Consider the following 57671-nt stretch of genomic DNA (forward strand, 5'->3'; position numbering starts at 1 on the left):
AACCCCTGCGGGCTGTGCGCCGCGAGCGCGCGCACCAGCTGTTCGCACTCCGCACGAGCCAGGGCCAACGATTGCGGGGTCGCCTCCCGCGCGGTCAGCGCGTCCCCGAGGCTGAACACCTCGTCACGGAAACCGGTAGGGACACCGAATATCTCGCACACCACCGCCGCCGCGAACGGCTCGACGAAACCGGCCACGACATCGGCGGGCTCTCCGTCCCCGACCAGCCCGTCCACCAGCCGATGTGCCAGGTCCGTGATCGCTGGTTCCATGGCCGCGACGCGCGCCGGCGCGAACAGCGGGGCGATCCGTCGCCGCAGCGCGGTGTGGCGGGGCGCGTCGGTGGCCAGAATTGCTGCCGCGGGCAGGATCTCGGTCGACAACCGGGCCACGTGCGGCCGGTTCGCCTGCTCCCGCGAGAAGCGCGGATCGGCCAGCACTTGCCGCGCCAGCGCGTGGTCGGTGACCAGCCATCCCCGCGCGCCGCTGGGCAGCACCACCGAGCTCACCGGACCGCCCTCGCGATAGTCCGGTTCGAGGTCCACTGTGTGGGTCTGTCCGAACGGATAGCCCCGTGGACACACCGACATCGCCATATCAGACGTCATGACAGACGCTCCTTCGTTCATGGTGTTGTGACCGAAAGCGGTACACCTCAACGTGATTCGTCCGAGGTTCCGCCTTGCGGTTCCCTGCGGATCGTGTATTCCAGCTTGCTCGCAGGCCCCTCTGGTGTTCCAGTGCCGACGGCGACCACGAAGTCGTACACTCCCGGGCGACGACGGCGATACGGTTCCGCTACGAAACTCGCACGGTTGCAATACGGTTGGACCCGGAAGCGAGGGGGTCACGTGCGCGCCGAGTGGACCAGCCGGGAAGTCAAAGCCTTGCGTGAGGCGGCGTTACGGCTCACCCAGAAACAGTTCGCGGCCTGCCTGAACTACTCGGTGCACACCATCCGCAAATGGGAGAACATCGCCACCCCGGCCGTGCGCGGCGCCAGCGCCACCGCACTCGACGACGCCCTGCAACACCTCGATGAGCACCAGCGGGCACGTTTCGACTCCGCACTCGACACCGGATCCCTCTTCTCCCACTTCGATCCGCCGCCAACCCATATCGTGGAGACGAACCAGGGTGTGGCCGTGGATCCGGGTAGCGTTTCCCAGCGACACCCCTCACCCGATGTGGGAGATGACCCCGTGCAGCGACAACAATTCCTGCAACTGATGACCGGCGCCTTCGCTGCCCTCGCCGCCAGCACACCCGCACCCGCCGCGGCGACCAGCCGCCGTCTCGGTGTCGGCGACGTCGAGCGGATCCGCAAACGCGCCCGCGCCCTGGCACGCCAGGACCATGCCTTCGGCGGAGAACTGTCGGCCCGTGACGCCCTGGCCGTCCTCACCCGCACCACCGACACCGTCCACGCGCGATTCCCCAGCGACGGCGTCCGCCGCGACTACCTGCGCGCGCTGGCCGAACTCGCCGACACCACCGCCGGGGTCGCCTTCGACGCCGGACTCCACACCCCCGCCCACCACGCCTTCGCCTGGGCCGTGCAATGCGCCAACGCCGCAGGAGACCTCGAACTACACACCAAAGCGCTCACCGGGCTGGCCAACCTCGCCGTGCACCGCAACCGCCCCGACGACGCCCTCACCTACGCCGAAATGGCCCTCGTCCGCGCCGACCTGCTCCCCACACGACTGCGCGCGATCGCCCACACACGCCACGCCCGCGCCCTCGGCGCCCTCGGCGCCCACCGCGGCCACGACTGCCTCACCGCCGTCCACCACGCCGAGGACACCTTCACCGTCGACGACGGACGCACACCCGACTGGATCGCCTACTACACCCCCGCACACCTGCACCGCGACAACGGCCGCGCACTGCTCTACCTGTCCACCCACGGAGCAGGCGACTTCCAACACGCACACACCCGCCTCAACGACGCGCTCGCCCAATTCCCCGCCGGATACTCCCGCGGCAAAGCCCTCGCCGCCGCCAACCTCGCCACCCTCGTCATGGCACGCGACGACCCCCACCACGCCGTCACACTCGGCCAGCACGCACTTCAAGCCCTCGACGACATTCACTCCGACCGCGTCAACCACGCACTCGGACAACTACACGACGCATGCCTCCGCCACCCCGACATTGACGATGTTCAAGCACTTCGCCACCAACTCGATGCCGCCCTATCGACCGCAGTGTGAGAACCCCGACTGATCACTGTTCGCGGCGATGCCGAAGCGTGGCGCAGCGGCGTTTTCGTCAGTCGAAGAGGCATACGCCGGGGACACGGCGACCTGGCTCTTGTTCGGGCGATACCACCTCGACTACGACTTCCTTGAGGTCGTCCACAAGCTTCTGCCAATCCGTCCCGGCGGCCATGTCGACCATAGTGGCACGGCCACCGAAAAATCGCGTCAGACCGAGAAAGGTAATCGCGACCGGCGGCGCAGAAGTGGGCGTTCTTCCTACACGACTTCCACCAATTCGGCCAGGTCCACGCAGTCGAGCAGGTTGGCAGCGATCTTGCAGGCTTCCGCCCCCAGCAGCTCGGTGGACACCGATTTCACAAGGATCTCCAAACAGACCTCGCGCTCGTATTCCTCGTCGAACGCACGCACCTGCACCCCGACCGCGACACGGGGCTCGTGTATGCCGGCGACGACCATCGCCTGGAAGAGGCCACGATGCACGCGCTCGTCGTCAGGATCGTCCGGATCGGGGTCGTTGTGCTCCAGACACCACGGCGGGCATTCCCCCTCCGCGGACGTCAGCCGCAGGTCTGCGGCGTCCATCAGCATCTGCACAATCCGCCGAGCTTCACCGGCGGTCAACGCTACGCCGACTCCGTGGGGATCCACCAATTCAATGAAACACCGACGTGATTCGCCCTGATCGCGAGCGACCACTCGAATCGAGATACGACGGACCACACCGATAACTACCACTTCGGCAATGTCCAGTACCAATTCCGGTCCATAATGGACGAAGCCCGCGCTGGGATGGTTCGTATCCCGCGCCCGGTGCGATTCACACCAGGGCGGGCACGAAAGATCAACGGTCACAACGACTCCCATACTTAAAGCCGACAGACACCCGTCCCGCGCCCGACAGAGCCAACTGTAACGCTCCGACATAGCGACTGACTAGGCGGGCGCGACATCCGGACGCTTACGCCGACAGGTATCGAGACAGATCCGCTCCGCACTGAGCATTCAGGACACGAGGTAAGCCTGGGGCATAGATCCGCGACGGCGCCGCTGGCCCGAATGTGTGACACAACACACGCACTGCCTTACCCGTCCTCGCAGGTCCGCGATTGTCAGCCTGTCCCCGGATCATCGGACGGCAGGCATACAGCCTCTTCCGAACACCACTGCTGCACTCGGAGCCGCCCTTGTCGATTTCCGGTCGTGACTACACACGACACCAGCGCGATCCAGCCGCCGGTCGATGTGCGCGCCCAGGCGTGCAGGTGACCTGGCACCGGACCCGCCAGAGACAAACCTCCGTTGCGCACACGTAGCGATACACTTCCGACGAACCGCTTCGGAGCCATGACCAGCTGACCGAGATCGATGATCACCCGACGCGGCGGATCGACTACATGGTACGAGGGCGGATCAAACCGGTCGGTCCATTCCTCGAACATGCGTTCGAGGATAGTCACGAGTCGCACCGCAGGCAACATTCTGCGAACTTCCGGCCGAGCAGCACACGGCTTTATCCGGAAGCTGACAGCGAGCTAGGCCGGCCATCTATCGTGGACGTGATCTGTCACCCTTGCCGCAGGAGATTTGATGAACCGCCCTTCCGCAGTGGCCTTTTGTCTTTTTAGCCTGGTAATGGCTGTTATTTGTTTCTATGTGCAGGACAGTCCAATGGTGAAGGACAATGTCGCCGCCTCTATCCTATTGGGGGTCGTCTCGGGACTATTTGCCACCTCGCTCGGTTCGGTATGGAAGGCGTTTCAGCCTCGAGCTGGCGCCAACGCAGGTACCCCTGCCGCCCGCACCCCAGCAAGTCCAGCAAGGCCCCCATTTCGAGAGGCGGCACGCGTCGGCAGAGGTGAGAGCGGGAAGCAGAGTGCACTCACGACGCATCTGGCGTGCTTCATGTGCGGCCTGTTATCGCTGGTAACACTCGGAGTGTCTTTCAGTTTCGTTACCCAACGATACGATCTCGGCACCGGATTAATTTTGGCCGCTCACATATTCGCCGGTGTTATGGCATTTATCTCAGCGATCGCAGCAATAGTTTTCTTCTGCTTCTCCGCACCAGAGCCTTTCGGTGGCCTTCTCGGTATTTGTGCCTTTTTTGCAGTTCTCGCAGTCCTGATTGTTGTACACGACCATCGGTGGTATCAGCGACATTGTGAAACCTCGCCAGCCCAGCAAGTCGCGGTCAGTCCGTACTGCCCGACTTCCTGACATGTCGAGGTGCAGCGAAGGCCGCAGCATCCAGCGTCAAGTGGGACCGGCCAACCGTTGGTGTTCAAGACTCGTCCTCTTCGCGTTGACGATGGGCGTATCGGTCGTCCTTGCGCTTCGACGGTATCCGTCGTGCCGCGTTCGACCTGCGCATGCCCGCCGCCGCGGCCGACCAGCATCCTGAATCACGCGCCACGTCTCATGAAAAGCTTGCGGCGAGCAGAGGCCAAGTCCGACGCGGTCACACGCTTCGTGGAGTCGCTCAAGGTCAACAGCAAGGTTGTCAATGCACTCACGGCTGTGACCACCGCCGATCTGGCCGACCCCGCCACCAACCACGCGCTTCAGAACTTCACGCCGCTCTTGGAGCCCCGCCTTCGCGTCATCGAATTCGAAACAACCGAGGACCTGGAGGACGGGGCATTCGACGAGCACGACCACTTGTCGGTGACCCTCGACAACGCCGGTCGACGAGTCCGAGACCTGCTCCAGTTACTCACGGGGAACTCCGATACCGCGTTGCTGGCACCTGGACACGCTGTGGTCCAGGCGATCTACACACGCCTGCGTGACGAGATCACCGCTCATGTGGGCACCGATGCCGATGGGGAACCGGAGGTGAGTTGGCCGACAGGGCGATCGACGCTCGAAATCACAGCGTTGCGTTACTCGATCAATGACGAGTTATTCAGCATGACCGGCACTTTCGACGTGACGTGGACGGATCTGCGGTGGCCGCACTGATGGGGAGTGACAGCGATGGGCTGGATTACTGGCAGCGGGACGCAGTCGGGCGTGGCTTGTTCACCGTGTCCTGCTGGGTCGACCACGGCACGGTCGAGTCCAATGTCGAAGGTCTCGACTGGAAGGAGGGACCCAATGTCTACTGAAATGTCTCGTGACGAGAAGCGACTCACGCTTCAGTGACGATTCGCGACGGCACCATCGTCGTGTAGTTGTGCCTGTTGCAGGAAGGAGTGGCGGTACCAGCACGCTCGTGACCTCCGGCACCGCCACGCAGTGTTCACGGTTCGGGAGTGAACCCGCTCCGGGCGAATACTCCCAGGACGGAAACGAGCACCGTGACGGCCGTCGGCCAGTCGATCAGCAGTCCGGCGACGACGGCCAGCCAGACTGCGGTGACAACTGCGATGACTGCGTGCCGCGTCTCAGGGTTCGGGGGCTCGGCCGGATCGGGGTCCTTGTGTCCGTTGGTTGGCGTTACGCTCATGGGCGCCTTCGTGTCCTCTCGTTGACTTGTGGAGCGGGCCGTTGGTTCACCGCGGCCTCTGCCTGGTGCAACAGGCAGGGGCCGCACCCATCCGCATCCGCGATGGATTGAACTCGGAGCGGTAGTCGGGCGGGTGAGAAGACTGCATCAGATCATGTCGACATTGACAAACACGCCTGTGTACAGACCTGTGGATAACTTGGGCGCAGCCGATGTCGACAGGTGCAGGAGATGTGCATAACCAGGGAAAATCGCCCCAGCAACACGCTATTCGACCAGGTCAAGTGCAGGTTGCCAGTCGACTCACATGGGAGTAATTCACCACTTCGGCGTGTCGCAAGAATTGCACCTCGGGCGTGTTGCGACTTCGCCCTGGTTGGCGGGGGAAGTCCAGCTATCAACGTGCGGATTCCCGGACGTCGGGAATATCCGCTCCCCACGCGGCGGGCCGGCGAATCGTGCCGGATACACCGCCGCGCTCACCACAGAAACGTACTACGGCCTGTCGGACATGACTGTTGCTGTGGTGTGTGGAATACGGCTACTTGCGGCGGTCTCGCCACCTCCTCGACCACTCGGTTGCGCCCACTGCCAGTACCAGAATGCCGATCGCAGCGCCCCCCGAGACGAGGAACTGCATGCCGCCGAGAAGGTAGGCCGCCAGAATCGCCACCGAGACCAGCACCACGAGCGACCACAGGCGCAGCCCGTATCCAGCGGCGAAACGAGTGGCGCGTGGTCCGGGCCGAGCTCGGACCGAGACCAACTCCGCCTCGAACTCTTCGTCCTGTCGAGGAAGACCATTGCCGTACCCGACCGCTCTCGCGGCGTCGAACTGGACCGAAACCAACTCGGCCTCGAACTCTTCGTCCTGTCGAGGAGGACCACCGACCTTCCCGATCGCTTCCGCGGCGGACAATCCGTCGCGGACAGTGTGCGTTCCGCGGAAGATGTGTGTCCTGACTGTCTCCGGAGCGATGGCCAGTAGTACCGCGATCTCGACGGCGGTCCATTCCTCCACTCGGCCGAGGTAGGTCGCGGTCTTCTGTCTCTTCGGCAGTTCCTGGATGGCTCGCAGGATCTCGGACTCCACGACTCGGGCATGGACCGGGTCCGGGTGCTCACGCCGCAGGGACAACCCTTGCCGCAGTTTCAGTTCGGAGAGGCGGTGTCTGTGCGCTTGCGACAGCGCTTTTCTCCGGGCGACGGTGAAGATCCATTTCTGCGGAGCGTCGATCCTGTGCCATGTGCGCCACGCCTCTTCGAAGGTGTCCTGCACGACCCCTTCTACGTCCAACGCCGAGTCGCTGAATTCGTTGGCGCGCGCCAGTTTCCGAACGAATCCCAGAAGTCGGGGCTGGTATTCGGCATAGAAGGCGGCAAAGTCCGTGCAACCCTGCTGCCACGCAACATCTTCAGTGCGGGAGCCCTCGGTGCCGAAGAAATCCATCCCGTCGGAGTCCGCCGGTTCCTGTTCATCCGTCATCGCGCACGCGCCGTGGTTCGCGCCGCCCGTGCCCCCGCGCGGTACGCGCGGTCGATCCACCTCGCTTTATACCTCAACCGCGTCAGGTTCCGCACACCGACGATCACCACACCGGCCACCATCAACTCCACTGTTCTCACGGACCTCAACTTCCCGGATCGTCACCGAGACTGGATGCCTCGGCTGTTCGATCAGGTAGTGGCCGCACACAGCCAATGTGTTTACACGAACTCCAAGGAATTTTCGGCCCGGAGCAACTGGCATCAAATCAGTACGCTCGCAACGGATATGAGGATCCGCAACAGCCACGGGGTGCGCCGAGCGAGCCTCTTCGACGTGGCGACGCATCCCGGTCAGGGACGATTCCGCTTCGGCGTAGATCGCGTCGCGCTCGTCCTCTGCCGTAGTGATCCGTTGCGCCGCTTCATCCTCGACATTCCCGCAGCGTCAGTCGCGGACTCCGCGATGGTGTCGGCTTCCTCGGCAGCAGCCAGCGCTAGGGCTTCGAGTTCCGTGGCGTGGTCGAGGCACCTGGCCATGTCGGCGACGACTTCCGCCGCGTCCGCCCGCGCTTTCCATGCCGCCAGTGAGGCAGGTGCTCGGTCAGGCTACAGCGGCTTGGGAATAGGGCACATCTCCTGCCACAGATCCCAGTAGTCTTCGCTGACCGGATTGTTGACCGGGGTAAGACCGGCTACGGCGCGGCCGAGCCACGGCGGTGTCGGATCGTCGAAGGTCAGCGCCGCCAGCAGTTGCGGCCCGGCGTCGACCTTCTGGGCGGCGAGGGTCGCGATCATCCATTCCAGGTCGTGGGCGCTCACCGTGGATGATTCCACCTCATTGGCTCGCAGCATTCCGTCGAAAAGGTAGGTGTCGATGGAAGGGATGCCATCGAGTGTCACCACAAGCCCGCGGATCTCTCGGTCATCGGGGATACACAGCAGTTCGGGAACCCGCTCGCGGATCACCGACGCGGTGACGTCGATCTGATCGCGCCCTTCCTGGATGCTCTCCTTGATCAGTTTCTTCAGTCCGGCGTCGTCCCCGCGGCGAGCGCTCGCGTCCGCGTGCGCGGTTTTCACTTCGACCAGGAGCACGAGGTCGTCGAAAACGACGAGATAGTCGACGGTCTTCTTCCGCTCGCTGGCGGGCCCGTAGGTGATCTCGGAGTAGACGATCGCGCCGTTCGGTTCGAGCAGCCTCAGTGTCTTGCCGACGTGCGCCTCCAGCGACGTGCCGATCGCCCCGAGATACCGGCTGCGGCTGGGTTTGTCGCTGACGAAGGCGAACATGCCCGTGAAGTACAGCCCGCGTGGTTTGATCTTGTCCATCAGGTGCGGGCTGTTCGGGACGAGGAAACCGCCGGGGCGACGGATCAACGGCGTCGCGAGCAAAGGGTTGTCGGCCCACATTTCGGTGCCTTCACGCTCGCCGTCTTTGGCTCGTCGCTGTAGTTCGGCGTCATCGGTGACGAGGTGGTCGCGGATGATCTTGTGCACCGCGTCCAGATCGGCACCAGGAAAGGCGTCGAGTGAATCGGCCAGCTCGAGGGCCTCATCGGAGATCCAGCCCCCGTCCATCGCGGCGATGGCATGCAGCACGAACACGGCCTGCATGTACACCGGCAGCGGGACGCCGAGGACACGTTCCCAGTCCTCTGCGGTCGGCAAACCGGTGATGCCGGGTTCGTGGAAGACGAACAGGCCCAGCGACCGGGTCAGGTCTTCCAGTCCGTAGGTGGTGAACGGCTGTTGCTGCGTCTGAAGTCGGTACACCATCCGCCTCATTCCCGCGCTGGCCAGCACACCGACCGCAGGAATATCCGGATGGTCCGCGTTACCGGCCAGAACGCACAGGCCGACGAGTCGACGATCGTCGACGGGCTCGTCGGCGCGGTAGATCATGCCCTCGGCCAGTGCCGTACGTGCGATCATCGAGAGGGCGAACTGGCGGACAGGGCTCCGCCGACGCGCCGTCAGCGTCGCTGGATTCATCTCGTCGAGTCCGGCGCTCACCTGAGCGACCTTCTCCAGCAGTCGATCCCGATGGTACCGACGAACGGCGTGGGAGAACTCCCGGTAGGTGACAGGCCGAGGACGCATTCCTCGATTCTTCCAGCCGCGGCGCGAGCACCGCGACCGAATATATGGCCGAGCATTCTCGGAGCGAACCACCGCGCGCAGCGCCCCCTGTCGGCCCCGGCGTCCGCTGGCACCGGAAATCCTGTACTCCGTCAAGGGCACGGCTGTCGAGTCCGACCGCGCGATCGTCGCGTCGTTTCATCGTCGCGGATCCGCCACTCGGGACTCTCCGTCGACCCCGCTCATGGAGTCGTGCGGGTCTCCGCGGGGTCGATGACGTCCGCAGTCTACGTCCCGCCGCCCTCCGCGTCCGGCCGGTCCGGCGTTGCCCGCGCGCCGATGCCCGGATCAGGGGTGCATCGCTCGATGAGATCGCTGAGCTGGTCGCGGTGTTCGCGGGCGGTGCGGCTGGCCAGGACATGGGCAGCGGTGATCGCGCGGCCGTATTCGATGTCCCGGTATTCGATCCGGCTCTGGTGTTCGGCGCGTTCGGTGTCGAGAAGTGCGCGCAGACCGGTGGTCTCGGCGATCAGGGCGCGGTTCTCGGCCGCGACGACATCACGTTCGCCTTCGGCCCGCGCTTGGGCCAGCAGCGCGGCCTCCACCTCGGCGCGTGCCTCGGCTACTTCCTCCGCCGCGTCCTGCTCGGCCCGGTCGCGTTCGCGTTCGGCGGCGGCGATCCGGTTGGCGGCGTCTCGCTCGACGGCGTTGGCTCGCAGGATCGCGTCTCTGGTTGCGGTACGGGCTTCTCGGGCGGTGGCCAGGGCGAGTCCTTCGACTTCGACTGCGCGGGAGAGTCGTTCAGCCATCATCGCGCGGGCTTGTTCGGCCTCGGCGCACGCGTGTTCGGCCTCGGCGATCCGATGGTCGGCCTGGCGGCGGATCTCGTCGACCTCGCGGTCGACAGCGGCCGGATCGGTGAGTCGGGCGAACAGATCGGCGACGTCACCGGCGACGGTGGCCAGTTCGCCGCGCAGTTCGCTGTAGCGGTCCAGCAGCCCCGCGAGCGTGTGCGCGCCTTCCGTGATCGGACGAGGCCCCGGGTGTAGGACCGCCACCTCGGCGCCGGTGGCCTCGCGCAGTACCCGCATGGCCTTCTGAGCGGTGTGATTCGTATCGTCGCAATATCGGCGGGGCGCGCCGCGCCGCCCGGGGGTCCGAGCGGGCAGCGGGGTGCCGCAGCCGGGAAACTGGCAGCGTCCCTGCGACGAAGCGGTGGCGTTCGGTGCCACGGCGTTCGACATCGGAATCCTTTCCATTCCATTCCGTTTCAATCCGCTGACACGAAATGGAATGAAACGGAATGGAATCGGTTCGTCAGGTGAAGGGGACGAGGTCAGGCGGCGAGCGCGAGCATCTCGGCCCGCACCCGGGGCAGCCGGCCGGCGATGACCGCGGCGGCGGAGCGGCTGGCGGCGCGGTCGTTGTGGCCGTACCGGCGGTCGGTGGTGGTGACCGATTCGTGGCCGGCGTCGCGGGAGACCACGAACAGCGGTACACCGTCCTGGAGCTTCCAGCTGATCCCGGTGTGGCGCAGCGTGTAGGGAGACAGCCGTTTGCCGCTCATCCGCCGGATCGCTGGACCGTAGACGGCCATCAGTTCCTCTGCCGGCAGCCCTCGCCACAGCGCCTTCTTGGTGAACAGCGTGAAGTCGCGCCGCGCCAGGCCGTCGAGGCGGCGCAACGCGGGCTGCCAGGCGTTCTTATAGAAGTGCGACGCAGTGACCGGGGTCTGTTCCCCGGTCTGGAACAGCAACGCGTTCCCCGGGCGGTCCAGGTCCAGTCGACCGAGGGTCTCGAGCGGGATGCTGAGGGTGCGGATGCCGCGGCTGGACTTCGGTTTGCCGAGTTTGAGACGGCTGCCGCCGTCCTTGTACGCCTTCGCGATGCGCACCGACCCCGTCTCGGGGTCGACATCGCGCACCAGCAACGCCGCGACCTCGCTCGGCCGGGCCATCGACACGAGCCCGAACTCGGCCTGGGGCCGCCACCGCGGCAGCAGCAGGTGCTCGAACAATTCCCACTCGTCGTTGTCGAAGATGTCGATCTCGGACTGATCGTGTCGCGGCAACCGGACTCCGGCGCAGGGGTTGAAGGGCAACAGCGGCGTCGGCCGCTGTTCGGTCGCCGCGCGCAGCGCGGCGCTGAGGAACCCGTGCTTGTTGCTGATCGTCTTGGGGGCGTTGCCTTTGTCCTGTTCGAGGAACACGATCCACGCCGCGTCGGTGTCCTGGGTGACCGCGTCCAATCGGGCTCGCTCCCCGTAGAACGGGAGGATGTCGTTGACGATGAACCGTCGATACTTGCGACGCCCGTCATCCTGGACGCCGACCATCCGATCGATGTAGCGCTCGAGCCATGTGGAGAGCAACATCACATCCGACCCGGTCTCGCGCCGGGTCTCGACGACCTTGACCGCTTCCTCGATCCCGATCCGGTCGATCAGGTCGGCCCACCACTGGGCCTCGTCGTACTCGTCGAAGGTCTCCGAGGACTGCCGACGCTTGCCGTCGACGTCGTAGAAGTAGAACGGAACCTGCCAGGCGATGGAACCATCGGCGCGCTTACGCGGCCGGGGAGTGGAAGACATGCCGAACCTCTCGGTCGTCGGGAAACACGACCTGAAAGCGGCTGATGACACCGATGATGGCACACAACCGGTGCTGATGACACCGATGATGACCGGCGGGTGGTTTCGGTGTCCCGGAACCACCCCTGACCTGGACGTTTCGTGGAGCCGCCTGGGGGAATCGAACCCCCGACCTTTTCATTACGAGTGAAGCGCTCTACCGACTGAGCTAAGGCGGCGTGCCTTTCGGCCACGCGAGTCTATCGTCTGGTGGGGGTTTATGCGAAAACGGGTGGTCAGGAGGTGCGGGCGGCGATGAGCGCGGCGACCATGGCGGCTACTGCGAAGCGGGGTTTGACGTTGAGGTCGAGGGCTTCGCGGCAGGCGAGGACGGCTTCTATCGAGCGGAGCAGGCCCTCGGGGGCGACGCGGTCGGCGAGGTCGTGGATCTGGTCGGTGAGGTCGGGGTGGGTTAGGGGGACGCCGGAACCGTTGCGGGCGGCGCCGAAGCGGATGGCGAGTGCGTCGCGGTAGACGCCTGCGACGTCGACGAGGGCGAGGTCGAGTGCGTCGCGGCCGGTGCGGGTGGCGCGGGACTTCTGGCGGCGTTCCAGATCCTTGAGCACGCCCGCGGAACCGCGGGTGGCGCTCGCGGTGCCCTTGCCGGTGCCGCCCGCGCCGAGTGCGGTGGCCAATTCCTCGCGTTCGCGTTCGTCGCGGGCGGCGCTCATCTGCTTGGCCTCGTCGTCGGCGGACTTCACCAATTCGTCCGCGGCGGCGTAGGCGGCGCCGGGTTTACCGACCGCGCCCACCAACGCCAGTGCGCGACGGCGGCGCGTGCGCGCCTCCTCGTCGGTGGCCAGGCGCCGCGCCCGGCCGACATGACCGCCGCTGATCGAGGCGGCCCACCGCGCCGTCTTCTCGTCGAGGTTGTCCCGCTCGCGCAGGACCCGTGCGATCGAGGCCACCGATGGTGTGACCAGATGCACGTGACGGCAGCGGGAGCGCAGGGTGATGGAGATATCCTCGGGATCGACCGAGGGCGCGCACAGTAGGAACACCGTGCGGTCCGGCGGCTCCTCCACGACCTTCAGCAGCACATTGCCCGCGGCCTCGGTAAGCCTGTCGGCGTCCTCGATCACAACCACCTGCCAGCGCCCCGTACTCGGCCGCCGCGAGGCGATCTGCACGATCTCGCGCATTTCCCTGGTGCTGATACTCAGCCCCTCCGGAATGACGCGACGCACATCGCCGTGTGTGCCCGCCATCGTGGTGGTGCAGGCGTGACACGAGCCGCAGCCGGGTACGCCTGGCTGCGTGCATTGCAGTGCGGCCGCGAAACACAGCGCGGCAACGGACCTGCCCGAACCGGGCGGTCCGGTGAACAGCCACGAGTGGGTCATGGCCCCCTCGGTGACCCCGTTGCGCGCCGCGACCGCGGCAGCCGTCAACTCGGACTCGACCGCATCCTGGCCGACCAACCGATCGAAGACACCCGCCACGCGCTCAACCCTAGCCGCTCCCACCGACACGGCCTTCCGAGGCAGCGCACAGCCTGGGTCAGGACTTCTTCGCGGCGGCCTTCTTGGCGGGCGTCTTCTTGGCGACGGTCTTCTTCGCCACCGTCTTCTTGGCGGCGGCCTTCTTGGCCGGTGTCTTCTTCGCCGTCTTCTTCACGGTGCCGCGCTCCCGCCGCTTGGCGAGCAGTTCCGAAGCCCGTTCGTCGGTGACCGACTCCACGGACTCGTTCTTGTCGAGACTGGCATTGGTCTCGCCGTCGGTGACATATGGACCGTAGCGACCGTCCTTGATCACCATCGGCTTACCCGTGACCGAGTCGGCGCCGAGTTCGCGCAACGGCGCGGTGGAGGCAGCCTGCCTGCCGCGGCGCTTCGGCTCGGCGTAGAGTTTCAGCGCCTCCTCCAAGGTCACCGTGAATATCTGCTCCTCGTTGGCCAGTGACCGGGATTCGGTGCCCTTGCGCAGATAGGCTCCGAAGCGGCCGTTCTGCGCGGTGATCTCCTCGCCGGTCGCGGGATCGGCGCCGACCACCCGCGGCAGCGACAGCAGTTTGAGCGCGTCGTCGAGGGTGATCGTGGCCAGATCCATCGACTTGAACAGCGATCCGGTGCGCGGTTTCGGCGCGGCCGCCTTCTTGGCGGTCTTCTTCGCCGCCGGGGGTTCCTCGGTCGGCCTCGGCAGGATTTCCGTCACGTACGGGCCGAAACGTCCTGTCTTGGCGACGATCTCGTGTCCTGACTCGGGATCCACACCGAGACTGCGCCCCTCCTGCGGAGTCGCGAACAGCTCCTCGGCGACCTCGGCGGTCAGCTCGTCCGGTGGCAGGTCGTCGGGCAGATTCGCCCGCTGGGATACCGAATCACCTTCGGGATCATCGGGATTGGCGATCATCCGCTCGAGATACGGCCCGTAGCGTCCTACGCGGACCACGACATCGCGACCCTCGTCGTCGGTGAACAACTTGATGGAGTTGATCTCGCGGGCGTCGATGTCGTCGAGCTGATCGCCGACCATCTTCTTCAGTCCGCCCGAGCGCGCGACCGAACCCTCGACACCGTTCTCGCCGCCGAAATAGAAGCTGGACAACCAGTTTCCGCGCTGTTGGCGGCCGCCCGCTATGGCGTCGAGGTCGTCCTCCATCGCCGCGGTGAAGTCGAAGTCGACCAATCTGCCGAAATACGCCTCCAGCAGGCCGACCACCGCGAACGCGACCCACGACGGCACCAGCGCGCTACCACGTTTGTAGACGTAGCCGCGATCGAGAATCGTCTTGATGATCGAGGAGTAGGTGGACGGACGCCCGATACCGAGCTCCTCCAATGTCTTGATCAGCGATGCCTCGGTATAACGCGCGGGCGGATTCGTACTGTGACCGTCCGGATTCAGCTCGACCGCGGTGACGCGCTCGCCCTCGTCCAATGCGGGCAGTCGGGATTCGGCGTCGTCGGACTGACCGCCCGCCTCCTCGTCCACGCTCTCCACGTACGCCTTGAGGAAGCCCGCGAAGGTGATGGTTCGACCCGAGGCGGAGAACACGCATTCCTCACCCGTGCCCGCCACACCGGTGATGCGCAAGGTCAGCGTCGTGCCGCGCGCGTCGGCCATCTGCGAGGCGACGGTGCGCTGCCAGATCAACTCGTAGAGCTTGAACTCGTCGCTGTCCAGCCGCGCGTGCAACTGCCCCGGAGTCTGGAAGGTGTCGCCGGACGGGCGGATCGCCTCGTGCGCCTCCTGGGCGTTCTTGACCTTGCGGTTGTACTGACGCGGCGTCGGCGAGACGTACTCGGCGCCGTACAGCTGCGTGGCCTGCGCCCGCGCCGCGGCGATGGCCGAGTCCGAGAGCGTGGTCGAGTCGGTGCGCATGTAGGTGATGTAGCCGTTCTCGTACAGACGCTGGGCCACCCGCATCGTGCGTTCGGAGGTGAAGCGCAGTTTGCGGCCCGCCTCCTGTTGCAGGGTCGAGGTCATGAACGGCGCGTACGGCTTGCGCGTGTAGGGCTTGGCCTCGGCGGAGGAGACGACCAGATCGGCGCCGTCGAGCGCCTCGGCCAGTCGCCGCGCGTACGCCTCGTCGAGGACGATCACCCCGGACTCCGCCTTGAGCTGCCCGTCGGGCCCGAAATCGCGGCCACTGGCGACCCGCGCGCCGTCCACGTTGACCAGGCGCGCCCCGAAGGTCCGCGGACCGGTGGCAGCGGCGTGCTCGCCCGCGCCCGCGCCCGCGTCGAGCTTGGCGGCGATATCCCAGTACTCGGCGGAACGGAACGCCATGCGCTCGCGCTCGCGCTGCACGATCACCCGGGTGGCGACCGACTGCACACGGCCCGCCGACAGTTTCGGCATGACCTTCTTCCACAGCACCGGACTGACCTCATAGCCGTATAGGCGGTCCAGGATGCGGCGGGTCTCCTGCGCGTCGACCAGATCGGAATCGAGTTCGCGGGTGTCGGCGGCGGCGGCGCGAATCGCGGGTTCGGTGATCTCGTGGAACACCATCCGGCGCACCGGCACCTTGGGCTTGAGCGTTTCCAGCAGGTGCCAGGCGATGGCCTCGCCCTCGCGGTCGGGGTCGGTGGCCAGATAGAGCTCGTCGGCGTCCTTGAGCAGACTCTTGAGCTCGGTGACCTTGGCCTTCTTGTCCGGACTCACCACGTAGATGGCTTCGAAGTCGTTGTCGACGTCGACACCGAGACGCGCCCAGGGCTGCCCCTTGTACTTGGCGGGCACGTCGGCAGCGCCACGCGGGAGATCCCTGATATGACCGACCGAAGCCTCGACCGTGTAGTCGCGGCCCAGGTAGGGGGCGATCTTGCGAGCCTTGGTCGGGGACTCGACGATCACGAGACGACGCAGGGGACGGCCCTGGTCGGCTGCACCGCGGTCTCGTGTTGCCACCGGCGAATACACCTTTCCTTTTCGACCCGCGCGACGCGTGAGCGCCGGTTGCGCGGCTGGGGCAAGCAGCGGCGATATGTCATCCCGCCACCAGACACGTTTATACCTTCACGCCGACGGCGGTCGAGTGCTTGCGACTCGAACCACTGAGCGTACGTGTTCACCGCCGTTCAGTATGCAGTGTCCGCCAGCAGACCGGTCGCGAGACGGATGCCTCGGCGATTACGCCGATCGTGCCCTACCCCAGATATAGCTCGTCCCTCACCTCCGTTACCCGGTGGTGAGGGACGAGCTGAATCGTTTGCGTCACTCAGGAGAGTGCGCGGACTCCGGTGGCCTGAGGGCCCTTGGTGCCCTGGCCAACCTCGAACTCGACCTTCTGGTTCTCCTCGAGGGTACGGAATCCCGACCCCTGGATCTCGGAGTAGTGGACGAAGACGTCAGCGGACCCGTCCTCGGGCGCGATGAAGCCGAACCCCTTCTCCGCGTTGAACCACTTCACAGTTCCCTGTGCCATTCTGTTCCTTCTCTTTTCTTACCGGAACGGCGGACAACTGGGTTCGTCCACCGGGTCCGTTCCGACCGTTGTACTGTTGGTTCCCCCTGCAAGGAAAGCACCAAGCACACCGTTCGCAACATCGATCCTGCTGACGGTTTGGACTTTGGATCCGTCCCTCGAACACAGAAGCTTGCGACCAGGAACCAGTGAACCATGTCTTCGAGCAATTCAACAGTCGAGTTACCGACAATTTGCAAAAAACTTGATCTTGCGAATGCGCAGGTAAGGGACAGAATGCCCGAATCCCGACTTCAGGTACGTTTGCCGCTTGATAACCGAGTGTACGTTCAGCAATCTGGCTGTGACCCAGGTCGCTATTGGGTATCGAAATGTGGGGCCGAGGTTCCCAAGCGCACACGTTTCACATTTTCCCAGCGTATCGCGCACGACGCATCGTGAATTCGACCGACCGCGCGGCTCCGGCAACCGACGGCAACTCCGCAGATTACGGACGATCGTTGCTGAATCGTGTCCTGCGCGGGCTGCCGGACTCCGACGGCGGCCCGACCCACGTTGTCGAACTGCCCGCCCGCTCCGCGGCCACCACGACCTGGCCGGACTGGGTCGACGACGAGGTGATCGACGCGCTGCGCGAGACCGGTGTCGACACCCCGTGGGCCCACCAGACCCGCACCGCCGACCTGGCCGCGAGCGGACGTCACGTCGTGCTCAGCACCGGAACAGCATCCGGTAAATCGCTGGGGTACCAACTGCCCGTACTCACCGCCCTGCGGGAAGATCCCAAGGCCACGGCGTTGTATCTGGCGCCGACAAAAGCACTGGGAGCCGATCAGTTGCGGGCGATCAGCGAGTTGACCCGCGAGGGTCCGCTTCGTGATATCCATCCCGCCACTTACGACGGCGACACCCCCGCCGAGATCCGCCAATGGGTGCGCGCCAACGCGAGGTGGATCTTCACCAATCCCGACATGCTGCACCTCGGCATCCTGCGTTCCCACCAGCGCTGGGCGCGGGTACTGCGCCGACTGCGCTACGTGGTCATCGACGAATGCCACGCCTACCGTGGTGTCTTCGGCTCCCATGTCGCGCTGGTGCTGCGCAGGCTGCGTCGGGTCGCGGCCCGCTACGGGGCCGATCCGACATTCATCCTGTGCTCGGCGACCACGGCCGAGCCCGCCGCGGCGGCCGCCCGGCTCATCGGCGCCCCCTGCGTCGCGGTCACCGAGGACGGGTCGCCGCGCGGCGCGCGCACCATCGCCCTGTGGGAACCGCCCCTGATCAGCACATTGACCGGCGAGAACGGTGCGCCGGTGCGGCGTTCGGCGACCGCGGAGTCGGCCCGGATCATGGCCGATCTGGTTGCCGAGGGCGCGCGGACGCTGACCTTCGTCCGATCGCGCCGCGCCGCGGAACTGACCGCGATGGAGGCCCGGCGGTTGCTCTCGGAGGTAGATCCCCAGCTCGCGTCGCGTGTCGCGGCGTACCGGGCCGGATACCTGGCCGAGGACCGCAGAGATCTCGAATCGGCGCTGTCGGACGGATCGCTGCTCGGGGCCGCGACCACCAACGCACTGGAACTGGGGGTGGACATCGCGGGCCTGGATGCCGTCGTCATCTCGGGATTTCCCGGAACAGTCGCCTCCTTCTGGCAACAGGCGGGCCGGGCCGGGCGGCGCCTGCATGGCTCGCTGGTACTGCTCGTGGCCAGGGACGATCCGCTGGACACCTACCTCGTGCACCATCCCGAAGCGCTGCTGGACAAGCCGGTCGAGGCCACCATCACCGACCCGCGCAATCCGTATGTCCTCGGTCCGCATCTGCTGTGCGCGGCCATGGAACATCCCCTCACCGATGCCGAGGTCGACGCACTCGGCGCGCGCGAGCTGATCGAGGAAATGGCAGTTCACGGCCGTATTCGCCGGCGCGTGACCGGGCGTGACGGCGCGGCGCGCTGGTATGTGACCGCCGACGCCCAACCGCACGACGCAGTCGACGTCCGGGGCGGCATCGGATCGCCGGTGGCGATCGTGGACGCTGAAACCGGCAGGCTGTTGGGCACCGCCGACGCCGGACGCGCGCAGGCCACCCTGCACGAAGGGGCCGTCCACCTGCATCAAGGCGACACCTACCTGGTGGACGAACTCGACATCGAGGGCGGGGTCGTCTTCGTACACGCCGAAGAACCCGGGTGGACGACCAGTGCCCGGCGGCTGACTTCCATCGCCGTCGACGAGATCACCGAACAACGCCGCCACGGTGCGGTTACCTGCGCATTGGCGCGGGTAAGGGTCACGAGTCAGGTGATCGGTTATCTGCGCACCCTGCTCACCGGCGAGGTCCTCGACCTGGTCGAACTCGACATGCCCGCCCAGATCCTGCCCACCAGGGCCGTTCTCTACACGGTGACGCCGCAACTGCTGGCCGATGCGGGAATCACCCCGCAGCGCACGCCCGGCGCGCTGCACGCCGCCGAACACGCGGCGATCGGCCTGTTACCACTGGTCGCCACCTGCGATCGGTGGGATATCGGCGGTGTCTCCATCGCCGACCACCCGGATACCGGGCTGCCGACGGTGTTCGTCTACGACGGTCAACCCGGCGGTGCGGGCTTCGCCGAACGCGGGTTCGGACAGCTGCGCCGCTGGCTGGCCGCCACCCTCGAGGCCATCGAGGCGTGCGCGTGCGCGACCGGTTGCCCGTCCTGCGTCCAGTCCCCCAAGTGCGGCAATGGCAACCATCCGCTGGACAAGGTCGGGGCGGCCCGCCTGCTGGCCGCCGTTCTCGGTGAACTCGATGGCGAGCCGATCCGCATATCCGCAGGTCGAGACCACGAATCCGATTAGTAACGGCGCACCGCGACGGCGTGGCCGCACGGCGACATGCCGAGCGGTCACCAGTCGTCCGTCCCCGTCGCGACCCGGCCCTCGCACCGCACGACCGGCTCCCGAGTGTGACAAATAAAGAGGAATCGATTCATGTTAACTGGCGTATTGCCATAGCCTTTCCCGCGCGACGTGCGCAAACAATACGGATATATCCCCGCCGCGTTTCGGGAATTGATGCGATATCGCAATTATCCGACTACGGGATTACCAATTACCCCGCCGCGAACTAACCCCTGCCGGTGTCTGTACGGACGGGTCACTCGTCATCGGCGACGGGTCCCGCACGAGCGACGGCGTGAACGGTGCGTTGCCCCAGCAGACCTATTGGTACATTCCCTTCGACGCTTACCGTCGCGTCCCACTCGTCGACTTCGCAACCGCGTATCCGCATACTCATCCGCCGTACCACCTCACCCCCTTCGGCGCAGCCGGCCTCGACACCCGAATCCAATGCGCCCGCGGCGGCGAGAGCTCCGAGATCGGCCGCCGCCTGTGCTCGATGACGGGCAACCGCGACGACACCGATCTGCGCGATCATCAGGGTGAGCGATAACAGCGCGGTGAGCGCGAGACATCCCAGGACGGTCGCGCCACCCCGCTCCGACCACATCGCAGACCCGCCATCGGGCGAAGGTGGACCACAGCCTGCCCTCGCGAGCGTTGGCGGCGATGCCATGGACGCGGCGGCCGATCCGATGGGATCCGTCGGTCGCGGGCGGGCCTTGTCCGACGATGTGAACTCCACTCCGCTGGTCATCGGACACCGGGTTCCCGGGTGGCGACCGCGTCGGCGTGTAGCTCCAGTAACGGTAAGAGCGGTGTCCGGGAGTAGACGGTCGCGACAATACGATCACCCTCGCCGTGCATGGCGATACGAGCACCGGACGGGGCGATTCGGCCCGCCGCGGAGACCGCGTTCGCCACATCGCCGCGAGCACCCAGGCGCGCGGCCTCACGCGCGGCGTCGACACAGCGGATCTGTGTCGACGCCGCGAGCAGTGCGCCGACGCAGCACAGTACGACGGCGACGATCGACGCGACCGCGAACGCGGCCTCCACTGTCACCGCACCACGGTCACTCACCAGATCCGTTGTACTACAACCACCTTTGCGCCTGGTCAGACGGCCGTGTTCAGTGCCTTGTCGATGATCCGCGTCAAGGCATCGATGATCGAATCTCCCGTCACGACGCCGTACAGCACCGCGCCGAAGGCCGCCGCGGCAATGGTCCCGATGGCGTACTCGGCCGTGCTCATGCCCTCCTCGGCGGCCCCGAACCGGAGCAGCCGCAAGCGGATCGCATTCGGCGACGGCAACAGTCGCGTGAGGCGCGCCGAGCGGACGGATCGCCGCCTCTGGACCACGAATCTCGCCAACCGCGATGTCAGCACGTCTCGCGATATCCGTTCGCGAGGCCGCGCCCACGTCGACTCGCAGGCCGCGGCGCCCGACCGTCGCCTTCCGCTCCTCCCGCCCGACCGCACCGATGTCTGCGTAACCCTCTTCCCCATCTGCGTTCGCACCCGATACCCCTCTTCTCGATGCCCGCGCGGCCGCTCCGCGCGGACAAGTTCGTACGCCGCTCACAGCAGCCCGTCGCCGAGCACATGACCCGCCATACCGATCACCACCGGGACAATGCCAAGGCAGAGGAACGCGGGCAGGAAACAGAGCCCCAGCGGACCGCTGATCAGCACACCCGCGCGCTCGGCTCGCGCGGCGGCCAGATCCTCGACCACACCGCGCCGCTGCGCGGCGAGTTCGCCGATCGCCGTCGCCAGACAGGACCCGGACCGAGCCGATCGCCGCGCGATCCGCGCCAGCGACTCCACCTCTTCCGCCCCCGCCTCGCCCCGCGCGCCCTCGGCGGCGCACTGCCACGCGACGGCCGCATCCGCACCGAGCGCCAAGAGATCGGCGGCGCGTATCAGCGATCGCCCCAGTGCCGCCGGCGCCGTCCGAGCGACCGCCCGCGCGGCACCCGCGGGTGGCAGCCCCGCCCGAAGACAGGAGGCGAGCAGATCGAACACCGATGCCACGACCAACGGATCGCCCGCGACCGCCTGTGCCGCGCGCTAAGCCCGCTCCGGTCCGCCGGACCGCAATCCCCGTAACCGCCGCACCACCGCCACCCGCCCTGGCATGACCAGCAAGGCACAAACGCCAAGCAGCACGGAAACCATCGCCCCTCCCCTTCCTCTGAATCGCGGCCACGACGGCGCGGTGGTTCATGCGAGGACCTTTCCCGTGATGGCGTCGGTCCACAGGAGACCGGCGCAGGCCAGCAGACAGCCCAGCGGCAGCAGGACCGTGCCCGGGCCGCGGCCGAACAGCACCGCGATCGGTGCGGCGCCCATCAGTTGACCCAGGGCGATACCGAGGATCGGGAGACAGGCCAGCACGGCGGCCGTGGCACGCGGACCCGCCAGTGACGCGGTGGTTCTGGCCCGGAAGCGGATTCGCCCGGCCAGATCCGTTCGGGCGGCGGACAGCAGTTCCGCGAGGGCGAGACCGTGATGTTCGGCGACCTGCCACGCCTCGGCGATACGCCCCAGTTCGGCGGCCACCACGGAATCCGGTTGCCGCAGCCCCTCCGCACCCGCACCGCCGAGTCTCGTGCGTGCGGCAGCGATCGCGAATGCCCTGGCCGCGACACCTTCCGACTCACGCGCCGCGACGTCGGCCGCGGCACTCGGATGCGCCCCGACCCGAAGTTCGCCGATCACCGCCTCCAGCGCCGCCATGAGGTACCCGCACTCCACGGACCTGCTCTTGTCCACTCGAGTCCGTCGCCACCGCATGGCAACGGTGCCCGATACGGCGACGGCGGCGACCGCCGAACCGATGCCGAGCGCGAACATCACCGCGACCGCCACCGCCGCGACCGCGACACCCGCCGCCGCGAGCGCCGACCAACGCGAAGCGCGGAATCCACCGCGAGGCGCGCCGAACACCGCCGCACGACGCCGCACCGCGCTCGGTCGAGCGACAACCGAGACAGCCAATGCCAGACATATCGGGGCGAGCACGTACCCGGTCACAGGAACCACCGTTCGGCAAGCGACACGGCCAAGACTTCGGCGGCGCGCTTCGATGGTGGGCGTGCGATCGCGGCGGACGGCATATCGCGTACCGAAGTGGTCAGATCCAGGGTCATTCGAGCCCATCGTTCGGCGAGAAGCGCCGCGTCTGCTGGCTGCTCGGTTGTCGAAACGGGTGCGTGGGCGGTCTCTCGTTGGGTCATGTGTGGGATCGCTCAGTGATCAGGGCGGTCAGGGTTTCGGCCGCGGGGGTGGGTGCGTTGTCGTGACGCCAGGCTGGGCTTATGTGGACCCGGCCGGACTCGTCACGTACGAGGACCCCTATTTCGCGGAGACCTCGTGAGCCGTCGGGGCGGCGGTGGACGTGGAGGACCACCTGGACCGCAGCGGCCAGTTGGCTGTGGAGTGCGGCTCGGTCCATACCGCCGAGGGCGGCCAGCGCCTCCAGACGCGCCGGTACCTCCCGTGGCGAGTTGGCGTGGACCGTGCCCGCACCGCCGTCGTGCCCGGTATTGAGCGCGGTGAGCAGGTCGACCACCTCCGCGCCCCGCACCTCGCCTACGACTATGCGGTCGGGGCGCATGCGCAGGGCTTGGCGGACCAACTCTCGGACCGTGACCGCGCCCGCGCCTTCCACGTTCGCGGTGCGGGCGACCAGGCGCACCACGTGTGGGTGCGGGGGCGCGAGTTCGGCGGCGTCCTCGACGCAGATGATGCGTTCGCGGGCGGCCACCTCCGCCAGCAGAGCGGACAGGAGTGTCGTCTTGCCCGAGCCTGTTCCGCCTACTACGAGAAAGGCGAGACGGGATCGAATGATCCGACGCAGCAAGGCTTTCGCGTCGGCGGCAACCGAGCCCGCGGCGGCCAATGCGTCGAGGCCCTGGGTGGCGGGGCGGAGTACGCGCAGCGACAGGCAGGTGCCGCCGTGCGCGATGGGAGCGAGGACGGCGTGCAGGCGGACACCGAACGAATCACCCAGTGCCGCTTCGGTTCCCGAAAGACGACCGTCGACCCAGGGCTGTGCGTCGTCCAGTCGCCGCCCGGCGGAGAGGGCAAGCCGCTGCGCGAGGCGGCGCACCGCGGCCTCGTCGGGGAAGACGACGGCGGCCTTCTCGAGTCCGAATCCGCGATCTATCCACACCGCGTCCGGTGCGGTGACCAGGACATCGGCGACCCGCGGATCGTGCAGCAGCGGTTCGAGCACGCCCGCGCCGGTCATCTCGGTTTGCAGCAGGCGCAGGGCGCGCAACAGATCCGTATCGCCCAGCACGCCGCCCGCCTCGGCGCGAATGGCGGCCGCGACTTGGGCGGGATTCGGTTCGCCCGCCGCCCCGGCCAGCCGCGCCCGCACCCGGTCGAGCAGCTCGTCGGTCACCACGGCGCTCATCGTCGCCCCCGCGCGACATGTGCGCGGCCGCCGTGACATGCGGTCGGCCCGACACCCCGCGCGACCGAGGCCCGTGCGGTCCGCACCGACGGCCCGGCATCCGATCCGCGCACCCCGCGTGCGTTGTTCATCACAGGAACGCGCATTTCCGCATGAGGATGGCGTTCCGCGGCGCACGTCACATAACGACCGGAATTCATCGTGCACCCACCGGGGAGGATGCGCTGAGGACAGCGAGAACGGCATCCGCGGCGGTGCGCAGCGGACCACGCCGCAGGGTGAGCCCGCCGCGTTCCAGGCGCGCGGCGAGCCCCGGTTCGGCCCGCACGGCGGCCAACAATGGCAGGTCCAACAGGTCCGCGACCTCGGCTCCGCGCAGCCCGCCGGGCGCCGGACCTCGGACTATCAAGCCCTGGTTGGGATTTCGGTGCCGGACGTGTCCGGCTACCGCTTTCGCCGCGGCGACGGCGCGCAGCCGTGCGGGCACAACGAGCACGACCAGATCCGCGCAGTCGAACATCTGATCCGCGTGCGGCCCGCGTTCACCGGAGACATCGCAGATCACGAGATCGCCTGCGGCACGGCCTGCTTCGATGACGGCGCGGACCGCGACGGGTGCGAGTTCCCCTGGCAATCGGCCGGCACCACCGCGCCCGCAGGCCAGTACGACCAATCCCGGCGCCGCGGCGGGCAGCGCCTGATGCAGGGCCGCCGCCGAGACGCGACCGTCCTCGACGACCAGATCCGGCCAGCGCGACCCCGGTTCGGATTCGATGCCGAGCAGCAGGTCGAGGCCGCCGCCGAGCGGTGCGCCGTCGACCAGAACCGTCTCGGGACGGGTGCGCAGCGCCGCCGATCGCAGCGCCGCCGCGGCGGCGAGGACGGAGGCTCCGGCGCCGCCCGCGGCCCCCGCGACGGCGACGACGACACCGTCTCCCGCGCGCGGTTCACCGTACTCAGCAAACTTCTCGACAAGGCCGATGGCGGCCCCGGGCAGTGCCGTCACGCACTCGACACCGACGACCGCGGCGGCCTGCCAATCGGACAGTTCCGGCTCACCCTCCGTCACGAGGACGACACCGACCCGACGGGGATATCCGGCCTCCGCGCAGCCGCGCGCGGCGTCTGTGTCGAGGATCACCAGGGGCGCCGCGGCCCAGGCGTGACGACCGACAGGTAGCGCCGCTTCGTCCAGTTCGCGTTCGGCGGCGGCCGCGATGCGGCGCACCTCCTCGCGCAGCCGAGTCCCCCCGATGAGGACGAGGGCGGGCCGTTTCGCGGCCATCCGCTCTGGTAGGAAGTCCATGCAGGTCAGCGTGTCCGATACGCGGCGCTCGCGACAGCGCCGATATACCGAATGTGGATAACTCGCGGGGTGTGGATGAATTCCGTGCACGGGGAGGGGGCGCACAGTCCCCGAAATAGAGGACGGCCCCAGCCGGGGGGGGAGGAGGCTGGGGCCGTCGGGTTCAGCCCCGGGGGGTCGGGCTGAACGCTCCTGGACTATGTCCAGGTGCCAGCAATACTACACCCATGTGCCGCCCACAACGCAAGTCCGTGGCCGGAGAAGTTTGGTGGCGTCGCTGCGCCTGCATCTCCCCGGCAAACCCTCGCCCGCACCGGGACACGCGCACCGGGGTACGCGCACGTACCCGCGCTCGGCGAGCGCGCTCGCCCATTCCGCATATCCTGAACGGGTGACGGGCGAGGGTGACCACGAATCGGCTCCTGACCGGAGCGCGCGCATCACCGCGGCTCCCTACACATCTCCCGGCGGCAGCGGGCGCGTCGCCGCCTTCTTCGACCTGGACAAGACGGTGATCGCGAAGTCGAGCGCGTTCGTCTTCAGCAAGCCGTTCTTCGCCCAGGGCCTGCTCAACCGCCGTGTCGTGCTGGAGAGCAGCTACGCGCACTTCCTGTACATGCTCTCGGGAGCCGACCACGACCAAATGGAGCGCATGCGCGCCCATCTGACGAACATGTGCGCGGGCTGGGATGTCGAGCAGGTGAAATCCATTGTGGCCGAGACACTGCACGATCTGGTCGACCCGCTGATCTACGCCGAAGCCGTGGATCTGATTGCCGACCACCGGATCCGGGGCCACGACGTGGTCATCGTCTCGGCCTCCGGCGAGGAGATCGTCGGCCCGATCGCCGCGGCGCTGGGCGTCTCGCACACCGAGGCCACCCGCATGGTGGTCGAGGACGGCAAGTACACCGGCGACGTGGAGTTCTACTGTTACGGCGTCGGCAAGGTCACCGCGATCGAAAAGCTGGCCGCCAGTGAGGGTTACGATCTCTCGCGCTGTTACGCCTATTCCGATTCGGTCACCGATCTGCCGATGCTGAGCGCGGTCGGGTATCCCACCGCGGTGAATCCCGACCGGGCACTGCGCCGGGAGGCGGCCGCGCGGGACTGGCCGGTGCTGACCTTCTCCAATCCGGTGTCGCTGTGGTCGCGGTTGCAGACCCCCTCCTCGACCACGGTCGCCGCCACCGCGGCAGTCGGTCTCAGCGCGATCCTGGCGGGCGCGATCACCTACCGGATCTTGCGCGGTCGACGCTGAACCCGCAGGTTTAGCCAATCGATAGCCATCCACCGTCGAGCTCGAAACCGAGGGTCGAAGTTCGGGAATTGAATCACGAAACACCGGCCGACGCGCCGACTTTTCCCGCCTCTGCCGACCCTTGAAGTGAGCCTGGTCACAGTGGTAGAAAGGTAGCTACGGAAGGACGGAAGGCCAAGGCTCGACCGGAAGAGAAGGTCTCGTCTCCCGACCCACCCTTCCAGCACGGACGCCAGGCACCCACGCGGAGCACGCCGCGACAAGGGCAGCAGGTTGTGGGCCTGCGAGTTTCGGCATCCGACCGGCGAGAGCCTCGCACAGGTTGCGGGGATCAACCGGCGGGAGCCGCGACGACGCCGAGGCCGAAGCACACAACCCACTCAGCACGCTTGGTAACCGGGTGGTCCGTGCTAGCGGGCGGCGAGGTCATCGATGACAACGCCGCCCGCTTCGATATGTCCCGGGTCGTTCCCTAGCCCGCCGCGGCGTCGGCGATGGACGTGGCCTCGCGCGCCCCGTCCTCCAGCGCGCCGCAGCACAGGATCGTCCACCCCCCTACCGCCTGCGCGTCCCCGGTGGCGAAACCCGCGGCCGCTTCCACATAAGCCTGCCGCCGCCGCAACCAGAACACCTCCGGCACACCCAGAGCATGCGGATCCAGCCCGCTTGCCACCGTCACCAAACGGGACGCGGCGCGTGCCACGATGCCGTCGGCCATGCCGAAGGGCCGCAGCGCCAGCAGCTCGCCGTGCACCACCGCGGCCACGACGGGCGCAGGCGCGGCGGTGCCGAGCACCGTCTGCGCCAGCAGGTCCAACCGCTGCGACACTCCCGGATCGGTCCGCGGCCTGCCGAGCAGCTGTTCATCCGGCACCAGATCGGCGGCGGCCAGCAGATGCAATCGAGCCAGCGCCTGTAGCGGCGCGCGCTGCCAGACGCCAACCAGATTGCGCAGCGCGTCACCGTCGAGGGCCTGGCCGACCCGCAGCGAGCCCGCCAGGATCGGATCGGCTACCCGGCCGTCGGCGGGAATATCGGTCGTGCCGCCGTCGATGGCCGCCGAGGACCGGGCGCCCCGCACCGCGCTCTCGGCCGCGGTGGTCGGCCAGCCGCGCCGGTTCGCCCGGTGCCGGTGCACGGCGGCGAGGCTGTCGCGGGCGCGATCGGCGGCTTCGCGGACACCGGGCAGGTCGACGAGTGGCTGAAGCGGATCGGTCACGGGATACGAGGCTAGCCGCAGGTCCGGCCCGTCATACCGTCGGCAGGTCGCGGCCGGGGATGGCGTCGAGCAGACGGCGGGTGTACTCGGCGCGCGGGGTGTCGAACACTTCGTCGGTGGTCGCGTTCTCGACCACCCGGCCCGACCGCATGACCAGCACCCGATCCGCGATCTGACGGACAACGGCGAGATCGTGGGAGATGAACAGATACGACAGCCCGAGTTCGGCCTGGAGTTCGTTGAGCAGCGCCAGGATCTGGGCCTGCACCAACACGTCGAGCGCGGAGACGGCCTCGTCGCAGATCACGACCTCCGGGGACAGGGCCAGCGCACGGGCGATGGCGACTCGCTGACGCTGCCCGCCGGACAGTTCGCTGGGATAGCGCCGCATGACCGAACTCGGCAGCGACACCTTCTCCAGCAGGTCGCGCACCGTGGCCCGGCGTTCGGCGGCGGTGCCTATCCGGTGGGTGCGCAGCGGTTCCTCGATGGTCCGGTAGATCGAGTACATGGGGTCGAGCGAGCCGTAGGGGTCTTGGAAGATCGGCTGCACCCGACGCCGGAAGGCGAATGCGCCGCGACGATCGAGGCTCCCCACGTCGAGACCGTCGAAGGTGACCGAGCCCGCGGTGGGCGCGAGCAGACCGAGCACCATCTGCGCGAGCGTCGACTTGCCCGACCCGGATTCGCCGACGATGGCCGTCGTGGTCCCGCGCGGCAACCGGAACGACACGTCGTCGACCGCGGTGAACTCCGTCGACCGCAGCGGCGTCGCGCCCCTGATACGGAATACCTTGGTCAAATTGCGCGCGACCAGCAGATCCGCGGGTTCGTCCACCTCGGTGTCGGCCGCGGCGACCAGCGCGGCCCGCTCCCGGACCTCGATGCGCTCCCGCGTCGCGGACGGCCGCCGCGAGGCCAGCGAGGGCGCGGAACTCACCAACTTGCGGGTGTAGGCGTGCCAAGGATCGCGCAGGATCTCCCGCGCGGGACCGGATTCCACCACCCGGCCGCGGTACATCACCACCAGGTGTTCGGCGCGTTCGGCGGCAAGCGCGAGATCGTGGGTTATCAGCAGGACCGCCGTGCCGAGTTCACCCGTCAGTCCGGCGAGGTGGTCGAGGATCTGCCGCTGCACCGTGACGTCGAGGGCCGAGGTCGGTTCGTCGGCGATGAGCAGCGGGGGGCGGCAGGCCAGGCCCATCGCGATGAGGGCGCGCTGGCGCATACCGCCGGAGAATTCGTGCGGGTACTGGTTGACCAGGCGCTGCGCGTCGGGCATCCCGGCCTCTTCGAGCAGTTCCACGGCCCGGCGGCGGGCCGCCTTGCCCTTGGCGATGCCGTTGGCCTCCAGCGTCTCGGTGATCTGGAATCCGATCTTCCACACCGGATTCAGATTCGACATCGGGTCCTGCGGGACCAGTCCGATCCGGCTGCCGCGTACCGCGACGATCTCCTTCTTCGACGCCTTGGTGAGGTTCTTGCCGTCGAAGACGATCGATCCGGCGGTCACCGTGCCGGTTCCGGGCAGCAGATCGATGATGCTGTGCGCGGTGGTGGACTTGCCCGACCCGCTTTCGCCCACAATCGCGACGGTCTGCCCCGGATACACCGACAGACCCACATCGCGAACGGCGGGAATCCGCCGACCGTCGGAGTCGAAACAGACGGTGAGACCGTCGATCTCGAGCAGCGGGCGATCCGACACCGGAGCTCACCTCTTCCTTGTCCGCGGGTCGAGCGCGTCGCGCAGGGCATCGCCGAGCAGGATGAAACTCAGGACCGTGAGCGCCAATGCCGTGGCCGGATAGAACAGGATGGGCGAACCGCCACGCAGCTGCACCTGATTGGTGCTGATATCCGATCCCCATGACACCGTGGTACGCGGCAGCCCGACCCCGAGATAGGACAGCGTCGCCTCGGTGACAATGAATCCGCCGAGCCAGATGGTGGTGACGACGATGAGCGGCCCGGCCGAATTCGGCAGCACGTGCCGGGCCAGGACGCGCGCGCGCGACACCCCCAACGCGGTTGCCGCGCGGACGTATTCGCTGTTCTTCGCCTCGATCACCGCACCGCGGGCGATGCGCGCCGCCTGCGGCCAGGTGAAGGTCGCCAGGATCAGGATGACCGTCCACATCGTGCGCTGGTCGAGCAGTTGCATGATGACGATCGCCGCGAGCATGAGCGGAAGCGCGAAGAATATCTCCGCGATCCGCGACACGACCGAGTCGAGCGGCCCGCCGTAGAAACCGGCCAGAGCGCCGAGCGTGCCGCCGATCAGCAAGAACATACTCGTCGCGCCGAGTCCGCACAGCACCGAGGCGCGCGCGCCGTACACGGTGCGCGCGTAGATGTCACAGCCCTGTTTGTCGAAGCCGAAGGGGTGGCCGGCGCCACGCGGGTCCATGCTGAAATCGCCGTTGCAGTACCGCGGATCCTGGTCGGTGAACAGCCCCGGCCAGATCACCACCACGAGAACGAACAGGATCAGCAGGGCCGCGACAACGAACAGCGGATTGTGCCGCAGCCGATGCCAGGCGTCGAGCCACAAGCCGACCGGCGCGACGGATTCGTCCACCCGGTCGGTGGCGAGTACCTCCACCTCGTCGGGCGGGGCGATATAGCGTGCCTGTCCCGGGCGCGGTTCCCGCGCCGCGTCAGGCATAGCGGATCCTCGGGTCCAGGGCGGCGTAGAGCAGGTCGACGACCAGATTCGCGAGCAGGAATATCACCACGAGCACCGTCACGAACGAGACCACCGTCGGCGGTTCGCCGCGCACGATCGCCTGGTACATCGTGCCGCCGACGCCGGGAATATTGAAGATGCCCTCGGTGACCACCGCGCCGCCGATCAGTGCCCCGAGATCCGCGCCGAGGAAGGTGACCACCGGGATCATCGAATTGCGCAGGATGTGCACCGTGATCACCCGTCGGCGCCCGAGGCCCTTGGCGGTGGCCGTGCGCACGTAGTCCGCGGACATGTTCTCCGCCACCGAATTACGGGTCAGGCGCAGGACGTAGGCGAACGAGAGCGCGCCGAGCACGAAGGCGGGCAGCAGCAATTCCGACAGGCTCGCGTGACCGGTGACGGTCACCGGCGCGATCTTCCACTTCACCCCGAAGACGAATTGCGCGAGGAAACCGAGTACGAAGATCGGCACCGCGATGATGACCAGGCTGACCACCAGCAGCGTCGAATCGAAGAGTTTGCCTCTGCGCAGACCTGCCACGAGTCCGAACAGCACGCCGAATATGCCCTCGATCAGGATCGCGAGCAACGCCAGTTCGATGGTGACGGGAAAGGCGCGGGCCAATTCGTCACGTACCGGCCGCCCCGAGAACGACGTGCCGAAATCGAGGGTGACGATGCCCTTCAGATACAGCAGATATTGCACGATGAACGGCTCGTCGAGGTGATAGCGCGCCCGCAGCGCGGCCTCGACGGCGGGCGTCATGGGTTTGTCGCCCGCCAGCGCCCGGATCGGATCACCGGGAACGAGGAATACCAGTCCGTAGATGAGCAGCGTCGCCCCGAGGAACACCGGGATCATCTGAAGCAGCCGCCGCAGGATGTACCAGCCCATACGATCTCCCGGAATCGCGACTACTTCTCGATGTTCTCGAAGTCGAACAGACCGTTCCACGCGAGGTCGGCCTTGACCACGTGTTCCGAACGCCCCGCCGCGGCACGGTAATCGAAGACCGGGATGTCGGCCATGTCCTTGAACAACAGCGCCTGCGCCTGCGCCACGATCCGGTAGGACTCCTCGAGCGTCGGCGCGGCCAGCGCGGCGTCGAGCAGGCGGTCGAATTCCGGGTCGGCGTAGTCGACGTTGTTGGTGTCGGAATAGCTGTAGTACTGCGAGGTCAGGAATTGCAGCATGGTCGGGTAGTCGCCCTGCCAGCCGTAGCGGAAGGACTTGCCGATCGACTTCGCGTTCACCAGATCCCTGATGTTCTTGAAAGTCGGATAAGGCGCGCCGACGGCGTCGATGCCGAGTGTGTTCTTGACGCTGTTGGCGACCGCCTCGATCCACGCCTGATGGCCGCCGTCGGAGTTGTAGGCGATCTCGTAGCGCCCCGACCACGGCGCGATGGCGTCGGCCTGTGCCCACAGCCGTTTGGCCTCGTCCGGATTGTATTTCAGCATTTCCGAACCCGGCACGTTCGGATCGAAACCGGGCAGTGTGCTCGCGGTGAAATCGCGTGCGGGCTGTTTGGTGTCGTTGAAGATGGTTTGGCAGATCTGTTCCCGGTTGATCGCCAGCGATATCGCCCGGCGGCGCAGCAGGCCCTCGGCCCCGCCGAAATGCGCGACGTTCGACTGCACGCCGATGTGCTGGTTCTGCGCGGTGGGCGCGAGGATCGCACGATCGCCGAGATCGTTGCGGTAGGTGGTCAGGGCGCTGTCGGGAATCGTGTCGAGGGTATCGAGGTTGCCCGCGAGCAGATCGGAGTAGGCGGTGTCGAAGGACTGGTACATGACGAAACGCAGCCCCTTGTTCTTGGCCTGCCGCCCGCCCCGATAGTCCGGATTCGGCGTCAGATCGATCTTGACATTGTGTTCCCAGGCGCCGTCACCCGCGAATTTGTACGGACCGTTGCCGATCGGGTTCTCGCCGAATGCCTTCATATCCTGGTAGGCGACCGCGGGCAGCGGATAGAACGGCGCGTAGCCGAGCGCCGTCTCGAAATCGATGGACGGTTGTTTCAGCTCGACGGTGAAGGTCCGGTCGTCGACCACCCGCAAACCCGACATCGTCTGTGCTGTCGGCTTTTCCGCGGAGACCTCGTCGAATCCGACTATCGGAGTGAACACGTAGCTCTGCAACTGCGCGTTGGTGCCGAGCGCGCCATAGTTCCAAGCGTCGACGAAGGACTTGGCGGTCACCGGGGTGCCGTCGGTGAACTTCCAGTCCGGCTTGATGGTGATGCGGTAGTTCCTGCGGTCGGTCGAGGTGATCGACTCGGCCATCTCGTCGTGGGCAACGCCCTTGTTGTCGTAGTACTTCAGCCCCGCGAAGAGGCGATCGACCACGCGGCCGCCCATGTTCTCGTTGGTATTGGTCGGCACCAGCGGATTCTGCGGCTCGGCGCCATTGGTGGTGACGATGGCGGCGTCGACCGAATCGGTCGACGAGCAGGCGGACAACCCGAGGCCCGCGGCGAGCAGAACCGCCGCCGTAACCGCGGTAGCTTTGTGAAATATCAACGCGCTCTCCCGATTTCGGCATCGAACGGAACCGCGGGCACGTGCGGTCCCCCTGCGCGCCCGAAGCGATCCCACCAAAGGAACTCTCTCGGAGGTTAGCCATCTCCGACCGAACTGTCATCGGATCGAGCCACGTTCGGGACACTTGTTACCCGCGCGGCAACACGGCCGAAACAGGCGCAGGGATTCGCCGGCCTTCAGCCCGGACAGCACGGGATCTCACGAGAGGCGTTGGAGGACGCCACGGTATCCGGTGCCGATTCGCCGACCGCCTGTCGCTTGCCCTGACGCTCGCCCCAGGGTGCGGAGAACCGCTGAGCACATCGGCCCCCTCGCCATCCGAACGGGCGTCGCGCAACCCGCCGGACTCGGCCACGGGGGCGTGTTCGACCTGTCGGTGCTAGGCGCGATCGGGTTCACCGTTAGCCTTCTTGTGGCGGAACTCGCGCCGGCCGATGTCGATGACGGATCCGCCCTCGAATTGGCGAAGGCCACGGTGTTGGTGACATCAACGGCGGCGTGCCTCGCCGGTTCGGCGATACTGTTGCGGCGTGGGCGTGTCCACCGGGCACGGCGTGCCGCGCAGGCGCTCGGCGGCGTCGGCGTGGACGACGGTGCGCGCCGCGCAGATCGAACGAAGACGAGGCAGTGCCGGGACAGGGAGAAGGGTCGACCAAGTGAGTTTCACCCAGGGCGGTAACGGGTCACACGGCGGCGGCGATGCCGGGCATCGGACGCTGACGTCCATACCCTTGACCGACGCCGATCCGATTGGTTCGGCGAGTTTCGGCAGTCTGGTGCGCGACGCGACCGAGCAGATGTCGACGCTGGTGCGCGCCGAGGTGGAGTTGGCCAAGGCCGAGGTGACCGGCGAGATCAAGAAGGGGCTCCAGGGCAGCGTCTACTTCCTCCTCGCGTTCACGGTTCTGCTGTTCAGCTCCTTCTTCTTTTTCTTCTTCCTCGGGGAGCTGCTCGACGTGTGGCTGGCCCGCTGGGCGGCCTTCCTCATCGTGTTCCTGCTGATGGTGGCGACAACGGTGATCCTGGCGCTGCTCGGCTATCTGCGTGTGAAGAAGCTGCGGGCGCCGGAGAAGACCATCGATTCGCTCAAGCAGGCCCGCACGGTACTGCCCGGTGGATTCGGGTCGTCGGCGCATGAGGACCGGCCCGCTCTGAGCAAGTGAGGGTTCCCCGCCCGACCTCTCGCAAACATCGACGCGGTTGCGAAACGCCGACAGCGCGCGCCACGCGAACTTCGGCGCACTAGGCTCGGGGGACGTGTCGTCGAACTCACTTCCTGATCCGTCCACCGTCCGCTTCGAGGGACCGTGGGCACATCGCGACGTGCACGCCAACGGCATCCGATTCCACGTGGTGGAGGCGACGCCCGAACGCACGGACGCGCCACTGGTGGTGCTGCTGCACGGTTTCGCCGACTTCTGGTGGTCGTGGCGACATCAGCTGACCGGACTCGCCGATCTCGGATTCCGCACCGTCGCGGTCGACCTGCGCGGCTACGGCGACACCGACAAACCGCCGCGCGGCTACGACGGCTGGACGCTGGCAGGCGATGTCGCCGGACTCGTGCGCGCGCTCGGCCACACCGAAGCGACACTGGTCGGGCACGCGGAGGGCGGGTTGGTCTGCTGGACCACCGCCGTTCTGCATCCGCGTTTGGTGACGGCCATCGCGCTGGTGAGTTCGCCGCATCCGGCGGCGCTCAAGTCCGCTGTACTGCGCGACAGCCGCCAGCGCGCGAGCTGGCTGCCCAATTTCCTGCGCTATCAGCTGCCGCGCTATCCCGAACATCTGCTCACCACCCGCGACGGCTTCGAGGTGGAGCGACTGCTGCGTCAGCGGGTCGGGGCGCGATGGGCGGGCACCGCCGAATTCGTCGACACCGCGCATCGGATGCGGTCGGCGATCCGTATTCCCGGCGCCGCGCACTGCGCGCTGGAATATCAGCGTTGGGCCTTCCGCAGCCAGTGGCGACCCGACGGCCGTCGATTCATGGCGACCATGCGCGAACCCATCCACATCCCGGTACTCGCGCTGCGCGGCGAATACGACCCGTATCTGCTGCGCTCCACCTTCCACCGCGGGCGACAGTGGTCACCGCAGCGGCGGCTGGTCACCGTGGCCGATGCCGCGCATTTCGCGCACCAGGAGAGCCCGGACACGGTGACCACCGAAATCGCCAAGTTCCTCGGCTGATTCGCGAGGAATCAGCTCAGGACGCATGCCCCCGTGTTGATCGGCGAATACGCGCCGATCGCGGCCTCGAGATCCGGGCGGACCTCCGCGAGGGTCAGTACGTAGCCGGTGTCGTCGTCGGTGACCGCCGCGCCGAACACCATGCCGAGCACCTGGCCCTCGGTATCGACCAGCGGCCCGCCGGAGTTGCCCGCGCGGACCAGACCGCGCACGGTGTAGACCTCGCGTTCCACGGTGCCGTTGCGGTAGATGGTCGGGCCGGTGAGGTCGAGCGTCTCACGGACCCTGGCCGCGCTCGCGGTGTACGGTCCGCCGCCCGGATAGCCGAGCACGATGGCGCTCTCCCCCGAACGCGCGGATTCGGGCGACTGCGGCACCACCGGAGCGGTCAGCCCCGGCACGGCGAGTACGGCGACGTCCTTGGACGGATCGAACAGCACCACGGTCGCGTCCAGCGGCCCGCGCGCGGTGTCGACCGCGACGCTGGTGGTGCCCGCCACCACGTGCGCGTTGGTCATCACCCGTTCCGGCGCGATGACGAATCCTGAACCCTCCAGCGCGCGTTGGCAGCTCGGGGCGACACCGCGGATGCGAAGCACACTCTGTTGCAGCGAGGCCGCGACCGGACTGGCTAGCACGCCCGGGTCGGGCGGTTCCACCGCGGCGATCGGCGCGCGCCCGAACGGTCCGATGACATCGGGCAGCCCGGAGGTGTTGAGCAGTTGGGAGAATTCGTTGGGGACCTTGCGCAGCCAACTCGGCGCTACCTCGTTGACATCGGAGAGCACCTTGGACCCGTTGATGGCCGTCGCGATCGCGGGCTGGGACGAGGTCGCCAGCGGCAGCGCCAGCAGCCACGCGGTGACCAGCACCGCCACCGCCTGAAGGGCGGCGCCGACCACGCTGTCCACGCTGCGGGTGAACGGGTGCCGCATGCTGCCGCGGGCGGCGCGGCCGAGCACCATGCCCGCGACCTCGCCGACGATCACCAGCAGCACGATGAGCAGGATGCCGGTCAGCACGCGTTTTCGGCCCGCGTCCACATGGACGAGCAGATGCGGGGCGATAAGGATGCCCGCGACCGCGCCGAGTACCACGCCGAGGAAGGCCAGCGCCGAGGCCACCGCACCCTGGCGCCAGCCGGAGGAGGCGGCGAGCAGGGCGAGCAGCAATACGGCGATGTCGAGCCAGGCCGAGGAACTCATAACGTCATTCCCACGGCCGCCAAGGTCTTTTCCAGATCGCGCACATCCTCGCGATCCCAGTCCCGTTCCCAGCCGGCGGCCCCGAAGATGCCCGCGAGTATGCCGCCGGTGAGGCCCCACACCAGCAGGCCGTCCACCAGGAAGGCCGGACTGGTGTAGCCCATCGTGCCGCGCACCAGGAACCGGTTGGCGGGATCGAGCAACTCGGCCAACGGAACCCGCACCACGCGGTCGGTCTCACCGCGGTCGACCACGCGCACATCGCTCGGCGTGCGCCAGTAGGCCAGCACCGGGGTCACGTCGAAACGCGACGGCGGCACGAACAGTTTCGGCAGCACAAGCAGCGGTTCGACCCCGGAACGATCCAGACCGGTCTCCTCGGCGGCCTCACGCAGCGCGGTATCGATCGGACCGTTATCACCGGACTCGACACCGCCGCCCGGGAAGGCGACCTGACCGCGATGCTGACGCATGGTCGAGGCTCGCTGGGTCAACAGCACGTCGGCGTCGGCCGGAAGTCCGCCCGGCGCACCGGGATCGACCTCGGGCGATCCGCCGAACAGCACGAGAACCGCCGCCTGACGCGGCTCGCCCTTCAAGGTCATGGCCCGGCGCATCGCCCGCGCCAGTGACAGGGTGTCGGAGCCGTCGGCCGTGCTCGGTTCGGTGGCGCGACGCAGCCACGCGGGCGCGTCGGGCGATCCCGTCATGCCGCCCCCTCGGGCGAACCGGCCCCGTTGAACCTGCGCACCATCACCTCCGCGAACGACTTGTCGGCCCGCAACAGTCGCTGCGAGATCAGCGCTTTCGTACCGCACCCCCCGACGAAATCCGTGCGGCGATCCCCGCCCGTCGTCATGCGGCGACTCCAAGTCGCGCCGCGACCGTTTCGGCGATGTCATCCACGCTGTCGAAGGTGCGCACCACGACCTCGGCGACGGTACCGTCCGCCCGCAGCAGCACCGACACCGGCAGTACCGCCGGAGCGCCGACAGCGCCGCGCACCGAAGCGGCGGGATCGAGTACGCCCGGCAGTTTCACGCCGAGCCCCGTCAATCGGGACAGCGCCTTGGCCTCATCGGGATCGCTGTGCACAGTCAGCACGGTAATCGCGCCGCCCGCTCGATGTGCGTACTGGCTCAGATATGGCAACTCCTGCGCACACGGGCCGCACCAGTAGGCCCACAGGTTCAGCAGCGCGGGTCTGCCCGCGAGTGCGGCGGCCAGCGGGAGCGGCTGTCCATCGGCGAGACAGTTCAGGGTGATGGTCGCCAGCGGTCCCGCGCCGACCGCGTCCGGTCGGGGCCGCGGGCACGGCGCGAGTCCGGCTTCGGCGCGCGCCTGCTCGGAGCTCGCGGACGTTACCGCGATCCGATCGGGCGCACCGTCGTGCACCGCGCGCGGCCACAGGGCCACGGCCAGCGCGACCACGGTGACGGCACCGGCCAGCAGCAGCCGAACGGTGACCGGAATCCGGCTCACCGCCCGACCATTCCGAGCAGATGCGCGCGTTCGGGGCCTTTGACCAGTGCGGCGGCGGCGTCGGGATCGACCGGCCCGATGCCGAAGGACGGGCAGTCCGCGGCCAGCACGCACACCCCGCATGCCGGTTTGCGGGCATGGCACACCCGCCTGCCGTGGAAGATCACCCGATGGGACAGCAGTGTCCACTCCTTGCGTTCGATCAGCTCGCCGACGATGTTCTCGACCTTGACCGGATCTTCCTCGGCGGTCCACTGCCAGCGTCGCACCAGACGGCCGAAATGGGTGTCGACGGTGATGCCGGGCACCCCGAACGCGTTGCCAAGGATGACGTTGGCCGTCTTGCGGCCGATTCCCGGCAACTTCACCAATTCGCCGAGGGTGTGAGGCAATTCACCATCGTAGTGTTCCAACAGGGCCTGACCGAGCCCGATGAGCGCGTTCGTCTTGTTGCGGAAGAAGCCCGTCGGACGAATGAATTCCTCCAACTCGACCCGGTTGGCCTCGGCATATGCGCGCGCGTCGGGGTAGCGGGCGAACAGCGCGGGTGTGGTCAGGTTCACGCGTTCGTCGGTGCACTGCGCGGAAAGTATTGTCGCCACGGCCAATTCGAGGGGCGTGGTGAAGTCGAGTTCGCAGTGCGCGTCCGGGAAGGCGCGGGCCAGGGTGCGGTTCATCCGGCGGGCCCTTCGCACGAGTCCGAGCTGGGTTTCCGCCTGTCGGGTCCGCGATTTGCGCTTCGCGGGCGGTGTGTCGCCGGGCCGCTGCTCGGGGGTCTCGGTGGCGGGCGCCTGCCCGCCGACGGCGGGGGTGGAGGAAGTGGCACGCACCCGTCCACCATACGGAACCGCGAACACCCGTCGCCCGCCCAGATCGACTGCCGTGTTCCATCTGAGACCTACACAGTGTTTACTGCTCGCTATGCAAGGACTCGCTGTGGTGCTGTTCCCAGTGGTGTTGATGCTGTTCGCTCTGCTCATGGAGCGGGTCGAGAATCGGCTCCGCAAACTTCTCGAACCCGAGCCCGAGGTTCAGCAGTACCTGGACAACGCCAGCAACGCCGAGGTGAAGGAGCTGACCAAGCTCGGACTGCCCGCCGCCGTGGCCCGGATGCGCAAGCGCCGGTCGAGGGGTGAGGAGCTGGACGTCGCACGGGCGAGCTGAGCCCGACCCACCCCGATACCGAGAACATCACAGAGCTTCGGACCGGCCAACGCCCCGCCGCGCAATACATGCGTTACGTGGTGTCTGTCACTACGCTGTCACAAGTCCGCGTAGACTGCGCTGTTGGCCGAATCGCTTCGGTCCAGGACAAGCCATTTCCCATAAGGAGCACATTCGTGGACGAGGCCCTCGCCAGAGCAGGCATCTTCCAAGGCGTTGAGCCCACCGCAGTGGCGGCACTCGCCAAACAATTGCAGCCAGTGGATTTCCCGCGCGGGCACGTCATCTTCAACGAGGGTGAGCCAGGGGATCGTCTGTACATCATCACCTCGGGCAAGGTGAAGATCGGCCGTCGTTCGCCCGATGGCCGGGAGAATCTGCTGACCATCATGGGCCCGTCGGACATGTTCGGCGAACTCTCCATCTTCGACCCGGGTCCGCGCACTTCGACCGCGACCACGGTCACCGAGGTTCGCGCGGTCACCATGGACCGTGACGCGCTCAAGTCCTGGATCGATCAGCGGCCGGAAATCGCCGAACAGCTGCTCCGCGTGCTCGCCCGGCGTTTACGACGCACCAACAACAACCTGGCCGACCTCATCTTCACCGATGTCCCCGGCCGGGTCGCCAAGGCGCTGTTGCAGCTGGCCCAGCGTTTCGGCACCCAGGAGGCGGGCGCGCTGCGCGTCACCCACGACCTCACCCAGGAAGAGATCGCGCAACTCGTAGGCGCCTCCCGCGAGACCGTGAACAAGGCGCTCGCCGACTTCGCGCACCGCGGCTGGCTACGCCTGGAAGGCAAGAGCGTGCTGATCTCCGACTCCGAGCGCCTCGCCCGGCGCGCGCGCTGACCCCGACGACGACCCGCCCACCCGGTACGGCACCGGGCGGGCGGGATCATCAGCCGTTCGCGCGCAGATATTCCAACTGGGCCCGCACCGAACTGCGGGCGGCGGGCCACAGCCGCTGATCCACATCGGCGTAGACCACCCGCACCACGTCCATGGCATCGGCGTCGTCGCCGAGTTGCCCCAGCGCGGCACGGACCTGCGCCAAGCGCTCGTGCCGGTGCGCGATGTAGTACCGCGCCACCGGCTCCAGGTCCGCGTGGTCGGGACCGTGCGCGGGCAGCAACGCCTTACCCGCCCCCGCCTCGACCAGCCGTTCCAGCGACTCGAGGTAATCGGCCAGCGCGCCCTCGGTGGAGGCCAGCACGGTGGTGCCGCTGCCCAATATGGTGTCACCGGTCAGCACCGCGTCATCGAGGACGAAACTGACCGAGTCACCGGTGTGGCCGGGCGTCGTCAGCACCCGGATGGACAATCCCGCCGCCTCGATCACCTCGCCGTCGTGCGGCGCGGACTCGGTATCGCGCCGGTGCGCCGGATCGACCGCGCGTACCGGGCTGCCGGTGAGCTCGACCAGACGGTCGATGCCCCCGGTGTGATCGAGATGGTGGTGGGTGACGAGGGTGAGGGCGACCCGGCCTCCGGTGGCCCGCGCGATGGCCTCGCTGTGCGCGTGATCCTCGGGCCCCGGGTCGACGACCACGTATTCGGCCGCGTCCGGCCCGCCCAGAATCCAGGTGTTGGTGCCGTCGAGGGTCATCTGGCCGGGGTTGTCGGCCAGCAGGACCGCCGCCGTCGGCGTCACCTGTCGCAACCGCCCGTACGCGGGATGAGTCAGCGTCATCGGATTACCCCATCGAATCGGGAAACGTTGTCCACCAAAGTGTCTAGCGCACCTCGGCGATGAGTTCGACCTCCACCGGAGTGTTCCTCGGCAGTTCCGCCACCCCGACCGCGGAGCGCGCGTGTCGGCCCGCCTCGTCGAACACCTCGCCGAGGAATTCCGACGCGCCGTTGATCACCAGGGGCTGATCGAAGAATCCGGGCGCCGAGGCGACGAATCCGACGACCTTCACGATGCGCACGACGGCGTCGAGTCCGACCAGGTCGTGCACCGCCGCCAGCGCGTTGAGCGCGCACAGCCGCGCGGCGTGCGCGGCGGCCTCGACACCGACCTCGGCGCCCACCTTCCCGACAGCCGAGAGCTGTCCGTCGACGAACGGCAGCTGACCGGAGGTGTAGACCAGCGATCCGGTGCGCACGGCCGGGATGTAGGCGGCCACCGGCGCGACCACCGGGGGCACCGTCACGCCGAGGCGTTCCAGGTTCTGCCGCCAGTTGGTCGCGGCTTCCGCGGCCACGGCTACTGCCTCGGACGCTTCAGGTAGGCGACGTGCTGTTCACCGGTCGGGCCGGGCAGCACCGTCACGAGTTCCCAACCGTCGGCGCCCCACTGGTCGAGGATCTGCTTGGTCGCGTGCGTCAGCAACGGCACGGTGGCGTACTCCCACAGGGTCACATCACTCATACCGAGGAGACTAGTCGCCCGCCCGCCGGGAAAAGCATCGGATGCGCGGCGCACGGGGCCCGCTGTCTGGTACGGAAGCGCCCGGAAATCGGTCGCCGACCGTATCCCCCGGACGCTTGCTCGGATCGAGTTATAGGCTCGCGATCGTGGGAGTACCAACAGCAGTGCCCATTTCGGCGGAGCCGGGGCCGGAAACGGGCTGGCCCGAGCGCGCCGAACAAGCCCGATTACATTTCGTGTCGGGCAAGGGCGGCACCGGAAAGTCCACGGTCGCCGCGGCATTGGCGCTCGCGCTGGCCGCGGGCGGTCGCCGGGTGCTCTTGGTCGAGGTGGAGAGCCGCCAGTCGATCGCCCAATTGTTCGACCTGCCGCCGCTGCCGCCCACCGAGACCCGGATCGCGACCGCCGACGGCGGCGGCGAGGTGGTCGCGCTCGCCCTCGATATCGAACATGCGTTCCTGGAATACCTGGACATGTTCTACAACCTGGGCTTCGCCGGTCGCGCCATGCGCCGGATGGGCGCCATCGAATTCGTCACGACCATCGCTCCCGGTCTCCGTGATGTCATCGTGACCGGAAAGATCAAGGAATGCGCCGTGCGCACCGACAAGTCGGGCGCGCGGGTCTACGACGAGGTGGTCGTGGACGCACCGCCGACCGGCCGCATCGCCTCCTTCCTCGATGTCACCCAGGCCATGGGCGAGATCGCCAAGGGCGGCCCCATCGCCTCGCAGGCCGACGGGGTCTCGCGCCTGCTGCATTCGGACCAGACCCTGATCCACCTGGTCACCCTGCTCGAGGCGCTGCCCGTGCAGGAGACCGCCGACGCGGTCGCCGAACTCACCGCCAACGAACTGCGCATCGGCACCGTGATCGTGAACCGCGCGGGCGAGGGATTCCTGCCGCCGGAGGTCCGCGGACGCGCCGCCGACGGCGATATCGACGTCGAAGCGCTGCGCGCGGGTCTGGCGAGCGCCGGAATCACCCTGTCCGACGCCGACTTCGCCGGGCTGGTCACCGAGACCGTCGAACACGCCGCGACGCTGCGCGCCCAGGACGCCAGCGCCGCGGAACTGAAGCGGGTCGATGTGCCGCAGCTGTACCTGCCCGCCCTGCCCGACGGCATCGACCTGGGCGGACTGTACGAGTTGGCCGAACATCTGAGCACGCAGGGAGTCCACTGATGACCACATCGGCGGGCGCCGCGCCCCTGGACATCTCGCGCATCATCGAGGACGCCTCGGCCCGGGTGCTGGTGTGCTGCGGCTCCGGCGGGGTCGGCAAGACCACCACCGCGGCCGCGATCGCCCTGCGCGCGGCCGAACGCGGGCGCAAGGTGGTGGTGCTCACCATCGACCCGGCGCGCAGGCTGGCCCAGTCACTCGGCGTAGCGGATCTGGACAACAGTCCACAGCGAGTGGATCTCGGTCCCGAGGTCGCGGGCGAGTTGCACGCGATGATGCTGAATATGCGCCGGACCTTCGACGAGATGGTGCTCGAGCACACGAGTGCGGACAAGGCCGAGCAGATCTTCGCCAATCCGATCTATCAGACGGTGGCATCCTCCTTCGGCGGCACCCAGGAATACATGGCGATGGAGAAGCTCGGGCAACTGGCCGGGCGGCGCGAATGGGACCTGATCGTGGTCGACACCCCGCCATCGCGCAACGCGCTGGACTTCCTCGACGCGCCGAAACGGCTGGGGAACTTCCTCAACGGCAAGATGATCCGGCTCATCATGGCCCCCGGCCGCGGTGTCGGCCGCTTCGTGACCGGTGCGATGAGTCTGGCCATGCGCGGCGTGTCCACGATCGTGGGCGGCCAGATGCTCAAGGACGCCTCGATCTTCCTTCAGTCGCTGGAATCGCTGTTCGGCGGCTTCCAGGACCGCGCCGAGCGCACCTACGCGATGCTGTCCAAGCCCGGAACCCATTTCCTCGTGGTCGCCGCGCCCGAACCGGACGCGCTGCGTGAGGCGTCCTTCTTCGTCGACCGGCTCTCCACCGAGCGCATGCCGCTGGCCGGCTTGGTGCTCAACCGCACGCATCCGGCCCTGTGCGGACTACACGCGGAACGGGCGCTCACGGCGGCCGAACAGCTCACCGGTACCGACGACGTGACCGCGGCGGCCCTGCGGGTGCACGCGCAGCGGGTCACCACCGCCAAACGCGAACAGCATCTGCTGCACCGGTTCACCGGTGCGCACCCGAGGGTGCCGATCGTGTCGGTGACCGCGCTTCCGTTCGAGGTCTCGGATCTGGCGGCGCTGCGCGTCGTGGGCGATCAGCTGACCGGCGCGGCCGAATCCGGGTAGCTTTCAGGCGCTCTCGCTATTGCTCGGAAACGACGTCGAGCCCGCGGGTCGCGGGCTCGGTGTCACGCGCGTCGTCGCTACATGGCGATCTGATGCTGCCGCTGGGCCTGGAAGAAATCCGCCCAGGAAGTCACCTCGGGATGCTGTTTGAGCAGCGCACGCCGCTGACGCTCGGTCATACCACCCCACACACCGAACTCGACACGGTTGTCGAGTGCGTCGGCGCCGCACTGCATCAGCACCGGGCAGTGCCTGCAGATCGTCGCCGCCTTGCGCTGCGCTGCGCCACGGACGAACAGCTGATCGGGATCCACTTCCTTGCATCGGGCCTGGGCTACCCAGGCGATTCGCGCTTCGGCCTGCTCCACGTCCAATCGAGCGATGGGGGTTGTCATATGCATTTGGTGTGCCCCTTTGCAGTCCGAACACCGGGTCAACGGCGCTCCAGAATCGCGTAACAGCTCGCGGCAACCCGAACCCCGCTGCGAACTGCACCACATTCCACTTTGAGTGTTAGCTCTATCACACTGGGTTCTCAATCTAGGTAAAGGTATGGGCTCTGCGCAAGACCGTCTCGAGATTTATTGGTACGTCCGTCCCTGCGACACCCGCGGAGAACCGGACGGTCGCCGCGCCGTGCCCGCCGCCATCCCCCGACACGCGGGACACTCGTGTGCGACACGCCCACACGCCGCCGCTATCCCCGGATTACCCGCGCCGCCCGGGAAACACTCGTGCGAACGGCGACCACCGCACCCCGTACTCTGACAGGCGTGCCGATCACACATACGCTCGCGAAGCTGGCAGGCAGCTGCGCGTTGGCCGCCGTGCTCGTCGCCGGTCTGTTGTTTCCGCTCGCAGGTGGTTTCGGGTTCGTATCCAACCGCGCGGCCGACGCCGTCGACAACGTGTCCGCGGAACTGGTCGAGGGCACGGTGCCCGCCGTGTCGACCATGGTTGACGCGAGCGGAGCGCCGTTCGCGTGGCTCTACGAGCAGCGCAGGTTCGAGGTGCCGAGCGACAAGATCTCCAACGACATGAAGCTCGCGATCGTCTCGATCGAGGACCGGCGCTTCGCCGAACACGAAGGCGTCGACTGGCAGGGCACCATCCGCGCGTTCCTCACCAACACGACCAGCGGTGAGGTCCAGCAGGGCGCGTCGACCCTGGATCAGCAGTATGTGAAGAACTTCCAGCTGCTCGTTGTCGCCAAGACCGACGCCGACCGACGCGCCGCCATCGAGACCACCCCCGCCCGCAAGATCCGCGAGATCCGCATGGCGCTTACCCTCGATCGCGAGCTCACCAAGGAAGAGATCCTCACCCGTTATCTGAACCTGGTGCCCTTCGGTAACTCCTCCTACGGCATCCAGGACGCCGCGCAGACCTACTTCGGCGTCGACGCCGCCAACCTCAACGTCGCCCAGTCGGCGATGCTCGCGGGCATGGTGCAGTCCAGCTCCAAGCTGAACCCGTACACCAACCCGGAGGGTGTGCTGGCGCGCCGCAATACCGTGCTGGACACCATGATCCAGAACATCCCCGCGCGTGCCGAGGAATTCCGCCGGGCCAAAGCCGAACCGCTCGGCGTGCTCACCGAGCCCAAGGGTCTGCCGCGCGGCTGCATCGCCGCCAACGACCGCGGCTTCTTCTGCGATTACGCGTTGCAGTACCTCGCGAACGCGGGCATCAGTCGCGAACAGATCGACAAGGGCGGCTACCTGATCAAGACCACCCTCGACCCGACCGTGCAGGATTCGGTGAAGCGCTCGCTCAGCGAGGCCGCCAACCCGAACCTCGACGACATCGCCCAGGTCATGTCGATCATCGCGCCCGGGGCGGATTCCCATCCGCTGGTCGCGATGGCCAGCAGCCGCACCTACGGGCTCAACCGCGACCGCAACGAGACGGTGCAGCCGCAGCCGTATTCCATGGTCGGCGACGGCGCGGGCTCGATCTTCAAACTCTTCACCACCGCCGCGGCGATGGAGAAGGGCATGGGTATCAATGCCCAACTCGACGTGCCCGGCCGATTCGACGCCAAGGGCCTCGGCAACGGCGGTGCGCGCGGCTGCCCGCCCGCCACCTACTGCGTCGAGAACGCGGGCAAGTACAAATCGCCCATGTCGGTGACCGAAGCACTGGCCACCTCGCCGAACACGGCGTTCGTGAAGCTCATCCAGGCCGTCGGCGTGACGCCGACGGTCGATATGGCCGTGCGTCTCGGCATGCGTTCCTACACCGAACCCGGCAGCTCCGGTCACGGCAACCAGAGCCTGGCCGACATGGTGAAGGAGCAGAACCTCGGCTCGTTCACGCTGGGTCCGGTGGCGATCAACCCGCTCGAGCTGTCGAATGTGGCCGCCACCCTGGCCTCCGGCGGCCGGTGGTGCCCGCCGTCGCCGATCAAGGAGGTCACCGATCGCTACGGCAAGCCCGTTCCGCTGACCCAGCAGGCGTGCGAGCAGGTGGTCGAGCCCGGTCTGGCGAACACTCTCGCCAACGCCATGAGCAAGGACGACGTCAGCGGCACCGCCGCGGGCGCGGCCGCCGCCACCGGCTGGCACTGGGCGCTGTCCGGTAAGACCGGCACCACGGAGAGCCACCGCTCCTCGGCCTTCCTCGGTTTCACCAATTCCCTGGCGGGCGCGGCCTACGTCTACGGCGACAGCCCCACTCCCGGCGAGATCTGCTCGTTCCCGCTGCGCAGTTGCGGCAGCGGCGACCTGTTCGGCGGTAACGAACCCGCCCGCACCTGGTTCAACGCCATCAAACCGGTGGTCGAGAAGGGCCCCGAACCGGTGCTGCCGCCCCTTGACGACAAATACGTCCGCGGATCGAACCAGGCGCAGGTCCCCGACGTCACCGGCATGGGCCAGAGCGAGGCGACCGCCGCGCTGGTCGCCGCGGGCTTCCAGGTGCAAGCCGTGAACGGCAACGGCCCGCTTCCCAAGGGCAATGTCATGAGCAGCGCCCCCAACGGATCGGCGATCCCCGGCTCGGTGATCACGATCTACATCAGCGACGGTACCCAGCGGGCGGCCCCCACACCCGCCGCGCCGATCCCCGGCGCACCCGCGCCACCGGCCGTACCCCCCGGTTTGCAGTTGCCGCCCTGGTGGCCGAGATAGCGGGCGAATGAACGAAACCGCCGCCCCGATTCGCTTCGGGACGGCGGTTTCGTCGTTCAGGACCGACTCAGAGCCTGGCCTTCACCGCAGCCGAGATCCGCGAACCATCGGCCTTCCCCTCGGCCAGCCCCGTAGCGATCTTCATGACCTGCCCCATCTGCCGCATCCCCGGCCGCTCGCCGATCTCCTCGGCAACCTGAGCGATGGCGGTGTCGGCGAGATCGGCGACCTCCGCATCGCTGAGCTGGGTGGGAAGATACTCGTCGATGACCCGGGCCTCGGCGTGCTCGTTGGCCGCGAGTTCCCCCCGCCCCGCCTGCGTATAGACCTCGGCGGCCTCACTGCGCTTCTTGGCCTCCTTCTGGAGGACGGAGACAACCTCGGCGTCGGAGAGTTCACGCGCCTGCGCCCCCGCGACCTCGGCGTTCTGGATCGCCGCGAGCAACATCCGCAGGGTGGAGAGGCGCAAGGCGTCCTTGGCCTTCATCGCGGCGGTCATATCCGCCCGCAATTTCGCTTTGAGTTCCGACATGGCCCCACCGTAACCGTTCCCCCCGAGCCCACCCCACACATTTACCGCTCACCCCCCGGTGTCGCGCGCGGTACCGGTGTTCCCAGGTCGGCTGTGCAGGCCGATCCCACACCAGCCCCAAACCACAAACCGACCCATCCACACCCAACCCAGCCCACCCGGAGCGAGTCTTACGAGCGACCGGTTCGCGGCCGTCTCGCGTCCGAGGGGCCGCGACAATGCGACGCAGTCGCGAGTCGCGGCCCCTCGGACGCGAGACAAAAGGGGCCGCGAACCCCGCGGCGCCGAAGGCGCCGCCAGAGACACAGTGCGCAATCACACCCAGCGTTCTCGGGCGTGCTCACCTATGCTGGGCAAATGCCCGTAATCTCGACCTCCGCTGTCTACCGAACCGCGCTGGGAGCCGCCGGAGTCGCGGTGGCCGGAATCGGCTACGCCTCGCTCATCGAACGAAATGCTTTCATCCTGCGCGAGGCTACGATGCCGGTCTTGCAGCCGGGCTCGTCGAGCCTTCGGGTGTTGCATCTGAGTGATCTGCACATGATGCCCGGTCAGAAGTTGAAGCAGCAGTGGTTGCGTGAGCTGGATCGGTTGGAGCCGGATCTGGTCGTCGATACCGGTGACAATCTGTCGCATATGCGCTCGGTGCCCGCTGTTGTGCAGGCGTTGGGCGGGTTGCTTTCGCGTCCCGGGCTTTTCGTGTTCGGCAGCAATGACTACTTCGCGCCGGTGCCGAAGAATCCGGCTAAGTACTTCAAGAAGGATCACCGCCGGGTCTATGGCGCTCCGTTGCCGTGGAAGGATCTGCGCGCGGCGTTCACCGAGCGCGGGTGGCTGGATCTGACGCATGTGCGCCGTGATCTCGAGGTCGCCGGCGTCCGTATCGCCACGGCGGGTGTGGACGATCCGCATCTCCAACGTGACCGGTACGACACCATCGCGGGCGCGCCGAATCCGATGGCGGATCTGCGGATCGGTTTGACGCATTCCCCGGAGCCGCGGGTGCTCGACCGGTTCGCCGAGGATGGCTACGACCTGGTGATGGCCGGGCACACGCATGGCGGTCAGCTGGTGCTGCCGGGCTACGGCGCGTTGGTGACCAATTGCGGTATCGACAAGTCGCGAGTGAAGGGTCCGTCGAAGTGGGGTGAGCACACCCGGTTGCACGTGTCGGCCGGCTTGGGCACCTCGCCGTGGGCTCCGTATCGCTTCTGCTGCCGTCCCGAGGCGACGTTGTTGACGTTGGTGGCGGCTCCGCCACGGCGTCCGGGCGCCGATTCGGGTCACGGGGTGTCGGCGTCGCGGGCCGTGGCACGCTGAGTTCGGGTCGTGCTCGCGGAGGCGGCGAGCACGGTCGGGGGTGCACCCGGTAGGGTCGCGTGCCGAGACTTGGTGTCGGAGCAGGGGACGACAACGTGGGTGTGGTCAGCGAGCTGTTTGCGGTTCCGGTGCGTACGATCGTGCGCGGGGTGTGGCGATGAACGACGAATTCGGTGGGCGCGGTGAGACTTCGGTCGGTCACCCGACCGCGGGTTCGCGGGCGCCGTCGGTCCCGTCCTATGTCCGGAGTTCTCGACGTACTGGTCGCGGCGCGTCGACTTCTATTGCCGGGCGGTCTGTTTCGCCGGAAGCCGGGCCGGGCTCAACGGATGCCGTTGGTGGCTGGTCCCTTTCGGATGACGGCCCGTTCGGCGCACCCGTGCGGTGCGCTCCCGAATTGCCCTGGAGCAGCGGGGCCGCGAGCACGCCGTCCGGTGCGGGCGCGCCCTTCGGCGCCACGCCCGCGAGCCCGCCGTATGCCGCACCCGGGCACGGCTCGAGCGCTGCCGCGCACGCGTACCGACCGTTCGACATCGCAACGGTATCTCCGCAGGCGCCTCCCGCCGCGCGGGGTGTCGCACCGAACCGGCCCGCACCGCCGGGGCCCGATGCGACGGCGAACCCATATTCCGCACCGCCACAGGCACCTTCGCATTCGACACCCGCGTACGCGCCCTTGTATTCCACGCCGGGGGCTCCTCGGTTCGAGGATGCTTTCCCGTACGCCACCGCTCCTCGACGTCGCGGAAACGGTCGTCTGTGGATCGGGGCGGGGGTGGCGGCGGTCGTACTCGTCGCCGGGGCGACGGTGGCGGTGCTGGGTGATCGGAGCCCGGAACCCGCCGACGACGATTCCGGGCCCTCGATGGTGAGCGCGTTGACGACCTCGGCGCGCCCGGTCTCGCCGAAGGCTCCCGCGGCGCGCAGCACGGAGACGCCGGTGGTGCCGGGCTATCAGGTGGTGGTGGCGCCCGACAGCGGCGCCGCCTACGACGTGCCCCCGGACTGGACGGTGGCCGATCCTGACAGATCCGGCGGTTTCGGTTCACCGCCCGACGCGGTCGGCGGCAAGGGCTACGCCTTCGACGGCAAGGGCTACTGCCCGGGTTCGACCCGCACCGTCGCCTTCCTGACCGGCGCCGACGAATCCGATTCCGCCACGGCCGCGACCCGACTCGGCATCCGCACCGCCAAGGCCGCCTACTCCAACTCCCCCGCCGGCGGCACCGCGGGCCCGCCGCAGCCGCTCGACTCGCTCGACGGCTATCAGCACGGCGTCTTCGTGGAGACCAAGGGCACGATCGTCGGCGCCAAACCCGGCTGCGCCACCGAGTTCTCCGTCTACACCTTCGCCACCCCGACCGATACCGGCAACTTCGTGATGGTCATCGCCGCCGACACCGGCGTCCCCGCCTCCGTCGACCCCGACACCGCCCGCCGCATCTTCACCAGTATCCGACCCCACGAAAGCTGACTGACCTGCCGGTTTAACGTCCAGCCCCTCCCTGTTGTAAGCTACTCCAGGTTCGCTTCACGGGGTGTGGCGCAGCTTGGTAGCGCGCTTCGTTCGGGACGAAGAGGTCGCAGGTTCAAATCCTGTCACCCCGACTCGTGGTTGAGACGACGGGAAGGCCCCTGACCAGTAGCTTTGGTCAGGGGCCTTCTCCGTTGCTGAGGACAGCTGGAGCGACGCCGATGCCGGTAGGCAGCGAAAAGGCAGCATCAGCCCGGAATCAGCTCACCAGAACGCCGTCTGAGCCGTCCTCGTCGCTGTCGTCGCCGTCGCCCATCGTCGTGCGCACCGCATCCCAATCCTCCACCCGCCGCACGTAGTACTGGCCCACCGACCTCGTTGGTGAAGATCAGCCCGTGCGGCCCACGCTGGTAGGTGCGCATGCAGTCCCGCAGCTCCGCGACGAGCCACTTCGGAAGCGGCACCGTCCGCCGACCGGCACGCGACATCGCAAACGGCTTGAACTCGACATGCCCGGCGACCTCGGTCACGGCGCGGATCACCCGCAGCAGCCCGGCGTCCAGGTCCACGGCGTCTTCGCACAGACCCGCCGCCTCACCCCACCGCAGACCCGCGAACGCTGCCACCGCCACGAACACCCGGTACCGTTCCGGCCGGACCGCAGGCAACAGCTGTTGCCGAACTTCCTCCCGCGACAAGTACCGCTCGTCGGAATCCCGCTTGCGACGCTTCGGGATACGCACGCCCGAAGTGGGATCGACACCGATGAGGCGGTTCTTCGCTGCCGAACGCATCACGCCGGACATCATCCGCTTGCATTCGGCGACCGTGGCCCGAGACTTCTCCTGCGACAGGCCCGTAATCCACTTCTGCACCGGCAGATGGTCGATCTTGCCGAGCTGCCAGCTACCCCCCTTCGGGAGCGCATGCGTGCGCATGATCGACTCGTCACGCGCGGCCGTCGTGCGCTCGGTGTTCCACGTCTGCATCCACTCCGCAGCGTGATCGGCGACCAGGGATCGGCCAGCATGCGGAGAGATGTAAGTACCACTGGTCTTCGCCAGCTCGACTTGCGCCAGGAAGGTGTCCGCTTCCTTCTTGGTGCGGAACGTCTTCGACCGCTGCGCACCCGACGGTTCCCGCCAGAACGCCTTCCACTTCCCCGACTCGATCTGATTGACGAAACCCATTGGGCTACACCGCTTCCTGGAGATTGTCCGACGATTCCAGCCAGGTATGGAACGCCTTGCGGGAGATCACCCACCGACGCCCCATGCGTTTCGCCGGTATCACGCCGTCGTTCACGAACTGATAGGCGTTGCCCCGGGACACGCCCAACAGCGCCGCCACCTCCGGGAACGGTCCAACCCGTACTGCCCCGGAGGGGGCTTCGGCCCCCTTTCTCCGATTGCCGAACTACTGAGCGTCCTTCGGCTGCTTGGCCCTGCTGTGTGGTGGCCTGCATTGCGTTCACGCGCCCTCCAGCGTCAAGAGCGCCTCGGCGTCACTACGTGATCGGCATTCGCCGACTCTTGACCCCGGAGCCTCTACGCGCGAAAGGCAGGCCGATAAGGGGCAGGCGCAGCCGGCCCGCCTTGATGTGCAACCCACCACCCAGCAGGGCCAATCCCAGGCGACAGCTCAGTACCCTGGAGCTTTCTTCGCTGTTTTTCGACGCTCCCATTGGTCCCTGCGGTCGGTATCGAAGTCGCAGTCCTTGTACAACTGCAAGGAGGGCTGGTTGTTGAGGTTGTCTCGCACAGCGATCCCCCCGGCATGGCGCCCATCTGGACCTGCATAGCGGTGCTCAAGCAGGCGAAGCTTCGATCCGAACCGACTCCTGACCTCTCCGTAGCTCTCGTTCAGGTGAACGTTGTTAATCAAACTCTGGGAGTATGCGAAACACGCCATCGGGAAGAGTAGGGCAGACGCCACCAGATCGGCGATCTGCAGCGCGACATGTGCATCGGAGTGGCCGAAGACGGGACTTTCGACCAGGCTGGGGCAGGGGCCTCCGCCAGTCCGAAACCGCTGAGTAGTCAACCGATGCACCGACGGAACGTTCTTCGACTTGGTCCTAGCATCGAGGATCATGGCGCCGCGTGTAGCGGCTGCATGCAATTGCGCCTCGAACTGCACAGCCACGCGGGCCACCGTGTCCGAGTACACCCAGCGAGATAGCGGATCTTCGCCCTTGACGTGGATCTCCCCCACGACCTTGGCGTTGCTGTCCTCGAGGAGATTCAGCGTCTCGTGGAGCAGCGAGTAGACCGCACGACGCGCGTTTCGGTTTCCATCGCGGATGTTTTTGCGTAGGTCAGAGCCCTTGATCTCATGGGTGATCAGCTCGCTCAACTTGACGGAGAGATCGGCTAGGACTGGCCGGAACCTCTTCTTGAGCTGCAAGAACCTATACACCATGTCGTGAACTCGCCGGTCGTCGACTACTAGGCCAGCGATCACGAGTACCGGAGTGTCGGTCTGTGTACGCAAAGCCTGTTCGTCGCCCGACTCATCGAGATAGCACAGAAGCACCGCTCAATCGTTCATCAATGTGGTTGAGGACACAACTAAGGCCACCCCAGTGGGATGGCCTTAGGATCTGCCGCACAGTGTGCGACGGTTGCTTTTGCGCTTCCGATGATGCCAAGACTTCGCCTGGATTGCAACCGCAACTCCTACCGCGTGTCGTAAAACTCGGACCAGTCGCCGAGGCATCAAAACGGCAGCATGCCCCGCGAGAAAGGCCGGAACTAGGCGGTCCTCGATCGCAGATTTTGCCAGCTCAGCGGCACCGGATGATCTGCGCCGAGACACAGTAGCCACGTTCGGGACGAGGAGGTCGCAGGTTCAAATCCTGTCACCCCGACTCGTGTGGTTGAGACACGACAGAGGCCCTGGCCGTTCATTCGGTCCACACGCTGGACATTCGTGAGGACTTCGAGGTGGGAATCAGTCGACCGGGTAGCCCGCGGCGCGGAGGGCTCGGGTGGCGGCGGCTTTGCGGGCACAGCGGTCTATGTGGCAGGGGCGGTGGCGGCGCATAGCTTGGCGGGCCTCGAACAGGGTGAAGGGGCGTTCGGGGGCCTCGTGCGGCCAGCCCGCGGGCCACACGTCGGCGACCAACTCCTCACCGTCGGCGACGTGCGAGGGGATGGGCCACCAGACGGTGCCTGCGATCACGGCTAGTAGGCCGGAGATGAGCACGAGCAATCCGATGAGTACGAACATTTCCATCGTCACCTCCGGAAGGCCATTGCAGTGCACCCGGCGCCGGGGGCGTTCGCCACCGACCGGTCGCGTGGCCGATCGATGTGCCGATGAGGGGACGGCATCGTCCCGGCGCCGGGGCTGGTATCAGCTTGCGGCGCCGATATTTCGTGCGATGACGCCGGGGTGTTGCCAGCTGTTGCAGTGTGCTCCCGGTATTCGACGGGTATCGGTGAAGTCGGTGACGAGTCGGCGGGCGCGTGGCAAATTCTCGGTGTCACCAGGTAATACCCGGTGACTCCGGTGAGCAGAGTCTTACCGCCCGCTAACCTGCCGTCATCTGCCCGAAACGCGAGCTCCATAGCGTATACACGCATGTCGACACGGGTGGCCACATTGGCCGATGCTGCGGGACGGCCGTTGCGCGACGTCGTCTACACGACGTTACGCGCGGAATTGATGAATGGGGACATCAAATTCGGTGAACGCCTCACCGAACCGAAATTATCGGCGCGGTTCGGCATTTCACGGACGCCGATCCGGGAGGCGTTGACGGTTCTGTGTTCGGACGGTCTGCTCAAGCGCGAGGAATACGGATTCAGTCCGGTGCGCCCGAGCATCCCGCTGATCCGCGACCTATACGAACTGCGTATCACCCTGGAACTCAGTGGTATTCAACGCGCCATCGACAATCCGTCGGTGCGACACGACCGCGCCATGTTGGAGACCGAACGGGAGAGCTGGCTCGCCCTGCGAGCCGATCCGCCCGCACAGGAACCGGGCTTCGTGGTGCGCGACGAGGAGTTCCACGTGACCCTGCTGACCTCCGCCGGAAACGCCGAACTCGTGCGCGCGTTGCAGTCGGTGAATTCCCGTATCCGGCATGTGCGCATGTACGACTTCATGGTCAACAACCGCATCGAGACAACCATCACCGAACACCTGGGGATCATGGAGGCGGTGCTGGCGGATGACCTGCGCTCGGCCTACCGCCTGTTGCACACCCATATCGGGGAATCGCTCGACGTGGTGTTGGACCGGGTCACGCGGGCGATCACCGCGATGTCCCTGGCGACCGAATAGGGCGGGCGCGTGGATTTCGATACCGTTCTCGTCGCCAATCGCGGCGAGATCGCCTGCCGCATCATGCGCACGGCGCGGCGACTGGGGTTGAAGACCGTGGCGGTCCATTCCGAGGCCGACGCGGGCGCTCCCCATGTCGAATTCGCCGATATCGCGGTGGCGCTGGGTCCGGCCGCGCCGGCACAGTCCTATCTGCGCGCCGACCGGGTGATCGAGGCGGCGCTGGCCTGCGGTGCGGACGCCATTCACCCGGGCTACGGATTTCTCTCCGAGAGTGCGGAATTCGCCACCGACCTGGCCGCGGCGGGTCTCTTGTTCGTCGGTCCGACGCCGCGGCAACTGCGTATCTTCGGCGACAAACACACCGCGCGCGAGGCGGCGATGGCGGTGGGGGTTCCGCTGATCCACGGCAGCGGACTGCTGGAATCGGCCGAGCACGCGGTGGCCGAGGCGGAACGTATCGGCTTCCCCGTGATGCTGAAGGCGGTCGGCGGCGGTGGCGGCATCGGCATGCGGTCCTGTTTCGACGCCGACGGGGTGCGCGAAGCGTACCCGCGGGTGCGGCGGTCGGCGGCGACCAATTTCTCCTCCTCCGGCGTCTTCCTGGAACGGTTCGTCACGCGTGCCCGGCATGTCGAGGTGCAGGTCTTCGGCGACGGACGCGGGCGCGTCATCAGCCTCGGCACCCGTGACTGTTCGCTTCAGCGGCGCAATCAGAAGGTGATCGAGGAGGCGCCCGCGCCGGGTCTGTCGGAGGAGACCGCCGAGCGCCTGCTGGCGGCCTCGCGCGATCTGGCGCGCTCGGTGGACTACCGCTCGGCGGGCACCGTGGAGTTCGTCTACGACCTCGACACCGAAGCGGCCTCCTTCCTGGAGATGAACACCCGTCTCCAGGTGGAGCATCCGGTGACCGAGGCGGTGACCGGTGTCGACCTCGTCGAGTGGATGCTGCGGCTCGCGGGCGGGGACAGTTCCATGATCGACGAGCTGGCCGAATGCGGACCCGCCATCCGCGGTCACGCCGTCGAGGCGCGGGTCTACGCCGAGGATCCGGCCGATGACCACCGGCCGAGCGCGGGGCTGATCACGGCGGCGCGGTTTCCGGACGATGTCCGCGTCGACACCTGGGTACGCACCGGAACCGAGGTGAGTCCGTACTACGATCCGCTGCTGGCGAAGGTGATCACGGCGGGCTCCTCGCGCCCGGTGGCCTTCGAGGATCTCGCGAGGGCGCTGGCGCGCACGGAAATCCACGGCGTGCGAACCAATCTCGCGCAACTGCGGGCGGCGGCGAGCGCGGAGACCGTGCTTGCCGCCGCCCATCTGACCACGACACTGGCCGATATCCGGCCGGTGGAATCGCGCATGGACGTGCTGCGCGGCGGCACCATGACGACCGTGCAGGACCAGCCGGGCCGAATCGGCTTGTGGCAGGTGGGAATTCCGCCGTCGGGTCCGATGGACGACCTGTCCTGCGCGCTGGCCACGGCGGCGGTGGGCAATGCGCCACAGGCACCCGCCTTGGAGTGCACCCTGCACGGGCCGCGGCTGCGGTTCGCCGGATCGGCGGTGATCTGTGTGACGGGCGCGCCGACACCGGTCACCGTCGACGGCGCGTCCGTGCCGATGTGGGAGCCGGTTACCTTGCCCGCGGGCGCGATCGTCGATATCGGCATGCCGGTCGATGCCGGACTCCGCACCTATCTCGCGGTCCGCGGCGGAGTGCGTGCCCCGCTGTATCACGGCAGCGCCGCGACCTTCACGCTCGGCGGATTCGGCGGTGTCACCGGTCGGGCGCTCGCGCCCGGCGACGTAATCGACATCGGCGACGCGGAATCGACCGTGCCGCAAGTCGTTCCGGCGGAACGACGGCCCGAGTTCGGCCACGTGTGGGAGCTGGCGGTCGGTGTGGGACCGCAGACCGCGCCCGCCTATTTCACCGACGACGACATGGCGCGGTTCTTCGACCATCCGTGGCGGGTCGGCGGTCACGCCAATCGCACCGGGATCCGCCTCGAAGGGCCGAAACCGACCTGGTCGCGCGGCGACGGCGGCGACGCGGGACTGCATCCGTCGAATCTGCACGACAATCCGTACAGCGTCGGCGCGCTGAACGTCTCCGGCGATACGCCGATCCTGCTCGGTCCCGACGGCCCGAGTCTGGGCGGATTCGCCTGCCCACTTACGGTCGTTTCGGCGCACCGCTGGAAGCTCGGTCAGCTGCGTCCCGGCGACACGGTGCGATTCGTCCCGGTCACCGATGGTGAGGCCGAGGTCCTGCGTGGTTCGCACGCGCGGGCGCTCTCCTCGGTTCCCCGCGCGCTGAACCGCGCCGACAGTGCACACTCATCCACAGCCGCCGACCGGGGCGTGCTCGGCGGAGTGCGGGCGGGTTCGGACCGCCCGAGCGCGGTGTACCTGCGCGGCGGTGACGACAACGTCCTGGTCGAATACGGCGACATGGTGCTCGACCTCGGGCTGCGTATGCGCGTGCACGCACTGGCCGAGGCGCTCGGCGGACTCGGTCTGCCCGGCATCATCGATGTCACCCCGGGTGTGCGGTCGCTGCACATCCACATCGATCCACAGGTCCTTCCCCAGCGCAGACTGGTCGGCGCGCTGGCGGAGCTCGAATCGGAACTGCCCGCGACCGAGGACCTGACGGTGCCGAGTCGCACCATCCGGCTGCCGCTGTCGTTCGATGACCCCTCCATCGCCGAGGCGATCGACCGCTACCGCAGCGGTGTGCGCGACACCGCGCCCTGGTTGCCGTCGAATATCGAATTCATCAGGCGCGTCAACGGACTCGACAGCGTCGACCAGGTGCGCGCGGCCGTGTTCGACGCCGAATACCTGGTGCTCGGTCTCGGCGACGTGTACCTGGGCGCGCCGCTGGCGGTTCCGCTGGACCCGCGTCATCGCCTGGTGACCACCAAATACAATCCGGCGCGCACCTGGACGCCTTCGGACGCGGTCGGCATCGGCGGCAAATACCTGTGCGTCTACGGCATGGCCTCCCCCGGCGGCTATCAGCTGATCGGGCGGACCGTGCCGATCTGGTCGAGCTACCGCCAGAGCGCGCCGTTCGAACCCGGCACACCGTGGCT

At 67.3% G+C, this 57671-nt stretch carries 55 protein-coding genes, 2 tRNA genes and 2 pseudogenes (2 of these 59 only partly in view); 19 read left to right on the plus strand and 40 right to left on the minus strand.

All coding sequences use genetic code 11. The features are described from left to right. Positions 1–608, minus strand: the 5' portion of a protein-coding gene (locus tag APZ21_RS31800) for a cytochrome P450 (protein ID WP_239476962.1). 571 nt of this gene lie to the left of the window's left edge; the window shows 608 of its 1179 coding nt (coding positions 1–608); its start codon is at positions 606–608; its stop codon lies off the left edge, out of view. 243 nt (positions 609–851) lie between these two features. Between APZ21_RS31800 and APZ21_RS31805 the strand changes: the two genes are divergently transcribed. Continuing rightward, complete coding sequence (locus APZ21_RS31805) at positions 852–2216, plus strand: helix-turn-helix domain-containing protein (protein WP_051028818.1); 1365 nt, start codon at positions 852–854, stop codon at positions 2214–2216. Positions 2217–2480: 264 nt separating this feature from the next. Here APZ21_RS31805 and APZ21_RS31810 read toward each other — a convergent pair whose 3' ends face one another. Then, entirely contained in the window at positions 2481–3077 is a 597-nt protein-coding gene (locus APZ21_RS31810; protein WP_156371442.1) for a DUF6907 domain-containing protein, read from the minus strand. A gap of 257 nt (positions 3078–3334) precedes the next feature. After that, positions 3335–3664: a hypothetical protein gene (locus tag APZ21_RS31815; RefSeq protein ID WP_239476963.1), complete on the minus strand. Its 330-nt coding sequence runs from the start codon at positions 3662–3664 to the stop codon at positions 3335–3337. A 148-nt stretch (positions 3665–3812) separates the two neighbouring features. On the opposite strand from APZ21_RS31815, the gene APZ21_RS34585 reads away from it, so the two are divergent. From APZ21_RS34585 to APZ21_RS34590, 3 genes are all read left to right on the plus strand, one after another. Next, complete coding sequence (locus APZ21_RS34585; protein ID WP_156371443.1) at positions 3813–4442, plus strand: hypothetical protein; 630 nt, start codon at positions 3813–3815, stop codon at positions 4440–4442. Between the two features lie 132 nt (positions 4443–4574). Continuing rightward, on the plus strand, positions 4575–5186 hold the full coding sequence (locus APZ21_RS31820) for a hypothetical protein (protein WP_156371444.1): 612 nt from the start codon (positions 4575–4577) through the stop codon (positions 5184–5186). Beyond that, positions 5186–5332, plus strand: coding sequence for a hypothetical protein (locus APZ21_RS34590; RefSeq protein WP_156371445.1), 147 nt, complete (start codon positions 5186–5188; stop codon positions 5330–5332). The genes APZ21_RS31820 and APZ21_RS34590 overlap by 1 nt, the downstream gene beginning before the upstream one ends. A 134-nt stretch (positions 5333–5466) precedes the next feature. Here APZ21_RS34590 and APZ21_RS31825 read toward each other — a convergent pair whose 3' ends face one another. From APZ21_RS31825 to APZ21_RS31865, 9 genes are all read right to left on the minus strand, one after another. Beyond that, positions 5467–5673, minus strand: coding sequence for a hypothetical protein (locus APZ21_RS31825; protein ID WP_054816805.1), 207 nt, complete (start codon positions 5671–5673; stop codon positions 5467–5469). A gap of 541 nt (positions 5674–6214) precedes the next feature. After that, positions 6215–7123, minus strand: a complete 909-nt coding sequence (locus APZ21_RS31830) for an RNA polymerase sigma factor (RefSeq protein ID WP_162240405.1) — start codon at positions 7121–7123, stop codon at positions 6215–6217. A 644-nt stretch (positions 7124–7767) separates the two neighbouring features. After that, positions 7768–9261: an NERD domain-containing protein gene (locus tag APZ21_RS31835; RefSeq protein WP_040703608.1), complete on the minus strand. Its 1494-nt coding sequence runs from the start codon at positions 9259–9261 to the stop codon at positions 7768–7770. A gap of 266 nt (positions 9262–9527) precedes the next feature. Continuing rightward, positions 9528–10484, minus strand: a complete 957-nt coding sequence (locus APZ21_RS31840) for a hypothetical protein (protein ID WP_156371446.1) — start codon at positions 10482–10484, stop codon at positions 9528–9530. Between the two features lie 92 nt (positions 10485–10576). Next, on the minus strand, positions 10577–11830 hold the full coding sequence (locus APZ21_RS31845) for a tyrosine-type recombinase/integrase (RefSeq protein WP_040703606.1): 1254 nt from the start codon (positions 11828–11830) through the stop codon (positions 10577–10579). Between the two features lie 142 nt (positions 11831–11972). Further along, positions 11973–12048 (minus strand) — tRNA-Thr (locus APZ21_RS31850). Positions 12049–12105: 57 nt separating this feature from the next. Continuing rightward, positions 12106–13311 (minus strand): DNA polymerase III subunit delta', encoded by a 1206-nt coding sequence (locus tag APZ21_RS31855; RefSeq protein WP_054816808.1) that lies wholly within the window; start codon positions 13309–13311, stop codon positions 12106–12108. Positions 13312–13369: 58 nt separating this feature from the next. Further along, positions 13370–16171 (minus strand): type I DNA topoisomerase, encoded by a 2802-nt coding sequence (topA, locus tag APZ21_RS31860; protein ID WP_156371463.1) that lies wholly within the window; start codon positions 16169–16171, stop codon positions 13370–13372. A gap of 364 nt (positions 16172–16535) precedes the next feature. Continuing rightward, entirely contained in the window at positions 16536–16742 is a 207-nt protein-coding gene (locus APZ21_RS31865) for a cold-shock protein (protein WP_011206895.1), read from the minus strand. 500 nt (positions 16743–17242) lie between these two features. Between APZ21_RS31865 and APZ21_RS31870 the strand changes: the two genes are divergently transcribed. After that, the gene (locus tag APZ21_RS31870; RefSeq protein WP_054816917.1) at positions 17243–19588 is read left to right on the plus strand and encodes a DEAD/DEAH box helicase; all 2346 of its coding nucleotides are present in this window, start codon (positions 17243–17245) and stop codon (positions 19586–19588) included. A 298-nt stretch (positions 19589–19886) separates the two neighbouring features. On the opposite strand, the gene APZ21_RS33490 is transcribed toward APZ21_RS31870, so the two are convergent. From APZ21_RS33490 to ssd, 8 genes are all read right to left on the minus strand, one after another. Next, entirely contained in the window at positions 19887–20240 is a 354-nt protein-coding gene (locus APZ21_RS33490; protein ID WP_082393620.1) for an Rv3654c family TadE-like protein, read from the minus strand. Positions 20241–20383: 143 nt separating this feature from the next. After that, the gene (locus APZ21_RS31880) at positions 20384–20713 is read right to left on the minus strand and encodes a TadE family type IV pilus minor pilin (RefSeq protein ID WP_239476965.1); all 330 of its coding nucleotides are present in this window, start codon (positions 20711–20713) and stop codon (positions 20384–20386) included. Between the two features lie 35 nt (positions 20714–20748). Next, on the minus strand, positions 20749–20946 hold the full coding sequence (locus APZ21_RS34595) for a DUF4244 domain-containing protein (RefSeq protein ID WP_054816919.1): 198 nt from the start codon (positions 20944–20946) through the stop codon (positions 20749–20751). 267 nt (positions 20947–21213) lie between these two features. Beyond that, positions 21214–21669 (minus strand): type II secretion system F family protein, encoded by a 456-nt coding sequence (locus APZ21_RS31890; RefSeq protein WP_371852307.1) that lies wholly within the window; start codon positions 21667–21669, stop codon positions 21214–21216. Between the two features lie 189 nt (positions 21670–21858). After that, positions 21859–22671 (minus strand): type II secretion system F family protein, encoded by an 813-nt coding sequence (locus APZ21_RS31895; protein ID WP_239476969.1) that lies wholly within the window; start codon positions 22669–22671, stop codon positions 21859–21861. After that, positions 22668–22874 carry a hypothetical protein gene (locus tag APZ21_RS35900; RefSeq protein WP_239476970.1) on the minus strand — a complete coding sequence of 69 codons (207 nt, stop codon included), beginning with the start codon at positions 22872–22874 and terminating at the stop codon, positions 22668–22670. Before APZ21_RS35900 ends, APZ21_RS31895 begins: the two co-directional genes overlap by 4 nt. Then, on the minus strand, positions 22871–24058 hold the full coding sequence (locus APZ21_RS31900) for a TadA family conjugal transfer-associated ATPase (protein WP_054816810.1): 1188 nt from the start codon (positions 24056–24058) through the stop codon (positions 22871–22873). The genes APZ21_RS35900 and APZ21_RS31900 overlap by 4 nt, the downstream gene beginning before the upstream one ends. 196 nt (positions 24059–24254) lie before the next feature. Then, complete coding sequence (gene ssd / locus APZ21_RS31905; RefSeq protein ID WP_082393623.1) at positions 24255–25364, minus strand: septum site-determining protein Ssd; 1110 nt, start codon at positions 25362–25364, stop codon at positions 24255–24257. 439 nt (positions 25365–25803) lie between these two features. On the opposite strand from ssd, the gene APZ21_RS31910 reads away from it, so the two are divergent. Continuing rightward, positions 25804–26625 carry an HAD-IB family hydrolase gene (locus APZ21_RS31910; protein WP_054816922.1) on the plus strand — a complete coding sequence of 274 codons (822 nt, stop codon included), beginning with the start codon at positions 25804–25806 and terminating at the stop codon, positions 26623–26625. A 472-nt stretch (positions 26626–27097) separates the two neighbouring features. Here the strand turns inward: APZ21_RS31910 and APZ21_RS31915 are convergent, their stop codons facing one another. From APZ21_RS31915 to APZ21_RS31935, 5 genes are read right to left on the minus strand one after another with little or no spacing between them, the layout of a single operon-like run. After that, positions 27098–27844, minus strand: a complete 747-nt coding sequence (locus tag APZ21_RS31915) for a Fic family protein (protein WP_054816811.1) — start codon at positions 27842–27844, stop codon at positions 27098–27100. A gap of 31 nt (positions 27845–27875) precedes the next feature. Beyond that, a complete protein-coding gene (locus tag APZ21_RS31920) occupies positions 27876–29552 on the minus strand; it encodes a dipeptide ABC transporter ATP-binding protein (RefSeq protein ID WP_054816812.1) in 1677 nt (558 codons plus the stop codon). 6 nt (positions 29553–29558) lie between these two features. Then, positions 29559–30512, minus strand: coding sequence for an ABC transporter permease (locus APZ21_RS31925; RefSeq protein WP_054816813.1), 954 nt, complete (start codon positions 30510–30512; stop codon positions 29559–29561). Next, entirely contained in the window at positions 30505–31431 is a 927-nt protein-coding gene (locus APZ21_RS31930; protein ID WP_054816814.1) for an ABC transporter permease, read from the minus strand. The genes APZ21_RS31925 and APZ21_RS31930 overlap by 8 nt, the downstream gene beginning before the upstream one ends. Before the next feature lie 20 nt (positions 31432–31451). After that, the gene (locus APZ21_RS31935) at positions 31452–33059 is read right to left on the minus strand and encodes a peptide ABC transporter substrate-binding protein (RefSeq protein ID WP_239476972.1); all 1608 of its coding nucleotides are present in this window, start codon (positions 33057–33059) and stop codon (positions 31452–31454) included. A 331-nt stretch (positions 33060–33390) separates the two neighbouring features. On the opposite strand from APZ21_RS31935, the pseudogene APZ21_RS31940 reads away from it, so the two are divergent. The 3 genes and pseudogenes from APZ21_RS31940 to APZ21_RS31950 form a co-directional block, all read left to right on the plus strand. Further along, positions 33391–33759, plus strand: a pseudogene (locus tag APZ21_RS31940) (Na+/H+ antiporter NhaA); the annotation flags it as partial. Next, the gene (locus APZ21_RS31945; protein ID WP_054816816.1) at positions 33737–34243 is read left to right on the plus strand and encodes a phage holin family protein; all 507 of its coding nucleotides are present in this window, start codon (positions 33737–33739) and stop codon (positions 34241–34243) included. The pseudogene APZ21_RS31940 and the gene APZ21_RS31945, both read left to right, overlap by 23 nt. A gap of 94 nt (positions 34244–34337) precedes the next feature. Then, positions 34338–35273 carry an alpha/beta fold hydrolase gene (locus tag APZ21_RS31950; protein ID WP_054816924.1) on the plus strand — a complete coding sequence of 312 codons (936 nt, stop codon included), beginning with the start codon at positions 34338–34340 and terminating at the stop codon, positions 35271–35273. Positions 35274–35284: 11 nt separating this feature from the next. Here APZ21_RS31950 and APZ21_RS31955 read toward each other — a convergent pair whose 3' ends face one another. From APZ21_RS31955 to nth, 5 genes are read right to left on the minus strand one after another with little or no spacing between them, the layout of a single operon-like run. Continuing rightward, on the minus strand, positions 35285–36478 hold the full coding sequence (locus tag APZ21_RS31955) for a MarP family serine protease (RefSeq protein ID WP_054816817.1): 1194 nt from the start codon (positions 36476–36478) through the stop codon (positions 35285–35287). Then, positions 36475–37188: an NUDIX hydrolase gene (locus APZ21_RS31960; protein WP_054816818.1), complete on the minus strand. Its 714-nt coding sequence runs from the start codon at positions 37186–37188 to the stop codon at positions 36475–36477. Before APZ21_RS31960 ends, APZ21_RS31955 begins: the two co-directional genes overlap by 4 nt. Beyond that, positions 37185–37337, minus strand: a complete 153-nt coding sequence (locus tag APZ21_RS34600) for a hypothetical protein (protein WP_156371448.1) — start codon at positions 37335–37337, stop codon at positions 37185–37187. Before APZ21_RS34600 ends, APZ21_RS31960 begins: the two co-directional genes overlap by 4 nt. Further along, a complete protein-coding gene (locus APZ21_RS31965) occupies positions 37334–37960 on the minus strand; it encodes a TlpA family protein disulfide reductase (RefSeq protein ID WP_054816819.1) in 627 nt (208 codons plus the stop codon). The genes APZ21_RS34600 and APZ21_RS31965 overlap by 4 nt, the downstream gene beginning before the upstream one ends. Further along, positions 37957–38655 (minus strand): endonuclease III, encoded by a 699-nt coding sequence (nth, locus tag APZ21_RS31970; protein WP_054816925.1) that lies wholly within the window; start codon positions 38653–38655, stop codon positions 37957–37959. Before nth ends, APZ21_RS31965 begins: the two co-directional genes overlap by 4 nt. A gap of 226 nt (positions 38656–38881) precedes the next feature. Between nth and APZ21_RS31975 the strand changes: the two genes are divergently transcribed. Beyond that, positions 38882–39124, plus strand: a complete 243-nt coding sequence (locus APZ21_RS31975) for a hypothetical protein (RefSeq protein ID WP_054816820.1) — start codon at positions 38882–38884, stop codon at positions 39122–39124. Between the two features lie 176 nt (positions 39125–39300). After that, entirely contained in the window at positions 39301–39975 is a 675-nt protein-coding gene (locus tag APZ21_RS31980; RefSeq protein WP_011206875.1) for a Crp/Fnr family transcriptional regulator, read from the plus strand. A 49-nt stretch (positions 39976–40024) separates the two neighbouring features. Here APZ21_RS31980 and APZ21_RS31985 read toward each other — a convergent pair whose 3' ends face one another. Genes APZ21_RS31985 through APZ21_RS34605 form a run of 3 tightly spaced genes read right to left on the minus strand, consistent with a single transcriptional unit; the run spans position 40025 to position 41500 of the window. Next, positions 40025–40816, minus strand: coding sequence for an MBL fold metallo-hydrolase (locus APZ21_RS31985; RefSeq protein WP_054816821.1), 792 nt, complete (start codon positions 40814–40816; stop codon positions 40025–40027). A gap of 43 nt (positions 40817–40859) precedes the next feature. After that, positions 40860–41333 carry a RidA family protein gene (locus APZ21_RS31990; RefSeq protein WP_054816822.1) on the minus strand — a complete coding sequence of 158 codons (474 nt, stop codon included), beginning with the start codon at positions 41331–41333 and terminating at the stop codon, positions 40860–40862. Positions 41334–41335: 2 nt separating this feature from the next. Beyond that, entirely contained in the window at positions 41336–41500 is a 165-nt protein-coding gene (locus APZ21_RS34605; protein ID WP_085999251.1) for a Sp36 family protein, read from the minus strand. A gap of 164 nt (positions 41501–41664) precedes the next feature. Here APZ21_RS34605 and bagA point away from each other — a divergent pair, with 164 nt between their 5' ends. Both bagA and bagB read left to right on the plus strand, forming a co-directional pair. Continuing rightward, positions 41665–42684, plus strand: a complete 1020-nt coding sequence (gene bagA, locus APZ21_RS31995) for an ATPase BagA (protein WP_054816823.1) — start codon at positions 41665–41667, stop codon at positions 42682–42684. Next, the gene (gene bagB, locus APZ21_RS32000) at positions 42684–43814 is read left to right on the plus strand and encodes an ATPase BagB (protein WP_054816824.1); all 1131 of its coding nucleotides are present in this window, start codon (positions 42684–42686) and stop codon (positions 43812–43814) included. Before bagA ends, bagB begins: the two co-directional genes overlap by 1 nt. Before the next feature lie 77 nt (positions 43815–43891). Here bagB and APZ21_RS32005 read toward each other — a convergent pair whose 3' ends face one another. Then, complete coding sequence (locus APZ21_RS32005) at positions 43892–44215, minus strand: WhiB family transcriptional regulator (protein WP_054816825.1); 324 nt, start codon at positions 44213–44215, stop codon at positions 43892–43894. Between the two features lie 372 nt (positions 44216–44587). Between APZ21_RS32005 and APZ21_RS32010 the strand changes: the two genes are divergently transcribed. Next, positions 44588–46945 carry a transglycosylase domain-containing protein gene (locus APZ21_RS32010; RefSeq protein ID WP_054816826.1) on the plus strand — a complete coding sequence of 786 codons (2358 nt, stop codon included), beginning with the start codon at positions 44588–44590 and terminating at the stop codon, positions 46943–46945. 67 nt (positions 46946–47012) lie between these two features. Here the strand turns inward: APZ21_RS32010 and APZ21_RS32015 are convergent, their stop codons facing one another. Continuing rightward, a complete protein-coding gene (locus APZ21_RS32015) occupies positions 47013–47477 on the minus strand; it encodes a GatB/YqeY domain-containing protein (RefSeq protein ID WP_054816827.1) in 465 nt (154 codons plus the stop codon). Between the two features lie 357 nt (positions 47478–47834). Here APZ21_RS32015 and APZ21_RS32020 point away from each other — a divergent pair, with 357 nt between their 5' ends. The 3 genes from APZ21_RS32020 (at position 47835) to APZ21_RS32030 (ending at position 50405) form a co-directional block, all read left to right on the plus strand. Next, positions 47835–48797: a metallophosphoesterase gene (locus APZ21_RS32020; protein WP_054816828.1), complete on the plus strand. Its 963-nt coding sequence runs from the start codon at positions 47835–47837 to the stop codon at positions 48795–48797. A gap of 775 nt (positions 48798–49572) precedes the next feature. After that, the gene (locus tag APZ21_RS36110; protein WP_054816829.1) at positions 49573–50271 is read left to right on the plus strand and encodes a DUF8017 domain-containing protein; all 699 of its coding nucleotides are present in this window, start codon (positions 49573–49575) and stop codon (positions 50269–50271) included. A 60-nt stretch (positions 50272–50331) separates the two neighbouring features. Next, positions 50332–50405 (plus strand) — tRNA-Pro (locus APZ21_RS32030). Positions 50406–50519: 114 nt separating this feature from the next. Here APZ21_RS32030 and APZ21_RS32035 read toward each other — a convergent pair. The 5 genes and pseudogenes from APZ21_RS32035 to APZ21_RS32045 form a co-directional block, all read right to left on the minus strand. Beyond that, positions 50520–51209, minus strand: coding sequence for a tyrosine-type recombinase/integrase (locus tag APZ21_RS32035; protein WP_204249195.1), 690 nt, complete (start codon positions 51207–51209; stop codon positions 50520–50522). Between the two features lie 138 nt (positions 51210–51347). Beyond that, positions 51348–51461: pseudogene (locus APZ21_RS36570) on the minus strand (hypothetical protein); the annotation flags it as partial. A gap of 4 nt (positions 51462–51465) precedes the next feature. Beyond that, entirely contained in the window at positions 51466–51621 is a 156-nt protein-coding gene (locus APZ21_RS33500) for a helix-turn-helix domain-containing protein (protein WP_082393624.1), read from the minus strand. 291 nt (positions 51622–51912) lie between these two features. Then, on the minus strand, positions 51913–52806 hold the full coding sequence (locus APZ21_RS32040) for a DUF3800 domain-containing protein (RefSeq protein WP_054816831.1): 894 nt from the start codon (positions 52804–52806) through the stop codon (positions 51913–51915). Positions 52807–53223: 417 nt separating this feature from the next. After that, positions 53224–53502 (minus strand): hypothetical protein, encoded by a 279-nt coding sequence (locus APZ21_RS32045; RefSeq protein ID WP_063125123.1) that lies wholly within the window; start codon positions 53500–53502, stop codon positions 53224–53226. 354 nt (positions 53503–53856) lie between these two features. On the opposite strand from APZ21_RS32045, the gene APZ21_RS32050 reads away from it, so the two are divergent. After that, the gene (locus APZ21_RS32050; RefSeq protein WP_054816833.1) at positions 53857–54564 is read left to right on the plus strand and encodes a GntR family transcriptional regulator; all 708 of its coding nucleotides are present in this window, start codon (positions 53857–53859) and stop codon (positions 54562–54564) included. A 63-nt stretch (positions 54565–54627) separates the two neighbouring features. Beyond that, positions 54628–57671 carry the 5' portion of an urea carboxylase gene (gene uca, locus APZ21_RS32055; protein WP_054816926.1) on the plus strand. It continues 523 nt past the right edge of the window, so the window shows 3044 of its 3567 coding nt (coding positions 1–3044); it begins with the start codon at positions 54628–54630; its stop codon lies beyond the right edge, outside the window.

This window comes from Nocardia arizonensis, from assembly GCF_001310275.1.
GTDB classification, from domain to species: Bacteria; Actinomycetota; Actinomycetes; order Mycobacteriales; family Mycobacteriaceae; genus Nocardia; species Nocardia arizonensis.

What these genes read in the sequence shown, in the direction of transcription:
- APZ21_RS31815 (WP_239476963.1), bottom strand. Translation starts at nt 3,664, where the DNA reads ATGTTCGAGGAATGGACCGACCGGTTTGATCCGCCCTCGTACCATGTA.
- APZ21_RS34585 (WP_156371443.1), top strand. Translation starts at nt 3,813, where the DNA reads ATGAACCGCCCTTCCGCAGTGGCCTTTTGTCTTTTTAGCCTGGTAATG.
- APZ21_RS34590 (WP_156371445.1), top strand. Translation starts at nt 5,186, where the DNA reads ATGGGGAGTGACAGCGATGGGCTGGATTACTGGCAGCGGGACGCAGTC.
- APZ21_RS31825 (WP_054816805.1), bottom strand. Translation starts at nt 5,673, where the DNA reads ATGAGCGTAACGCCAACCAACGGACACAAGGACCCCGATCCGGCCGAG.
- APZ21_RS31830 (WP_162240405.1), bottom strand. Translation starts at nt 7,123, where the DNA reads ATGGATTTCTTCGGCACCGAGGGCTCCCGCACTGAAGATGTTGCGTGG.
- APZ21_RS31835 (WP_040703608.1), bottom strand. Translation starts at nt 9,261, where the DNA reads ATGCGTCCTCGGCCTGTCACCTACCGGGAGTTCTCCCACGCCGTTCGT.
- APZ21_RS31840 (WP_156371446.1), bottom strand. Translation starts at nt 10,484, where the DNA reads ATGTCGAACGCCGTGGCACCGAACGCCACCGCTTCGTCGCAGGGACGC.
- APZ21_RS31845 (WP_040703606.1), bottom strand. Translation starts at nt 11,830, where the DNA reads ATGTCTTCCACTCCCCGGCCGCGTAAGCGCGCCGATGGTTCCATCGCC.
- APZ21_RS31865 (WP_011206895.1), bottom strand. Translation starts at nt 16,742, where the DNA reads ATGGCACAGGGAACTGTGAAGTGGTTCAACGCGGAGAAGGGGTTCGGC.
- APZ21_RS33490 (WP_082393620.1), bottom strand. Translation starts at nt 20,240, where the DNA reads ATGTGGTCGGAGCGGGGTGGCGCGACCGTCCTGGGATGTCTCGCGCTC.
- APZ21_RS35900 (WP_239476970.1), bottom strand. Translation starts at nt 22,874, where the DNA reads ATGACCCAACGAGAGACCGCCCACGCACCCGTTTCGACAACCGAGCAG.
- APZ21_RS31900 (WP_054816810.1), bottom strand. Translation starts at nt 24,058, where the DNA reads ATGAGCGCCGTGGTGACCGACGAGCTGCTCGACCGGGTGCGGGCGCGG.
- ssd (WP_082393623.1), bottom strand. Translation starts at nt 25,364, where the DNA reads ATGGACTTCCTACCAGAGCGGATGGCCGCGAAACGGCCCGCCCTCGTC.
- APZ21_RS31925 (WP_054816813.1), bottom strand. Translation starts at nt 30,512, where the DNA reads ATGCCTGACGCGGCGCGGGAACCGCGCCCGGGACAGGCACGCTATATC.
- APZ21_RS31930 (WP_054816814.1), bottom strand. Translation starts at nt 31,431, where the DNA reads ATGGGCTGGTACATCCTGCGGCGGCTGCTTCAGATGATCCCGGTGTTC.
- APZ21_RS31955 (WP_054816817.1), bottom strand. Translation starts at nt 36,478, where the DNA reads ATGAGTTCCTCGGCCTGGCTCGACATCGCCGTATTGCTGCTCGCCCTG.
- APZ21_RS31960 (WP_054816818.1), bottom strand. Translation starts at nt 37,188, where the DNA reads ATGACGGGATCGCCCGACGCGCCCGCGTGGCTGCGTCGCGCCACCGAA.
- APZ21_RS34600 (WP_156371448.1), bottom strand. Translation starts at nt 37,337, where the DNA reads ATGACGACGGGCGGGGATCGCCGCACGGATTTCGTCGGGGGGTGCGGT.
- APZ21_RS31975 (WP_054816820.1), top strand. Translation starts at nt 38,882, where the DNA reads ATGCAAGGACTCGCTGTGGTGCTGTTCCCAGTGGTGTTGATGCTGTTC.
- APZ21_RS31985 (WP_054816821.1), bottom strand. Translation starts at nt 40,816, where the DNA reads ATGACGCTGACTCATCCCGCGTACGGGCGGTTGCGACAGGTGACGCCG.
- APZ21_RS34605 (WP_085999251.1), bottom strand. Translation starts at nt 41,500, where the DNA reads ATGAGTGATGTGACCCTGTGGGAGTACGCCACCGTGCCGTTGCTGACG.
- bagB (WP_054816824.1), top strand. Translation starts at nt 42,684, where the DNA reads ATGACCACATCGGCGGGCGCCGCGCCCCTGGACATCTCGCGCATCATC.
- APZ21_RS32005 (WP_054816825.1), bottom strand. Translation starts at nt 44,215, where the DNA reads ATGCATATGACAACCCCCATCGCTCGATTGGACGTGGAGCAGGCCGAA.
- APZ21_RS32015 (WP_054816827.1), bottom strand. Translation starts at nt 47,477, where the DNA reads ATGTCGGAACTCAAAGCGAAATTGCGGGCGGATATGACCGCCGCGATG.
- APZ21_RS32020 (WP_054816828.1), top strand. Translation starts at nt 47,835, where the DNA reads ATGCCCGTAATCTCGACCTCCGCTGTCTACCGAACCGCGCTGGGAGCC.
- APZ21_RS32035 (WP_204249195.1), bottom strand. Translation starts at nt 51,209, where the DNA reads ATGCGCACGCATGCGCTCCCGAAGGGGGGTAGCTGGCAGCTCGGCAAG.
- APZ21_RS32045 (WP_063125123.1), bottom strand. Translation starts at nt 53,502, where the DNA reads ATGTTCGTACTCATCGGATTGCTCGTGCTCATCTCCGGCCTACTAGCC.
- APZ21_RS32050 (WP_054816833.1), top strand. Translation starts at nt 53,857, where the DNA reads ATGTCGACACGGGTGGCCACATTGGCCGATGCTGCGGGACGGCCGTTG.